This window comes from Gluconobacter sp. R75690 (assembly GCF_015244525.1).
Classification (GTDB): Bacteria; Pseudomonadota; Alphaproteobacteria; order Acetobacterales; family Acetobacteraceae; genus Gluconobacter; species Gluconobacter potus.
The window spans coordinates 398,054-454,235 of the sequence record NZ_JABCQB010000001.1; the positions used below are offsets into that span (position 1 = coordinate 398,054).

Genomic DNA, 56,182 nt, shown 5'->3' on the forward strand with positions numbered 1-56,182 from the left:
GTGGCCGTGCTGTCATGCCAGTAGCCGACGCCGCGGCAGCGCTGCCAGACTTTTGTCTGGGCGTGGGGGTCGAACTTCCACTTTTCCGTGCCGGTGTCGGGGTCGAGGGCCGAGACGATGTTGTGGGGTGAGCAGATATAAACCGTGTCGCCGATCTTGATGGGGGTGCCCTGGAACTCGGCGCCGTTCAGCGCCATGTCGCCGGTGCGGTAGGTCCAGGCGACGCGGAGCTTGCTGACATTGTCGCGGTTGATCTGCGTGAAGCTGGCGTAGCGCGTGCCGGACGCCGTGCGGCCATAGGCGGGCCAGTCATGGCCGGTCTGATCAGGTTCGTTTGCGGACGCCGTGTCCTGCGGGTGGGTGGTGTCCTGCGGGGCGATGGTCGGGTGGACCTGGAACATGCCGGCGAGGAAGGCCACGATGACAGCTCCGAGAGCGCCGGAGGTGGCACCTGTGACGGGGCGGGTGAAGTAGCGCCGGCCGGGGCCGCTGAGCCAGGGCGCCATGAGGGTCGCGATCAGGGCGACGCACAGGAACACGATCAGGCGGGAGAAGCTGGGCCAGAAGCTGGTGCCGACTTCGGCGAGCGACCACAGGGCTGTTGCCACAAGCAGGCCGAGGGCGATCCATGTCGAGAGGATGTTGCGACGGATCATGTAGACGCTGCTGGCCGCCAGCGCGATGCCGGCGAGGGTGTAGAACCACGAGCCGCCGAGGATGATAAGGTGGAGGCCTTCGATGATCAGGAAGGCGGCCATGAGGGCGCCGAGAAGTCCGATGATCATTGGAAGGATGCGGGGCGCGCTGTTCATTGGAGGGCGTCTCCGCTTGTGGGAAGCGCCATGTCGCCGCAGAAGGAAAGACGAGGTGATCGGGTGTCCATCGTACTGGAATCTTTGGATCAGGATTGATCAGTGCGATGAATGGCATGTCTGCGCTTATGTTAAATATAACATTATCATGAGTATATATAACGGATATGTAAACATAATATCACAATATGTATGTGATATGTTTTGTCGTTATGTGAGGGGCTGACCGGCCGGCCGGATCCGGCGCCCCTGAGGGGTACCGGATCGTGGAGTTCGGATCAGAACTGGGCTGCGATCGTTCCGAAGAACTCGCGCGGGGCTGCGACGAACAGGTTTGCGTTGTCGTCACCAGCGACCGAGGCTGCGCCATAGACGCCGCCGATATAGTTCTGGTTGTAGAGGTTGGTAATTCCGAAGGAGGTCTTCAGCTTCTGGGCGAAACCGACCTTGCCGAAATCGTAGGCAACGTTGAGGTTTGATGTCCAGTAGGCCGGAATCTGCTCATCGTTGGTATAGGTCATCTGACGCGCGCTTGTGTACGTCGTGTTAAAGTTGAAGGTTGCGTGGTGCCAGGTGTAGCTCACGTCAGCCTTGTACATGAACTTCGGGTAGTAGACCTGATGCTTGCCCTTGATGCTCACGTAACCGCCGTTATAGGGCAGGTGCGTGTCTTCATAGGTTGCATCGTTCCAGCTGAAGCTGTTGGTGATGGCCAGACCGGGCAGGGGGCGGAGCGTGCCTGCGACGTCTGCGCCGTTCATGGTTTCACGACCCACATTCATGAACGAACTGTAGGTGTTGCCCGTTGAGCCGCTCGTGATGGCTGCGAGGCGGTTGTAATAATCGGTATGGTAGAAGTCCGCGCTTCCAGAGAAGAAGTGGGAGTTGAAGCGGTAGCCGACCACATAGTTCCAGGTCCGCTCGGGGCGCAGGGATTTCTTGTTTTCGTCAAAGACGGTCTGTGCGGGGTTGGATGCGCTCCCAAGACCTGACCATGCGGAGCCACTGGAACTCTGGGCCGAGTAGTCATAGGCGCGCATGTTCTCGGCAATGTCGAAATAGACTTCGTGCTGATTGAGGAAGTGGTAGTCAAAGTTGAAATGCGGAAGGAACGCATTGGCTGCGGTCAGGCTGCCGGAGGCGGGATGGCTGTAATAGACGCCCCAGTCGGAAAGTGAGGCTGTATTGTCGACGCTGGTCCCGCCGTGGGTTGTCTGCAGCAGGGAGCGGAAGCCTGCTTCAACGGTCATGCCCGGAATGATCTGGTAAGTGTCCTGCAGGTAGAACTGGAACGTGTTGGTGTTGAAGGAGTCCGACCACCAGGTGGTGCCGTTCTTGAAGTCGGCGATGGAGGAATGCGGCGTGTTGACGCCGTCTTCGTACATCATCATCGGGTAGTTGAAGCGGTCGTTTTCGTACCAGATGCCGGTCTTGATGTCGTTGTTGTGGCCTGCATGGATGTCGAAGTTCTGGACGAAGCCCAGACGGCGGACGTCGGGATGGCCGGTTTCCATTGCCATCGGGACCTGTGAGGTCGGCGAGGTCAGGAACGGGTTGGTCGCGCTGTAATCGCCGTTGGAGACATGCGCGTAGGCGATTGTCTTGGACGTGACGTTCGGGAAAAGCTGGAATTCACCCGTGATGGCCGAGAGATAGTTTCTCTGGGTCTGGGTGCCGTCATAGGCGTAATCGCCGATTTCGTCATTGGAGAGCACGCCTTCGAGCCCGGCGGGGACGCCACCGTTCTGGGCGTAATAGGCGTACTGCTTGGCGAGTTCGTAATTGGGTTTCAGATAGGTCGTGTTGCGTCCCATCTTCTGCCACATGTTCTTGGTCAGGCCGAGATAGTTGTACTGCTCGAAGTTCGAGTAGTCGAAGACGGCCGTGATCTTGCCGCGGTCGCCGACGGGCTGGACCAGTTTGAAATTGGCCTGCTGTTCCTGCTGGTCGCCATAGCCTTTCCACAGATCCTGATCGGTGCGGGCATAGGCGGCATAGAACTTCGTGCCGCTGGAGTTCAGCTTGCCGCTGTCTACCCGGCCATAGGTCCGGAAACCGTTATAGCTGCCGAAGAGCTGGCTGATCTGGCCGCCTGCCTTGTCGGACGGGTCCGAGGAGGTGAAGGTGATGGCGCCGCCGAGGGTCTGGGCCGAGGGGGTATCCAGCGCGCCTGCGCCCTGGGACATGGTCAGGCTGGTGATGTTTTCCTGGATTTCCATCTGGTCGACTCCGAGGCCGTTCCAGTTGTGGAAGCCCTGGCCGCCCATCGGGATGCCGTCGAGCGAGACGCCGAGCTGGGTCTGGTTGAAGCCACGGACGTACAGGGTGTTTGCGACCGTATCGAGACCGAAGGCGTCATCGGATGCGAAGTTCGCGCCCGGTGTCGTCAGGGCGAGAATCTGCATCGGGCTGGTGCCGGCGACGAAGTGGTCCATCGTTTCGCGCGACACGACTTCCTCCGCGCTGTGGGAGCCTCTGCGGCGCACATGAACGGTCATGGATTCGGAGCCGGATTTGACTTCCGTGTGCTTGCGGGGGGAGGGAAGCGGCCGGGGGGCGGGGGACGCAGTGCGGATATGATTCGAACGATGCGGACGTGTTTTATGGTCGGCGTGGTCGGTGGTTTCGGCGTGGGCAGGGCTGATCAGAAGGCCGATCAACGCAACGCCGGATAACAGGTATCGTCCCAGGTCTGACTGCACGGGCTGGTCCTAATTCTTGTCGATGTAAATCCTGTGCGTCACGCTACGTCATAAAAATGCAACGGAACAACATATTTGTTAGAGAATTTGTGTATTTTGGGTGTTCTGTTTCATTAATACATCACCTCTTTGCATGGTTTTTTTTGATAATAAAGAGGAGGCTGCTTTATGTTTATATAAATATGTAGACTGTATTTGGGAGGGATGATTTTTTTGAAGAGTTATTGATGCGGATTTTGTGAAATAATTTTAATATATTCCACGAAATCAGGAGTAACCTTCCTCTGAAATCGTTATATTTTCGTATATGATTTCTTGAAGTCTTGTCAAAAGGCGGGTTCGGGTCGCAACGGATTTTTGCCGTATGAGGTCCGGAACAGGAAGAGGACTTGACCCGACGGGTGGTCGGGTCTGGAGAGGGTGTCGTGGGTTTTACCGGGCGGGGGTACCGGAAAAATTCAGCGCTGAAACATCCTGAAAAATCAGAAGATTTCCTTGATCAGGTCGTTGCCGATGCTGAAGCCGGCGCCGGCTTCGACGGAGCGGGCGAAGCCGGAATTGAGGATGTTCGAGACGAAATTGTTGTCCGGTACCGGCTGGACGGGGGCCTGCTGGGTCGGGGCCTGATAGGTGGTCTGGCTGCCGTAATCCTGCTGGGCGTTGGCAAGGGCCGCGTGGAGCTGTTGCAGGAGGTTTGTGACCTGCTGCTGTTCGGCCTGGAAGGCGAGGGCGAGTTCGCGCAGGTCGAGGGACCATTCGCGGGCCTGCATGTCGCCACCCTGGGCGGCGGCCTGCATCTTGGATCCCAGGGCCTGAAGGGCCTGGGCGGACTGCTGGGCCTGTTGCTGGAGCTGGTTGTAGGTCTGCTCGATCGTCTGGACGTCCATGACGGTTCTTCCTTCAAAGATACGGGAGTGTTGATACCGCCGGGGCGCGAGTCCCTCCATCCCTTTCAGCAATAAAATGTCATAAAGATACGCAGGCGGAATGCTGTCTTTATGGGAGAGGGCGGGGAAAGCTCTTGCTGTCCGTGATGTGCTTTCCCATCTTGGCATGATGGCCATAAAAGAATCCTCGTCCGTCCGTAATGCGACCGCAATGCCGTTGACCCAGTTCCTGCCGGAGCGGCAGCCTGCAAAGGCGAAGACGCGCAAATTCGTTGTCAAATCGGATTACGAGCCGGCGGGCGATCAGCCGACGGCGATTGCGGAGCTTGTGCAGGGCGTCGAGGGCGGTGAGCGGGATCAGGTCCTGCTGGGCGTTACGGGCTCGGGCAAGACGTTCAGCATGGCGAAGGTGATCGAGGCGACGCAGAAGCCGACGCTCATTCTTGCGCCGAACAAGACGCTGGCGGCGCAGCTTTACGGGGAGATGAAGCAGTTCTTCCCGGACAATGCGGTCGAATATTTCGTGTCCTACTACGATTACTACCAGCCGGAGGCTTATGTGCCGCGGTCGGATACGTATATCGAGAAGGACAGCCAGATCAACGAGCAGATCGACCGGATGCGCCATGCGGCCACGCAGGCTCTGCTGGAACGTAATGACGTGATCATCGTGGCGTCCGTGTCGTGCATTTACGGTATCGGGTCGGTCGAGACGTATTCGAAGATGGTGGTGCGGCTTGAGGTTGGCGGGTCCATTGACCGGGACCGGCTGATCAAGGCGCTGGTGGAGTTGCAGTACCGGCGCAATGATGCGGCGTTCGAGCGCGGGACGTTCCGGGTGCGGGGCGAGCAGATCGATATTTTCCCGGTGCAGAACGAGGACCGGGCCTGGCGGGTGTCGCTGTTTGGTGACGAGATCGACCAGATCGTGGAGTTCGATCCGCTGACCGGGAACAAGACGGCGGATCTGGCGGAAATCAGCGTTTATGCGAACTCGCATTATGTGACGCCGCGGCCGACGCTCAATCAGGCGATGATCGGGATCAAGAACGAACTTCGCGGGCGGCTGACGCAGTTTACCGAAGATGGCAAGCTGCTGGAGGCGGAGCGTCTGTCGCAGCGGACCACGTTCGATCTGGAAATGATCGAGACGACCGGGGCGTGCAAGGGGATCGAGAACTACTCGCGCTATCTGTCCGGGCGTGGGCCGGGGGATCCGCCGCCGACCCTGTTTGAATATCTGCCGGAAGATGCGCTGCTGATCGTGGATGAAAGTCATGTCACGGTGCCGCAGATCGGCGGGATGGAGCGTGGGGACAGGGCGCGGAAAAGCGTGCTGTCGGATTACGGGTTCCGTCTGCCGTCCTGCATCGACAACCGTCCGCTGGCGTTCGGGGAGTGGAATGCGTTCCGGCCGCAGTCGATCTTTGTCTCGGCGACGCCGGGCCCCTGGGAAATGGAGCAGACGGGCGGTGTGTTTGCCGAGCAGATCATTCGTCCGACGGGGCTGATTGATCCGGTGACGGATGTGCGGCCGGTCGAAGGGCAGGTTGATGATCTGCTGCATGAATGCCGCGAGGCGATCAGCAAGGGCGGGCGTGTGCTGGTCACGACGCTGACCAAGCGGATGGCCGAGGATCTGACGGATTATCTCGGGGAGGCGGGCGTCAAGGTCCGGTATCTGCATTCGGATGTGGATACGCTGGAGCGGATCGAGATCATTCGCGATCTGCGGCTTGGAGCGTTTGACGTGCTGGTGGGGATCAACCTGCTGCGTGAGGGGCTGGATATTCCGGAATGTTCGGTTGTGGCCATTCTCGATGCGGACAAGGAAGGGTTCCTGCGGTCCAAGACATCGCTGATCCAGACGATCGGGCGTGCGGCTCGTAACGTCGATGGACGTGTGCTGCTTTATGCGGACAAGATGACGGACAGTCTGAAATACGCGATCGAGGAGACGGCGCGGCGTCGGGCCAAGCAGACGGAATGGAACGAGGCACACGGGATTACGCCGATGACGGTGCGCTCGAAGATCGGGGATGCGCTGTCTTCGGTGTTCGAGCAGGATTATGTGACGGTGGCGCCGGATGGATCTGGCGATACGGAGCAGTTCGTTGGCAAATCGCTGCCCGCCACGATCCAGGATCTGGAAAAGCGGATGCGGGAGGCTGCGGCCAATCTGGACTTCGAGCAGGCGGCGCGGCTGCGCGACGAGGTCAAGCGTCTGGAAGCGATTGATATGGGGCTGGAGCCGCCGCCGATTGCGAACTCGACCGCCGGGCGGCCGGGCGCGCGGAAGGCTCCGAAAACGCCTGTGCCGCTGGGACCGGGTGGGGGCGGCTACGATCCGGCGAAGAAGAAGCGTGGCCGGGGGCGCTGATCCGGGCCATACGGTCTTTTCGTTTTTTGGACGTGGCTGGTTTTTTCAGGATCTGAACATGGGTTTTTCGTTGCTGGTTTCTTCGGTTGGGGCAGGGCGGCCGCATGGCTGAGAAGACGCCGTTATCGCATTATCTGTCGCCGAAGGGGGCTGCCGTCATGCGCGCCGAGCTGAAGGAGCTGGCGCAGAAGGAGCGGCCGCGGATTGTGGAGATCGTGTCCTGGGCGGCGGGGAATGGCGATCGTTCGGAGAATGCGGATTACCAGTATGGCAAGCGCCGGTTGCGGGAGATCGACCGGCGGATGCGGTTTCTGGGCAAGCGGCTGGAGAATGCGGTGATCGTGGATCCTGCGGCCCAGACGACGCGGGACCGTGTGTTTTTCGGGGCGACCGTGACGTATGTGGACGAGGATGACGTCGAGCATACGGTGACGATCCTTGGTGTGGACGAGTCCGATCTGGCGCGGGGGGAGGTCAGTCTGGTTTCGCCGGTGGCGCGGGCACTGATGCGGACGCGCGTGGGCGATGTTGCGATGTTGCAGACGCCGCGCGGGCCGGTTGAGATCGAGATCCTGAAGATTGTCTATCCAGTGGCGGTGGCGACGGTCTGAGCCTTCACGGCAGGAGTGTGCCGTCGCGCAGGCGTTCGGCTGTTTCCCACAGGGCGGTCCGGTTGGAGTCCCAGGTCAGGTGCTGGCGCGCGTTTTCGTAGGAAAACCATGCGCAGGTCGTGTGCTCGGTGGAGAGGGACAGGGTCTGTCCGGTGGCGTCGGCTGCGAAGCAGTGTTCGGGGATGGCGTAGAGTAGCGGTGACCATGTGGAGCGGGCGGCGAAATGGCCAACGGGGATGGTGGCGCTGGCCTGTAGCGGGAACAGGGGCGTGTCTGCGGAGAGGCCGCTTTCTTCCTGCATTTCGCGTTTTGCAGCCTGAAGCGGTGTTTCGCCGTCGTCACCCCCGCCTGCGATGCCTTGCCAGTCCCCGGAATCGCTGCGCCGGAAGAGAGCGTATTCGGTGCCGCTGCCGGTTTTGCGGAAGGGCAGGACGAGGATCTGGAATGGCGCGCGTCGTGGGGCGGTCATGAGAGGGAACTCCGGAACGGGGGATTTTGAAAAACCGGGTCATGCGGTTACAGAGGACTGGACCACTCCTCTTTCTCCCTGCCGGAGTTTTCCGATGTCCCGTTCTCTTCGCGTTGCTGTCCAGATGGATCCTCTGGAGTACGTCAATATTGATGGTGACTCCACGTTTGCGATGATGCTTGAGGCGCAGGCGCGCGGCTATGAGCTGTGGGTCTATCCGGTGACGACGCTGAGCCTTGTCGAGGGGCAGGGTAAGGGCGGGCGTGTGCAGGCCCGGGCGCGGCGTGTCGAGGTGCGGCGCGAGCGGGGCAATCATGCGACGTTTGGTGAGGAGCAGGTGCTGGATCTGGGGCAGACGGATGTGATCCTGATGCGTCAGGATCCGCCGTTCGACATGGGCTACATCACGGCCACGCACATGCTGGAGCATGTGCATGGTGTGGGTGAGGGGCGGTCGCTGGTGGTGAATGATCCGGTCGCCGTGCGCAATGCGCCGGAAAAGCTGCTGGTGACGCATTTCCCACATCTGATGCCGCCGACGCTCGTGACTTGGGACACGCGCGAAATCCTGGCGTTCCGGGAGAAGTATCAGGACATCATCGTCAAGCCGCTTTACGGCAATGGCGGATCGGGGATTTTCCGGATCAAGCCGGATGATGAGAATCTCGGCGCGCTGCTGGAGATGCATTTCGCGCGGTCGCGTGAGCCGCTCATGATTCAGCGTTACGAGCCGGCCGTGCGTCAGGGCGACAAGCGCATCATTCTGGTGGATGGCGAGGCGATTGGCGCGATCAACCGCGTTCCGGCGACGGGTGAGGCGCGGTCGAACATGCATGTCGGCGGTCGGGCCATGAGCGTGGAACTGACGGCGCGGGATAGGGAAATCTGTGAGTCGATCGGGCCGTATCTGCGCGATCACGGGCTGATTTTCACGGGGATCGACGTGATTGGCAACTGGCTGACGGAAATCAACGTCACGTCCCCGACCGGTCTGCAGGAGCTGGACCGTTTTGACGGGATCAACAGTGCCGGGCTGATCTGGGATGCGATCGAGAGGCGTGTTCTGGCCTGAGGATCCCGGTCAGGATTTATCGTCTTTGGGCGGGGGCGTGTAGCTGAACGGAAGCTGGGCTTCGGGCGCGTTGTCCTCGACGGGGGTGGGGCGGTCTTTCCCGAAACGGTTACTGACCCAGGCGATAATCTGCTGGCGGAAATACAGGAAATAGATTGTGGACCAGATGATGAATGTGAGCCCCACGAGGGAATAGATCAGCACTGTTGTCCTCCTCGGGCCTGTCCGATGTGTCGCTTTGAAACGTCTTGCGCACTGCGTGTCTTGCCAGATGCATATCCGGGAGGGCAAGAAGGTGCCAATTGAACATGTTCCGGACAGCTCTGGCCTGTTGAGGGCCGGGCGGACAAAGAAGGTCGCATATCATCATGTCCTCAACCCTTTCCCCGCGTTCGGCACTGGACGCGGAAGCCGTCAAGACGGCTTATCGCCGATGGGCCCGCGTTTATGATACTGTTTTTGGCGGTATTTCGGGATACGGACGTAAGAGAGCAGTGGCTGCGGTCAATGCCCTGCCAGGCGAGAGGGTTCTGGAAGTCGGCGTTGGAACGGGGCTGGCCCTGCCGTCCTATTCTCGCGACAAGCGGATTACGGGAATCGACCTTTCCGAAGACATGCTGGAGCGTGCGCGCATCCGCGTCCTGCAGGATCATCTGACGAATGTGGATGATCTGCTGGAAATGGATGCGGAAGCCACGACGTTCGAGGACGACAGCTTCGATATTGCTGTTGCGATGTTTGTTGCGTCCGTCGTGCCGCATCCGGACCGGCTGCTGGCCGAGCTCAAGCGTGTCGTGAAGCCGGGCGGGCATATCCTGTTCGTCAACCACTTCCTGGCGACGGGCGGCCTGCGTCTTTCGGTCGAGCGGGGCATGGCCCGCGCATCGCGTTCGCTGGGCTGGCACCCGGATTTTGCGATTGAATCGCTGCTGCCGCCGGAAGACCTGCGCCGCGCCACGCTGACGCCGGTTCCGCCTGCGGGACTGTTTACACTCGTGACATTGCCGCAATGCGAGAGTAAAAGCGACGCAGCAGCCCTGGTCGCCTGATCGGCGTTTGGTTCCGCACTTGTGTCGGCGCCGAGTATTCCGACGCTCGCTGCGGTATTCCTAGTTCAGGGACCGACTACGCGATCATGACTTATCAGGCCGTCGATACTGCCCCGTATACTGCCTCGGCCCGTTCCAGCCGCCGAGTCGGAACGTCTTTCATTCTGCTGGCACTTTTTGCCGGTCTGCTGGGCGGGTCGCTGGCTCTGCCAATTCTTCAGACACATCCCACGAGCGGTCAGGCGTTCTGCCACGGTATTCTCATGACGTTCTTCGTCATGTGCCCGGCAGCGCTTGGTGGTTTTGGCCAGTGGCTTCTGCCGTCCGCGCTGGGGACTGACCGGACGGTGCTTCGGGGCCTGACGATGGCGGGGTTCGGGTTCCTGTCTTCCGGCGTGGTGCTGCTTCCGGTTCTGCCGTTCGTAGCCCTGCTGCTGTGGTCGGTCGGAATCCTGGCTGTGGCGATTGACGTGATCACCACATGTCTGGAGGGACGGACCTGCCGTTTCCGTGACATGTCGCCGCTGGCCTGGTCGTTGCTGGCGACGGCGTGCAGCGTTGTTCTCGTGGCGCCGGTTCTGGCGGCGGTTGTGACGCGCGGCATGATGGACGGGATTACGACCACGGCCCTGATCGAGACGCTGCATCTTCCGGAAACCGCGCTGATGCTGACGCCTGCTCTGGGACTGGTGGCATCCGCGCTGCTGTCGCGCTCGGCTAGTGGGGGCGCTTCCTGGACGGTGGCGCCTTATGTTTTTGGCGTCATGGGCATTGGTGGTCCGCTTCTGTGGATGGACGGGCTGTATGGCTCGCTTCCCGCTGGCGTGACGGCCAGCCTTGTTTTTGTGACGCAGATCGTGCCGTCCGTAGTTCTGATTGGTGCGCTGTGCCGGGATGTGTGGCAGCAGAAACGCGATCTGGATGGTGCCGCGCTCTGGGCGATTGGCAGCATTCTGCTGTTTACGGCCGGGTGGCTGTCTGACTGGCTTCCGGGACATTCGGGCGATCATACGGCTGTGGCGTTCGGCGGTATCATGGCGCTTTGCAGTGGGTTCTATGCCTGGGTTGAGATGCTTCTCCCCCGTCGGATCCCCGTGATGATGAGCCGGCTGCATGCCGGGCTGATGCTGGTCGGGGCGTTCTGTTCGATTGTGCCGGGCGTCATGATCTATGGTGAAGTTCTTATGGGGATCAGTCTGCTGGCCTTTGGTCTGGTCGGGCTGTTCCTGTTGAGGGAGACCGGGCGTGCCCGGGTCTCGGCATGAGCGATACGGCGACACCTTTAGCCCCTTCGGGGGTTTTTTCTGTTCCGGGCAAGGATGGTGATCCGTCCCTGCGGGAATGGCTGGCGCTTCTCAAGCCGCGCGTGATTTCGCTGGTGGTGTTTACGGGGGCTGCGGGCATGGCCGTGGCGCCGCGCTGGCCGTCCATTCCCATCGGGCTGATTACCATCCTGTGCATCTGCATCGGGGCAGGTGCCGCTGGTGCGATCAACATGTGGTATGACCGCGATATTGACGCGATCATGAAGCGGACGGTCGTGCGGCCCATTCCCGACGGGCGGATGCCGGAGCAGGCGGCGCTGGTTTATGGCGTTGTGCTCTCGGTTCTGTCGGTGGTGGTGCTGTGGCTGGCGACGAATGCGCTGGCGGCGGGGATTCTGGCGTTCTCGATCTTTTTCTACAGCGTCATCTACACGATGTGGCTCAAGCGGAGCACGCCGCAGAACATCGTGATTGGTGGGGCTGCGGGCGCGTTTCCGCCGATGATCGGCTGGGCTGCGACCATGAACTCCATGGCTGTGCTGCCGGTCGCGATGTTTGCGATCGTATTCCTGTGGACGCCGCCGCATTTCTGGTCGCTGTCGCTTTATGCGTGCAAGGATTACGGCAAGGCGGGCATTCCGATGCTGCCGGTCGTGAAGGGCGCGCGGCATACGCGATGGCAGATCCTGATCTACACCTTCATTCTCACGGCCGTTTCGTTGGTGCCGAGCTTCGTGCATGAAGTCGGGCTGACCTATACGGTTGTGACCAGTCTGCTGGATCTGGGCTTCATTCTCTGTGCGTTCCGGGTGCTGATGGACAAGCAGGATGCGGAAGGGGTGAGCCTGACGAAGGACAAGCCGGCGCGGTTCGCGTTCCGGTATTCGCTGGCCTATCTGTTCCTGCTGTTCTGTGGGCTGCTGGTTGACCGGGTTCTGATCGGATGAACATGACCACTGATATTGATCTCGCCCGCAAGCGGCGTCTGAGCCGGATTACGGGGATTGTTGGTGGTGTGGTGCTGCTGGCTGTGATCTTTTACATGATTACGCTGACGCGGCTGTAAGGGCCGGTGTTCAGCTTCTTATTCAGGCAATAAAAAAGGCCCGGGGGTTTCCCGGGCCTTTTCTGTTTGTGGGGCTTTTCAGCCGGCCTGCTGGATGGCGGAGAGGATCCAGTTGCCGCGGCCATCGGCGCGGACGAAGGTCCAGAGTTCGGTCACGGTGACGGGCTCGGTGGAGCTGCCGTCGATGACGTTGCCCATGGAGTCCGTGGTGACGTCCGTCATGGAGTAGCGCATGGCGACCGTGGCGTAGGTCAGGTTGCCTTCGCGCCAGGCTTCGGAGAGGTCACCGCGCTGGAACTGGACGTTGGAGACGATGTTCCGGGCGCCGCGGCTCGCCAGATCGGAAAGCTGGGCGTTGAAATAGCCCGTCATTTCCGGCGTGGCCATGCTGGCGAGGGCGCGCATGTTCTGTGCGCTCCAGGCGGCCTGGATGTCGAGCAGAAGGCGCTGGAAACTCAGGTAGTCGTCATTGGTCAGCGTCACGGGCGTGCTGCCGCCTGTGTTGCCGAAGGGCGTTGCGCCTGCGGAAGAGGGCATGCCCATCGGGCTGCGCTGACCACGGTTACCAAACAGGCGCAGGACGAAGGCGATCAGGCCGCCGATGATGAGAACCTGCAGCAGGAAGCCGAAGAACGACGTACCGCCGGTCATACCGCCCATGAAGCCGTGACCGCTCAGCAGACCGAACAGGCCTGCGCCCAGAAAGCCGCCTGCAAAGCCGCTCAGGAACGGATGGCGGACCGGGTAGGACGGTCTGTAGGCCGGGGCGCCGTAGCCGGGCATCGGGGTTGTGGGCGTTGCGCCGTAACCGGGTGCAGAGCGTGGGGTTGCGGACTGGTCCATCGGGCGGGCCCAGCCGGGTGTGATGGATGTGCGCGGCGGGGCGCTCCAAGTGTGGGAGCCGCGGCTTCCGATGGAGCTGCCGCTGCCCGGGCGCGCATCCGCTGTTCCCAGCGCGCCGAGGCTGACAGCGCAGAGGAGGGCGAGGGCGGTCGTAGAAAGTCGGAATTTACGCATCAAAGTCCTGCAATGTTCATGCCGTCGATCCGGATACTTGGTGCATTAACGCTCTGCCGGAACATTAGATCACTGCCCGGAATCATGCGGGCAAACATGTCCTTGAGATTGCCGGCCACCGTGAGTTCGGCGACGGGTTCGGCGATCTCGCCGTTGCGGATCATGAAGCCCGAAGCGCCACGGCTGTAATCGCCGGTCAGCATGTTAACCGACGAGCCTATGAGCTCCGTGATCAGGATCCCTTCACTGATATCGGAACGCAGGGCCTCGGAAGAAAGGGTTCCGGCTGCGAGATGAAGATTTGTCACACTCGGGGAGGGCGGTGAGGCGACGCCACGGCTGGCGCGGCCGTTCGTGGGCATGTTGAGCTGGCGGCCGCTGCGGGAGTCGAGCAGCCAGGCCTGGAGGATGCCGTCCGCGATCAGGTCCAGCGGCAGGGCGGCACAGCCTTCGGCGTCGAAGGGACGCGAGGCTGCACCCCGGATGCGGCGCGGGTCGTCATGGACGGTCAGGCCGGCGGAGAGGATCTGCTTGCCGAGGCTGTCCTTGAGGAAGGACGTTCCGCGCGCGATGGCGGCACCATTGATGGCCCCGACCAGATGGCCGAGCAGGGTGCTGGAGACGCGCGGGTCGTAGATAACGCTGTAGGTGCCGGTGCGGGGGCGGCCGGGATTGATGCGGGCCAGGACGCGCTCGGCGGCTTCGCGGCCGATGACGGTCGGGCTTTCGAGGTCTTCGAGATGCACGGCGCTGCGGAATGCATAATCGCGCTGCATCGTAGCGCCTTCGCCGGCGAGGACGCTGGCGCTGATGGAATGTCCGGTGCGGCTGTAGGCGCCGAAGAAGCCGGCGGAGGTGCCGAGTGCGACCGAGGTGCGGCCGTGACTGGCGGAGGCGCCGTTGGTGTTGGTGATGCCTTCAAAGGACAGGGCGGTGTCCTCGGCTTCGCGGGCGCGGGCGAGGAGGTCGTCCATGCTTGGGGCGGAGCTGCATTCGAGGTCCAGTCCGGCGGCGTCGAAACGGCCCTGAAGGGCGGCTTCGGCGAGGCCGGCATACTGGTCTTCGGGGACCACGAGGGCCATGGCGCAGGCCTGTTCGGCCAGACGGTCGAACTCGGCTTCGTTCAGAACGCTTGTCGAAACCGTGGCTGCCCGTTTGCCGCGGAAGACGCGCAGGCCGAGGGCGACGCTCTCGGAGCGCTCGATGCCTTCGGGGACGCCCTTGCGAACGAGTGCGGACTCGGACTCGTCGCGGACGAGGATGGCGTCCGCATGGTCTGCGCCGTGGCGGCGGGCTGCGGCGAGAAGGGCTTCGACGGGCGTTGTGGTGGTCATGCGGCGAGCCTTGCTGTGATGTCCTCGAGGGAGGGCATGTTGCCGACGGGGCCGATGGCGGTGAAGGTCGGCGTGCCGGAGAAGATTGTGCGGGCGACGCGCAGGATGTCGGCTTCCGTCACGGCGTCGATCTTGCCGACCGTCTCGGCTGTGGGGACGGGACGGTTATGGACCTGGATCTGGCGGGCGAGCTGCTCGCAGCGGCTGCCGGTGCTTTCCAGCGACATCAGGAGCGAGGATTTGAGCTGGGCGCGGGCGCGGGACAGCTCTTCCGCGCTCAGGCCGTCCTGCAGGCGCTTGAGTTCGTCGATCATGACGGGCACGAGCTCTGCGGTCTGTTCTTCGCCCGTGCCGGCGTAGAGGCCGAACAGGCCGCTGTCGCTGAAGGGGGAAGCGAAGGAATAGACGCTGTAGACCAGACCCCGACGCTCGCGGATTTCCTGGAACAGGCGCGAGGACATGCCGCCGCCGAGCAGCGTTGAGAGGATCATGACCGCGTAATGGTCGGGGTGCATGTAGCTGACCGAGGGGAAGCCCATGACAAGGTGGGCCTGATCCAGTTCGCGGGTCGTACGCAGTTCGCCGCCCTCATAGGCTGCCGCGCGGGGGCGGGGCGTCTGATGGGTTGGGAGGTCGCGGAAATGGTCTTTCACCAGATCGACGACCTGCTGGTGGTGCAGGTTCCCGGCGGCGGCGATGGTGATGTTGTGGGTCGTGTAGTGCTCGCGCATGTAGGACATGAGCGTGTCGCGCGTCATGTTCGAGACGAGTTCTTCCGAACCCAGCGTAGGGCGGCCCATGGGCTGTTCGGGGAAGGCGCGTTCCTGGAACTGGTCGAAGATGATGTCGTCAGGCGTGTCGTTGGCCTGGCCGATTTCCTGAAGGATGACGCCGCGTTCGCGCTCGATTTCGGCATCGAGGAACGTGCTGTGGGTCAGGATGTCGCCGATGATGTCCACGCCGAGGGCGAGATCGTTCTTCAGCAGTTTGACGTAATAGGCGGTGGTTTCGCGGGCGGTGTAGGCGTTGATGTAGCCGCCCACATTCTCGATCTCCTCGGCGATGCGGGAGGCGGAGCGGCGCTCGGTGCCCTTGAAGGCCATGTGTTCGAGGAAGTGGGAGACGCCGTTGTTGTCGGCGGTCTCGTCGCGCGTGCCGATGGAGACATAGGCTCCGAAGGAGACGGTTTCGACGCGGTCCATCCGTTCGGTGATGATGGTCAGGCCGTTATCGAGTCTGGTGACTTCAATCGTATCGGGCATGAGGTTCCGTATTGTCGAAGGAAGGCAGGCTCCCCGGCCGGGGAGCCTGTGTTGGACGATCAGCCGCGCCGGATATGGGCGCGGACGGCGTCCTGAAGGCCGGCAATTTGGCTGTCCATGCATTCGTAGCGCTCGGTGCGCTCGAACAGGTCGGACAGGTGCGGCGGGAGTTTGGGGTGGATGCCGGTGGCGGCGATGACGGCGTCCGGGAACTTGGCAGGATGGGCCGTGGCGGCCGCGACCATAGGAATACCGGGTTCCTGGAAACGCTTGCCGACGGCGAGGCCGATCGCGCTGTGTGGGTCCGCGAGATAGAGGCTCTCGTTGTAGAACAGGCGCATGGCTTCGCTGGTTTGTTCGTCGGTGAGGGTCATGCCCTCGAACACCTCTTTCATGCGGGTCCAGGCGTCATGCGGGACGGCCATGCGGCCGGTCTCGCGGAACTCGCGCATGATGGCGGCGCAGCGGGTGGCGTTGCGGTCCAGCAGTTCGAACAGCAGACGCTCGAAATTGGACGAGACCTGAATATCCATCGAGGGCGACAGGCTGGGCTCGACCGTGCGGACGCTCATGTCGTTGTCGATGACGAAACGGGTGAGGATGTCGTTGCGGTTGGAGCCGATGCAGAGTTTTTTGATGGGCAGGCCCATCTGCTTTGCGGCCCAGGCGGCGAGGACGTTGCCGAAATTGCCGGTCGGAACCGAGAAGGAGACTTCGCGGTCCGGAGCGCCGAGGGCGAGGGCTGCGCGGACGTAATACGGGATCTGGGCGGCGATGCGGGCCCAGTTGATGGAGTTGACGGCCGAGAGCGAGACTTCGTCACGGAAGGCATGGTCGGCGAACATCGCCTTGACCAGATCCTGACAGGTGTCGAAATCGCCTTCGACGGCGATGTTGAGGATGTTGTCGTCCTGAACGGTCGTCATCTGGCGGCGCTGGACATCCGAGGTGCGACCCTTGGGGTGCAGGATGACGACGGAGAGGCGTTCGCGGCCACGGCAGGCCTCGATGGCGGCGGAGCCGGTGTCGCCAGACGTTGCGCCGACGATCGTGACGTGGCGGTTGCGCTGGGTCAGGACGTGATCGAACAGGCGGCCGAGCATCTGCATCGCCATGTCCTTGAAGGCGAGAGTCGGGCCGTGGAACAGTTCGAGGGAATAGAGATCCTGCTCGACTTCAACCAGCGGGACCACGGCGGCGTGGTCGAAATCCGCATAGGCATCGCGGGTCATGTCGCGCAGGGTTTCGACGTCGATCGCGCCTTCGGTGAAGAGGGCGATGACTTCGGCGGCGAGGTCCGGATAGGAGAGCGTGCGCCACTCGCGCAGGGTCTGCGGGCTGATCTTCGGCCAGCTCTCCGGCATGTAGAGACCGCCATCTCCTGCCAGACCGGCGAGAAGGATGTCAGAGAAGTTCGGGGCGTCGGCGGTCAGCTCGCCGCGGGTCGATCGGTAGCGCATGGGGGAATTTATATCACGTCCTGTCAGGGCAAGGCGATGCGAAGAATGTGGGTTGTGCCATCTTCCGTGGCCAGAACGGCCATCTGGTGGCTGTCGGAGACGGCGGGGGCGCCTGCATCGAAGAGGCGCTGGTCGCGGAGGATCCGCAGTGGGATGCGGTCGCTGCCGAATTTCAGGATGCTGCCGACGGTGATGTCGGACAGGTAGAAGGTGTCATCCGGGGTCAGGGTCGCGCCGCCGAGGCTGGGGGTTGTCCGCCACTCGGTGATGCCGTCGAGCTGTTCGACGGCGGTGAAGGTCGTGTCGGTCAGCAGGGCGGTTTCGATGCGGGACATGGGGCCGCAGGCGGGCTGGTAGAAGAGCCACTGGCCTTTGGCGTCCAGCATGAGGAAGCGCACATTGCCGCCGGCCATGGGGTGTCCGTCCGGTCCCATGCGCGGCTGGTTGTTGCGCAGGAGCGGGTGCCGGCCGGTGAGGGACATGTCGTAGGGCAGGAAGCGGGTGGCCTTGCCGGTCTGGAGGTTTGCCACGACGAGGGCGGGTTTGCCTTCATCGGCCAGATAGGCGTGGGTATCGTGGACCTGAAGGGCGATCAGGTTGCTGCCCTGGACCGTGGCGCCGCTCAGGGGAATGCGGGACTGGAGCGATCCGTCCTGCGACATCCGGATGAGGGCGGGCTGTGCGCCAGCTGCAAGGCCCCAGAGATCGGTGCCGGACCGGGTCAGCGCGACCAGACGGTCCGTGGGCTGACTGGGGTCGGGAAGGGGGGAGACCGTATTGGTGGCGTCGATCCGGACGGGATGTCCGTTGGTATCGAGGGCCAGATAGGTCCCGTTTTCGGCGGCGAGCAGCGTTGTGGGCTGTAGGCCCGGGAGCGTTGCGTCTGCTGTGATGGACGCCTGAACGGGAGCGTCCTGCCAGGGATGATCCGCTCTGGCGGGGGTGGCCATGACGGCCAGTGCCGCAAGGCCGGTAGCGGCGGCGACGTGCAGGAGACGGGTTTTCATACCTCTGACATTGCCCTGCCAGCCGTGTTTGGCAAGTCAGAAGTGGCTTCAGGAGTTTACTTCGGTCTTTTCGGTTTTGGTTGGGGTAGCCGGCTCTGTTCCATGACCGTCAGCGATTGGGCTTTTGAGAGGACCGGGGACATGATCAACGACAAGAGGCGCTGGCCTTGGATTCGAGAGCCAGGGTGCAAGCTCGTGCTCGACTGGGAACAGGACCGCAGCATGCATCAGCAGCGCGGCTTCGATGGTCAGGCACTCGATTGACCATCGGTTGTCAGGCATGCGGGAGATGTAATGGCCCGAAGCAGTTCGCCGCACCTCGATGGGGAATGTCCGGGTGGTCATTCCCTGTCGGACCGTCGCGTACACCAGATCCGGGACCGGGCCTGTTCTCTGTTCAAGATGCATCGTCTGAAAACCTCTGACACGGTACTTGGATTTACGGTTTTGACCAAATAACTGTGAAAACTTCGTTAACGCCTGTCTATCTGGATTTTGTGGCATTTTCGGAGCACGAAGAGTTGATGATGCCTCTGTTTTCTGCCGATCCGACTGAAGCCGCCTTTGCCCGTTTCCGTGCAGGAGATCTCGCCGGAGCAGAGGAAGATTTTCGTAACATTCTGGCCAGGCAGCCGGGACAGCCCGATGCCCTGCATGGAATGGCCTGTCTGGCGCGTGCGCGCGGACAGGATGCTACGGCTATCGCACTGGTGGGGCGGGCGTTGCAGAAAAACGGCATTTCTCCTGATCGGAAGGCCCGGATGCATATCACGCTGGGGCTTGCGCTTGTAGCTCAGGGGCATGCCGAGGCGGGGCGTGCGGCGCTGAATGTGGCAGTGATCCTCCAGCCCTCCGATCCGCGTGCGCAGGCGGCTCTGGGCGAGGCTTTTGAAAGACTGGGACGTCGGGACGAGGCCCGTGCGGCGTTGGAAAAAGCGGTTGCTCTTTCAGCGGATGACAGTTTCGTGAGGACCCGGCTCGGGGGGCTGTTTCTTGAGGACGGGTTGTTCGAGCAGGCGGTCGGACAGTTCCGGAAAGTTGTGAGTCGCAGGCCGCAAGATGGGGGAGCGCTGGCCAATCTGGGAGCGGCGCTGTTTGCCTGCAATGCGTTCGACGAAGCGGCGGCAGTTCTGTCGCAGGCCTGTGAGCGGGGGGCACGGACTGCGGAGACGCTCAATAGTCTGGGGCTGGTGGAGATGGCGCTGGGCGATCTGCGCGCGGCCTGTGAGACGTTGCGGGAAGCCTTGCAACTCCGGCCTTCGGATGGGCGGATCGCCAACAGTCTGGGGACGGTGCTGATGGAAATCGGGCGTCTGGAAGAGGCCGAGGCGCTTTTTGGGGCGATCGTGATGCGCGAGAGCGGAGAGGAGGCGGATCGGGCGCGGTTCAACCGGGCGACCATTCTGATGGGACAGGGGCGGTTTGCGGAAGGCTGGCGGGATTTTGAGAGCCGACGATCGCTGCTGCGTCTGGCTTCGGATGTTCCGCAATGGGATGGCTCGGCGGGAGAGGAGCCTGTGGCCGTTGTGGGCGAGCAGGGGCTGGGCGATGAGGTGCAGTTTCTGCGGTTTCTGACGGAAGCAGCCAAGCGGCGACCGTTGCGGCTGAGGTTCCGGGCTGCTGCGCTGGCGGATTTGATGCCGGAGCTGGATCAGGGACGGATCCTGCCAGCGGACGGGCCGGTTGCGGCTGAGGTCAGTCTGCTGAGTCTGCCGGCCGTGCTTGGGATGGAGGATGTGCCGTCACCGAAGCCGTATCTGGCGGTTTCGGAAAAGCCTGAGGCGGGGCGGATCGGGGTCTGCTGGTCGGGGAATCCGTCCTATCGGTTTGATCGCAGGCGGTCGGTTCCGGTGGCGTGTCTGGAGGTGTTGCGGCAGGTGAACGGTGTGCGGTTCGTCGCCCTTCAGCGCGGTGATGTTCCGGACTGGATGGAACGGGTTTCGCTTGAGACGCCTGTGGATCTGGCGCGGGAAGTAGGGCGATGTGCGCTTGTGATCAGTGTGGATACGCTGGTCGCGCATATGGCGGGCGCTCTGGGGCGGCCTTTGTGGTTGCTCAACCGTGAAGGTGGCGACTGGCGTTGGAAGGATGTGGACTGGTACGGGGACGTCCGGCAGTTCCGGCCGCCCTCCGGTGCGGCGGTTGCCGCGGGATGGGAGGCCGTGCTGCGGGAGGTCGCGGAGGCGCTCAGCTTGCGGGTGTGGTGACCGGAGCGCTTGTCAGGGAGGCGAGCAGGGTCTCGCGCAGGCGGCTGAGGCGGAGCGGATCGGTGATTTTCAGGCCCAGCAGATCGCGGACGTAGAACACGTCTACGGCGCGCATGCCGTAGGTCGTGATGTGGGCCGAGGAGATCTGGAGGGACTGGCTGCTGAGAGCGGATGTGATGTCGTGCAGCAGTCCGGGACGGTCGCGGCCGTTGACTTCGATGACGGTGTGGCGGTCCGAAGCCGTGTTGTCGATGACGACGCGGGGCGGGACGTGGATCGCGCGCATCCGGCGCGAGGTGCTGTGATGGCTGGCGTCCTCGATACCCTTGCGGATGTCGAGACGGCCCGAAAGCGCCTGTTCCACGAGATGGTTGAGGCGGCCGAGCTGATGCGGCTCCTCGAAGGAGCAGCCTTCGCCGTCCTGCACCCAGAACGTATCGAGCGCCATGCCGTCGCTGAGTGTGTGGATGCGGGCGTCCACGATGGAGGCGCCTGCCACGGCGAGGGCGCCTGCGATCTGGGAGAACAGACCCGGATGGTCGGCGCAGAGGACCGTGAGTTCGGTGACGCCGCGTTCGGGGATGGGGTAAGCCTCGACCGTGACCGGGGAGCGGTAGCGGTCTGAGTCATGGACCATGCGGGCATGGCGCATCTGGGTGTCGGTGTCGAAGCCGAGCCAGTAGCTCGGATAGCCAAGGTCCAGAAAGCGGTCGATGCTGCTTTCGGGCAGGGTGCCGGTGAGGCCGTCACGCGCGAGTTCGCGGGCGTGGTTGACGCGGCTGTCGCGTTCGGTGGCGGCCAGTCCGCCTTCCAGAACCTCGGCGACGCGGGAGAAAAGCTCGCGCAGGAGGGTGGCTTTCCAGGCGTTCCAGACCTTCGGACTGACGGCGCGCATATCAGCGATGGTCAGGAGAAGCAGCAGGCGCAGGCGTTCGGGGGACTGAATGGTGTCGGCGAGGTCGAGGATCGTGCGGGGGTCGTCGATGTCGCGGGTAAAGGCGGTCTGGGACAGCAGCAGATGGTGCAGGACCAGCCAGGAAACGGTGTCGGTTTCTTCGGGATCGAGGCCGAGCTGCGGGCAGATCGTGAGCGCGAGGTCGGCACCGATTTCGGAATGGTCGCCGCCGCGTCCCTTGCCGATGTCGTGCAGCAGGACGGCGACGTAGAGCGCGCGGCGGGAGCGCAGGTCGCTGGCCAGCGTGTAGGCCAGGGGAATCTCGTCCGCCATGCGGCCGGCTTCGATCTGGCCCATCATGCGTACGGCTTCGACGATGTGCTCGTCGACCGTATAGATATGGTAGCTGTCGAACTGCATCTGCCCGACGACGCGGGACCAGTCCGGCAGGAGGCGGCCCAGCAGGCCGGTTTCGTTGAGGATCGGGAGCCAGAACGGGACGGCTTTGGTTTCGTCCGCGCTGGGCTCACAGAGCAGGTCCAGAAAGATTTTTGCGGTTTCGGGATCGTCGCGCAGGGTGACGGCGTGGCGTTCGTTGCGGATGATCTGCTGCATTGCGATGGGGTGCAGGGGCAGGTCATGGCGGCGGCCGCAGTCGAGCAGGCGGAACATTTCGCGGGGCTGGGCCGCGAAGGTTACGGGTTCGATGGGGCAGATGCGGCCGGCGATGGTCTGGAACTCTTCGGGGCCGGGGACGACCTTGGGCGGCTCGCCGGTGGTCTGGTCCTGAAGATGCATCAGCACGACGGGTTGCAGCACGCTGGTGAGGCGCATGACGTCGCGGGCCGTCAGGAAATAGTGCCGCATGAAGCGCTCGACGCCGCGCTGGCGACCGTGCGTGGCGTAGCCCATGCGGCCGCCGATGACGGGCTGGACGTCGAAGGTCAGGCGTTCTTCGGCGCGGCCGGTGATGTAGTGCAGATGCAGGCGGACGGTCCACAGGAAGTCCCATGAGCGGCGCGCTCGCAGGGATTCGCGGTCTGTCAGCAGGCCGAAGGAGGCGAAGGACGGGGTTTGCGGGGCTTCGGCGGGCTGGCCGTTGCGGTCCGGGGTGGAGACGGCGCAGCCCAGGGCGGCACGGCCCATCCAGTTCAGGGTTTGCAGGTCGCGCAGGCCGCCGCGGCCTTCCTTGATGTTGGGCTCGACCATGTAGGGGTTGTCGCCGAAGCGGCGGTGGCGCTGTTCGCGTTCGGCGATCTTGCCCATGACGAACTCGCAGAGCCGGTCGTTCTGCAGATCGGCGCCGAGGGCGCAGCGCAGGTCGCGGGCGAGGCCGCGTTCGCCGTGAAGGAAACGCAGGTCCAGCAGAGCCGTGCGGATGGTGAGGTCGCTGTCGGCGTCGCGGACGCATTCGGCAATGGAGCGGGTGGCGTGGCCGACGCGGAGGCCGAGATCCCACAGGGCGTAAAGGATGAACTCGATCCGGGCGGTCATGGCCGGGGTCGGGTCACCGGGGATCAGGAAGAGGATGTCGATGTCGCTGAAGGGGGCGAGAAGTCCCGCGCCGTAGCCGCCGGTGGCGCAGAGGCAGAGGGTTTCGCCGGGGGATTCGTGTTTCTGTGCGGCGAGTTCGGCCAGCGCGCAAACCATGTCGTCAGCCTGGCGGGCGAGGGCGCGGGCGGCGTCGATTCCCGACATCCTGCGCTTTTCAAACTCGTGACGGACAGTGGCGTTACCGCTGCCGAGATGCCGCCGCAGGATCGAGAGGACGTTCTCGCGGGTCGTCTGCCCCTGTGCCGCAGCCGTATCGAGAGCGGTCTGCAGGGAGGAGGCCGGGTCGCACGGGGGGGAGGCGGTTCGGTCAGACAGGGGCTTATCCGTATCGTCAGCGAAGGAAAGAGAGGGAGTTTCGCCCCAGAAAGAGGTTTCTTTCAAGTGCCGTTTCCTGAGGCGAGGCGTTTCAGTTCGTATAGCGCATCCAGCGCGTCCCGGGGAGAGAGATCATCGGGGTTCAGGGCCCTGATGGCGTCTTCCAGCGGGGTGCGAATGGGGGGCGCTGCGGGCTCGGGCGCGGGGGGAATTTCCGGCTCTGCCACGGCTTCGAAAAGGGGCAGCGAGGAGCGGGAATCGGCCTGTTCGCGCTCGAACTGTGTGAGGAGGCGGCTGGCACGATTGACGACGGATTGGGGAATTCCCGCCAGTTTTGCGACATGCAGGCCCCAGCTCTTGCGGGCAGCCCCCGGGCGGACCTCGTGCTGGAAGATGACCTCGCCGCGCCACTCTTTCACGGCCATCGTGTAGGGGGCGAGGCGGGGGAGGAATTCGGTCAGGGCACCGAGCTCATGGAAATGTGTTGCAAAGATTGTCCGCGAGCCGAGCTGGGTGTGCAGGGCTTCGAGCGTGGCCCAGGCGATGGACAGTCCGTCGAGGGTTGCGGTGCCGCGGCCGATCTCGTCCACGACGACGAGGGATTTCGGGCCGGCCTGATTGAGAATCGCGGCCGTCTCGGTCATTTCGACCATGAAGGTCGAGCGGCCCCGGGCGAGGTCGTCCGCGCCGCCGACGCGGGAGAACAGGCGGTCTACCACGCCGATCTGTGCGGATTTCGCCGGAACGGGGAGGCCTGCCTGTGCGAGAATGACGGCCAGTGCGGTCTGGCGCAGGAAGGTGGATTTGCCCGCCATATTCGGGCCGGTGAGCAGCATGGCGCGGTGTTCGGGCGGCAGGGCGCAGTCATTGGGGATGAAACGGGCGTCCGCGCTTCCCGACTCGGCCAGTGCGGCTTCGACCACGGGGTGCCGGCAGGCGACGAGATTGAACTCGGTGCCGTCCGTGACGGTGGGGCGGCACCATGAGCCGCCTTCCGCGAGCAGGCCGCAGGAGCGCAGGACGTCGGCGAGGGCCAGGAACTCCGCGACTTCATCGAGGGCCGGGGTTTGCAGGATGCGGGCGCAGAGCTCGGCGAAGATGCGGCGTTCGAGCGCGGACGCCTTGTCGGCAGCTTCGAGAATGGCGCGGTCCAGGCCGGCGAGTTCTTCCGTGGAGAAGCGGGCGAGGCTGGCCGTGCCCTGACGGAAGGAGAGTTCCGGATTATCGCGCAGTTTCGTACCGGCAGCGGACGGGACTTCGATCACGTAGCCGAGCTGCGCGTGGTGTTTGATCTTGAGGTTCGAGACGCCGAATTTTTCGGACAGCTCACCCTGCATGGCGGCGATGATGCGGCGGCTTTCGTCACGCAGGCCGCGATAGCGGTCCAGTTCCGCGTTGTAGCCGGGGGCGATGAAGCCGCCGTCTTCAATCCGGGCGGGAAGGGTTTCGGCGACGGCGGCCTGAAGCTGGTCCAGCAGGGCGTCGGCACGGCCGTAGAGGCCCGCGGTGAGGGTGCGGATCAGGGTGGGTGTGTTCTGGTCGCAGACGGGCTGGAACAGGGCGGTGATGTCGTTGGCGGCGATCAGCGTGTCGCGGATGGCGGCGAGATCGCGGGGCTGGCCGCGTCCGGCGGAGATGCGGCCCAAGGCGCGGGCAGGGTCTGGCGTGCGGCGCAGGATGTCGCCGAGAGCGCTGGACAGGCCGGGGATGGATTGCAGCCAGAGCCAGCCGTTCTGGCGGTCCGTGATCGCGGTGGCGTCGGTCAGGGGGGAGGCGAGCCACTGAGCGAGGAGGCGGGAGCCTGCGGCCGTGGCGGTGCGGGTGACGGCGCCGAGGAGGCTGTGTTTCGTCTCGCCGTCGCGGGTGCGGAGAATGTCGAGGCTGGCGCGGGTGGCGGGGTCGATGCCGAGGACGCCGTCCGTGCCCTGCGGGATGGGGCGCGACAGGCGTGGGAGTGCTCCGGCCTGACTGCGCTGGACGTAGTTCAGGGCGATGGCGCAGGCGATGGCCTGTTCGGGCGGGAAGTCTCCGAGGGCGTCGATCTGGGCGACGCCATAGGCGCGGGCGACGAGGGTGCGGGCGCTGTCGAGCGTCGGCGGGACGGCGACGGGGGCCAGACGGGACGCGTAGTCGGGTGGGATCAGGTCAGGTTCGGACAGGATCTCGGCGGCGTCGAGCCGGGCCATGAGTTCGGGAAGGGCGGGTTCGGGCACCGAGGCGGTTTCGAAGGCGCCGGTCGAGATGTCGATCCAGGCTGCGCCAACCGTCTTTGCGCGCTTTTCCGGGCTGCGGGCGATGGCGAGGAGCAGGTTGGCGCGTCCGGCTTCGAGCAGTTCGTCTTCGGTCAGGGTGCCGGGGGTGACGACGCGGACGATGGCGCGGGCGAGCGGGCCTTTCTGGGGTTTCTCGCCTTTTTTTGGTGGGGCCTGTGTCTGTTCGGCGACGGCGACGCGGAAGCCGCGACGGATCAGGCGCGAGAGATAGGCCGGCGCGGCCGCGACGGGGACGCCGCACATGGGGATCGGCTCGCCCTGATGGGTGCCGCGGGCGGTGAGCGCGATGTCGAGCGCCATGGCGGCGGCCTGCGCATCGGAGAAAAACAGCTCGTAGAAATCGCCCATGCGGAAGAAAAGGAGGGCGTCGGGTTCCTGGTGTTTGAGGTCGAACCACTGGGCCATCGCGGGGCTGGCGTTTTCGGCGGTAGGCAGGGGCATGAAGGTGCCGATGGGTCCGGTCTCCGGGCTGTCACTTCGGGAAGGGGATGGGAAAATAACGTCTCTCCGCCGGTGTGTGAACCGGCGGGATAGGGTCAGCGGGCGCGTCGGCGGTTCAGGCGTGACTGGAAAGCCACGGTGGCGTCACGCAGGCGCACCACTTTCAGGGCGTCGAGCATTACGGCGTAGACGAGCATGCCGAAGATGATCAGCGCCGTGAGCATGCCCAGACGCCACACGCCGTGCCAGGCGGGCAGGCCGGGGGCTGCGAGCTTTTCTGCCGCCGCGACCCACAGGGCCATCATGAGACCGGCACCGGCAATGCGCAGGGCCCGGCCTTTCAGGAGCGGGTCTGCGATGAAGAGGCCGCGTCGGTGCAGGATGACGGCGAGGAGCGTACAGTTGACGAAGGCGGCGATCGTACTGGCCAGCGGCGGCCCGATATGGCCGAGCGGACGGTAGAGCAGAAGGTTGAGGACGAGGTTCAGTGCCAGCGTGAAGAAGCCGATGCGGACGGGGGTGACGGTGTCGCCTTCGGCGAAGAAGGCCGGGGAGAGGACCTTGATGAGGACGAAGGCGGGCAGGCCGAGCGCGTAGGCCTGAAGGCACTGGCCGGAGAGGATGGCGTCGCTGACGGTGAAATGGCCATAGCTGAACAGGGCGGCCATGATGGGGAAGGCCAGGACGATCATGCCGATCATGGCGGGGAGCGTCAGGAGCAGCGTGTAGTCGATGGCGCGGTTGAGGCTCGAATGGACGGCGGCGCGGTCGTTATTGGCGATATGGCGCGTCAGGAGCGGCAGGAGAGCCGTGCCCGCTGCCGAGCCCAGCACGCCGAGGGGGAGCTGGTTGATGCGGTCGGCGAAATACAGGATCGAGGGTGTGCCGACGGGCAGATGCGTGGCGATGATGGTGTCGACGGTCAGGTTGATCTGGGTGACGCCGGAGCCGACGAGGCCGGGGCCCATGCGGCGCAGGAGGGCGCGCATGTCGGGTGACAGGCTGGGCCATGTCAGGTGCGGGGCCATGCCGGCGCGTCGGGCGGCCCAGTACAGGGCGCCGAGCTGGACGATGCCGGAGAGCGTCACACCCCAGGCGCTGACAACGGCGGTGTTGTGCCAGACCAGTGCGCCGAGGAGGATGGCGGCGATGCCGATGATGTTGAAGGTGACGTAGGCGGCGGCTGCTGCGGTGAACTTGCCGAGGCCGTTTAGCACACCGGAGACGAGCGCTGCGCCGCAGATCAGCAGCATGTAGGGGAACGTGATGCGCGACAGATGCACCGCGGTTTCGAAGCGGGTACCGGTGAGGCCCGAGCCGATGAAACTCACGACCAGCGGCATGAAGATTTCGGCCAGGATGGTCAGCAAAGCGAGCCAGAGTATCAGTCCGGACAGGGCCTGCCCCGCGAAGCGCAGGGCGGACTGGTGGCCCTTCGTTTCGTAGCGCTCGGTGAACATTGGCACGAAGGCGGCGTTGAACGCGCCTTCGCCGAAGAGGCGCCGGAACATGTTGGGCAACCGTAGGGCGATCAGGTAGGCATCCTGAACGGGGCCGGCACCAAGAAACGCGGCGAGAAGCTGGTCACGAACGAGGCCGAGGACACGCGAAAGCATGGTCCAGCTGCCGACTGTCAGGAAATTGCGAAGCATTTCCTGATCCTAGCCGATCATTCAGCGCCGCGACATATCCCCCGTTACAGGAAAAGCGCAGTGTGACGGATGGGCTTCAGCGCAGGACCGTTTCGCGGTTGTGCAGCGTCGTTTCGGCTCTGGCGGGCTGCTGGATCGTGGGGCGGATTGCCGCGACACCGATGCAGAGCAGCGTGACTTCAAGCATCAGCATGGCGCTGGCCCAGAAGATGCCGGACAGGCCGAGGAAGGTCGTGACGTGATGGGCCACGGCCGGGGTCAGTGCGCCGAGGGCGGCGACAACCAGAAGGGGCAGGATCGGGCGGAGCGGTGAGTCCTTCATAAATGTCTCCTGTCACATTTCTGACGTGAACTGTGGCGGCTTTCGATACGGTTATTCAAGGAAAAAAGACGAACTTCCCTGTCGCTGTTGCGTGATAGGGGGTGCCATGACCGATTTTTCAACGATTTCCCCGCCTGTGAGTGTCGCCGAGCTTCGCCTGAGGCTGGAGCGGATCCGGCGTCTGGCCTGGCTTCTGAACTCTGCCGCGCGGATTCCGGGGCTGCGGCTGCGGGCGGGGCTGGATACGCTGCTGGGGCTTCTGCCCGGAGGCGGTGCGCTGATCGGGACGGCGCTGTCGCTCTATATCGTCTGGGAAGGGCGGCGGATGGGTGTTGATCGCCAGACCGTGCAGCGGATGCTGGGCAATGTGGCGATCGAGGCCGTGGTGGGCCTCGTGCCGTTGGCGGGGGATCTGTTCGATACGGTCTTCAAGGCCGATTTGCGGAATATTGCGCTGATCGAAGCCGCGCTTGCGGGACGGCTCGGGGGTCAGTGATCCAGCAGGACCTTGCGGACGGCTTCCTCGACACGGTTTGAGGCGGGCTTGGCCAGGGGCGTGAACCAGTTGGCCAGATTGCCGTCGCGGTCGGTCAGGTATTTGTAGAAATTCCAGCGCGGGCGGGCGAGGAAGCCGCCCTGCTTGTCCAGCCAGCGGAACAGCGGTGTGGTTTCGGGGCCGCGTACGTGCTGGCGCGCGGTCATGGGGAAGCTCACGCCGTAATTGCGGTAGCAGAAATTCTTGATGTCTTCGGACGAGCCGGGTTCCTGCTGACCGAAATCATTCGACGGCACGCCGATGATCATCAGGCCTTCGGGATAGTCGCGGCCGTAGCGGGACCAGAGGTGCTGGAGGTCTTCGTACTGGGGGGTGAAGCCGCATTTTGATGCCGTGTTGACGATCAGCAGCGGTCGTCCGCGATAGGCCGAGAGGTCGATCGTGTCGCCGGACAGGCCGGGAAGGCTGAAATCATAGGCACAGGTCATGGGGCTTCTCCCTATCAGTCGGCGGCATCCTAGCGGTTCGGGGGCGTGCAGGCGAGAGAGGAGGGGTGGACAGGACGTGACATGACGGACAGGTTCAGGTCGTTTCGGGTTCAGTTCCGGGTGCGTCGTTCTGTTTTTGGGTGAGGAGTTTGCCTGCGTGATCCTGCGCGTCCTTGTCGGCATGGCCGGTCTTCTGATTCTGGGTGCGCTTTTGTCCACCAACCGCCGGGCCATCGACTGGTCGCTCGTAGGACGGGCGCTGCTGTTGCAGGTGCTGATTGCGGCGGTCGTGCTGTGGGTGCCGGCGGGTGCGCATGGGTTGCATGTGGTGTCGGACGCGGTGACGAAGGTTCTGTCCTTTGGCGACGTGGGCAGTGCGTTCCTGTTCGGTGGCCTGGTCGGGCCGAAGATGAACGGGCTGTTTGGCAATGACAGTTTCGTCTTCGCGCTCAAGGTTCTGCCGGAGATCGTTTATGTCGCAGCACTTCTGGGGCTGTTGCAGCACTGGGGCGTGTTGCAGTTCCTCTCGAAGCTGATTGGCGGGGCGCTGTCTCGGGTGCTGGGGACGACGGGGCTCGAATCGTTTTCGGCGGTGCTGACGATTTTTCTGGGACAGAGCGAGATGCCGATCGCGCTTCAGACCTGTCTGGCGGAAATGTCGGAAGGGGAGCTGGCGACGGTTCTGTGCAGTGGGACGTCGTCGATCGCAGGGTCCGTGCTGGCAGGATATGCGTCGCTGGGTGTGCCGATGGAGAACCTGCTGGCGGCGTCTTTCATGGCGATCCCGGGGGGGCTGCTGTTCTCGCGGATCCTGTTTCCGGGGCCGCGCCGGTCCGATGCGCAGATTGCCGGGGCGGATCACGGGCATCACAGCATGTTCGAGGCGATTGCGGATGGCGCGATGAATGGCGCGAAAATCGCGGTGGCTGTGGGGTCTGTGCTGATTGCGTTCGTGGGGCTGATTGCGCTGGCGAACGGGATTCTGGGGGCGGTTGGGCTGTCTCTGGCGCGCATCCTGGGGACGGTGTTTGCGCCGTTTGCCTGGCTGCTCGGGGTGCCGTGGAGCGAATGTGTCGTGGCGGGCGGCCTGCTGGGGCAGAAGATCGCGTTCAATGAGTTCGTGGCTTATGTGAACCTGTCGCCGTTGATCCATGCGCATGCCCTGTCGCAGCGGACGATTACGATCCTGTCCTTTGCGCTGTGCGGATTTGCGAACATTTCGACGATCGGGATTCTGATCGGGGCATTCGGAAGTGCGGAACCGCGTCGGCGGACGGATGTGGCGTCGCTGGCGGTGCGGGCCGTGGCGGCGGGGACGCTGTCCAATGCGATGAGTGCGGTGATTGCGGGGCTGTTCGTGTGATTGCAGGACGGCTCACGAATCTCTGATCCGAAAATGTGTCAGGGCCGGCGTAAGGTGAGAACAGTTATCATCTTACCTGCTGAACTGTGAGTTTCTCCATGCGTCGTTCCGGATTCCTGACTCTTCTTCTGGCCTCTGTGATGGCTGTTCCTGCTCTGGCGTCTGCGGCAGAGCATGTGAGCGGGGAGCTGAAGGGGACGGATGGGGCCACGCACGGGATCGTGGATGTGACGGGAGCGCCCAAGGGAGTTCTGCTGCGTCTGCAGGTCCAGGGGCTGACGCCGGGCTGGCACGGGATTCATTTCCATGAAAAGGGGAGCTGTGCGGCTCCGAAATTCACCAGTGCGGGTGCGCATGTGCATGCGGTGACGCCGGTTGTGCATGGCCTGCTGAGGGCAGATGCGAATGATGCGGGGGATCTGCCGAATCTGTATGTCGCGGCGGACGGGACGGCGACGGTGGAACTTTATTCCACGCTCGTTTCGCTGAAGGGTGGCAATGGGCTGCCGGCGCTGATGGATGCTGACGGGGCGTCCGTGGTCATTCATGCAAAGCCGGATGATTATCAGACCCAGCCGATTGGCGGTTCGGGAGACCGGGTGGCCTGCGCCGTTCTGCACTAAGCCACGCTGTTATTCCCGGGTCGGGGGGCGGTCCAGCAGAAGGTGACGCGCTTCCTCGATCGAGACGCCTTCGTTCAGAAGGCGGGTGACGGTTTCGATGATCGGCACCCGCACGTTGTGCCTTCGGGCGAGGGCGAGCATGGCGGGGGCGGTCAGCACGCCTTCCGCGACCGTTGTGCGGGAGGCGAGGATGTCTGCGAGCGGGCGTCCTTCGCCGAGTTCCAGACCGACGCTGTAGTTGCGCGAGCCGCGTCCGGTGCAGGTCAGGATGAGGTCGCCCATGCCTGCGAGGCCCGCGAGCGTGCTGGCGCGGCCGCCTGTGGCTTCGGCGAGGCGGCCGATTTCGGCGACGGCGCGGGTGATGAGGGCAGCGCGGGCGTTTTCGCCGAGGCCTGCGCCGATTGTGATGCCGGCGCCGATGGCGATGACGTTTTTGGCAGCGCCCGCAAGCTGGACGCCGGCAGCATCATCGCTGGCGTAGAGGCGGAAACTGGACGTGTTGAGGAGCGTCGTGAGTTTCTGCGCGAGAGCGAGGTCTGTACAGGCCAGCGTTGCAGCGGCGGGGAGGCCTTTTGCGACTTCGATGGCGAAGTTGGGGCCGGAAAGGACGCCGGTCGGACGGCCGGGCATGGTTTCCGCCAGGACGTCGAGCGGCAGGAGGGATGTGGCCTGTTCCAGTCCCTTGCAGCAGGTCACGACGGGGACGGCGGGGTCGAGCACGGTCTGAAGGCGTGCGGAGACGTTGCGGGCGGTCTGGACCGGGGTGACGAGCAGGGCGACGTCTGCGCTGCGGGGGAAATCACCGGTGATGGTGACGTTTTCAGGCAGGGTGATGTCCGGCAGGCGCGGGAGGGTGCGGGTTCCGGGTGGGACCGGGTTGCGCATCCAGAGTGTTACGTCGGCGCCGGTGACTGCTGTGGCGCACGCCAGCGCCGTACCCCAGGCTCCGGCGCCGATGACGGCGATATGCGGGCGTGTGGTCATGGTTATTCTTCTGCCAGTCGTTCGATGTTGATCTGGATGTCTTCGGCCTCGGGAGAACGCAGGCCGGTGGCGAGGGCTTCGAGAATGTTGCGGGCCTCGTCCTCGAAGCCGAAAGGCGCGTTGACGACCAGCAGGCCGCAGCCGTTCAGGCGTGACGGATCGACGGGTGGGCGGAGCAGGAACTCGCAGGCGAGCATGTCCCGGATGCCGGCGTCCTGAAGCGCTGTGTAGAAGGCGCGGACCGGGGTGCGGTGCTTGATCGGGTACCAGACGGCGATGATCCCGGCGCGGAAACGGGTGCGGATCAGGGCGATGGCATCGGCGCAGCGGGCGAAATCGTCCGGCTTTTCAAACGGCGGGTCGATGAGGACGAGGCCGCGCTTGAGATCCTTCGGCGGAAGCAGGGCGCGCAGGGCTTCATAGCCGTCACGGTGATGGATTGCGGCCTGCGGATCGGCGTGGAAGAGGCGGCGCAGGGGGCGGACGTCTTCGGGGTGCAGTTCGCAGGCGATGAGCTGGTCCTGCGGGCGGAGTTCGGCGCGGGCGAAGGCGGGGGAGCCGGGGTAGCGGTGCCGGTCCTGCACGTTGGGGCGGACGGCGTCGAGATAATCCGCAAGCGGTTCGGTGGCTGGCTGTTCCAGAAGCTGGCCGATGCCCGCGCGCCATTCACCGGTTTTCTCGGCTTCTTCGGAGGTCAGGTCGTAGCGACCGCATCCGGCATGGGTGTCGAGGACGACGAAGCCTGCGGGTTTGCGCTTCAGGGCCTTGATGAGTGCGAGAAGCAAAGCGTGCTTCATGCAGTCGGCGAAGTTTCCGGCGTGGTAGATGTGACGGTAGTTCAAGAGACGTGTTCCGGGGTGGCGGGAGTGCGTTCCGAGAGGGGCCAGCGGGGGCGAGCGGCGGTGTCGATTTCGTTGGGGGTTTCGCCCGCGTGGAGGCGTTCGAGCGCGGCCCAGGCGACCATCACCGCGTTGTCGGTGCACAGGCGCAGAGGGGGCGCGAAGAAGGGGATGCCGTGGTTGGCGGCGACCTGTTCGAGGGCGTGGCGCAGGGTTTTGTTGGCTGCGACGCCCCCTGCAACGACCAAGGCCGTGGCGTTCGGGCTGAGGGCCAGAGCGTGTTCGGCGCGATCGGCCATCACATCCGCGACGGCGCGCTGGAAGGAGGCGGCGACGTCTGCTGCGAACTGGCGCGGAAGGGCGTCGCGGCTGCCGGTCGGGTCCTGTGTGTCGATCAGGCGGCTGACGGCGGTTTTGAGGCCCGAGAACGAGAAATCGCAGCCTTCGCGGCCCTTGAGCGGGCGCGGGAGCGGGTAGGCGTCGTCCCGGCCTTCGGTGGCGAGTTTTTCAAGGGCCGGGCCGCCGGGCCAGCCGAGGCCGAGCATTTTGGCGACCTTGTCGAAGGCTTCTCCGGCAGCGTCGTCGATCGTACCGCCCAGACGGACATAGCGGCCGGCCTGTTCGACCGAGACGCACTGGCAGTGGCCGCCCGAGACCAGCATTGTCAGGTAGGGGAAGTGCAGGTCAGCACCCAGGCTGGGGAGGCGCGGGGTGAGGATGTGGGCCTCGATATGGTTCACAGCCACGAAGGGACGGTGCAGCGCCATGGCCAGTCCCTTGGCGTAGGAACTGCCGACGATCAGGCCGCCGATCAGGCCGGGGCCGGTCGTGCCGGCGAAAGTGTCGATGTCGGCCAGCGTCAGGGAGGCTTTTTTCAGGACTTCCGCCACCAGTGCGGGCAGGGCGTCCAGATGGGCGCGGGCCGCGATTTCCGGGACGACGCCGCCGAGAATGGCATGGTCGGTCTGGGATAGGACGCCTTCGGCCAGGATCGTGCCGTCGTAAGCGAGGATGGCGCAGGCCGTATCGTCGCAGGAGGTTTCGATGGCCAGAAGGGGGCGCGTGGATGCGGATGGAGAAGTGGCGGAGGCTGACATGGGGCTTATTATGGCCGAGTCTGTCATATCATGACAGTCCCGTGTGAATGGGCTAAAGCTGCCGTTCATGAATGCTCCCGTCCTGCCTTCCGAGGCGCTCCAGAGAGTCGCCGCGGAAGCCGTCCGCCGCTCCCACGCCGCTGAGCCGCCTACCGGCCGCAAGCTTCCTCTTCGTGTCGGGTCGCGGGCGTCTCCGCTGGCGCTGGTCCAGACGCGGAACTTTCTGACGCGTCTGACGCGGTTCTGCCCCGTTCTGCGCGATATGGGGGCATTTCAGGAATACCAGATCAGCACCGAGGGCGACCGCAATCTGGTGCAGCGTCTGGCGGAAATCGGCGGCAAGGGACTTTTTGCCAAGGAAATCCATGAGGCGCTGGCGGCCGGGCGGATCGATTTCGCGGTGCACAGTCTCAAGGATCTGGAAACCAACCTGCCGCCGGGTCTGGTGCTGGCCTGTACGCTCAAGCGTGAGGATGCGCGCGATGCGCTGATCCTGCGGGATCGCGACGTGGTGGTTGATCCGCAGCGTCCTTATGACTGTCTGCCGGAAGGGGCGCTGATTGGATGTGCGTCGGTGCGTCGTCAGGCGCAGATGCTGCATGTACGGCCCGATCTGCGGTTCTGCCTGCTGCGCGGCAATGTGCAGACGCGGTTGGACAAGCTGCGGGCCGGAGCTTGCGAGGCAACGCTTCTGGCGCTGGCCGGGCTGCGGCGTCTGGGCATGGAAGACCGTGTGGATGTCGTGCTGGAGCCGGACCAGATGTTGCCGGCTTCGGGGCAGGGCATTGTGGGTGTGACGGTTCGTGAGAGCGATCTGGAACTCCGCGAACTGCTCTCCGCGATCGAGGATCCGGAGGCGCGGGCGGTTTCGACGGCCGAGCGTGCGCTTCTGGCGGAACTGGACGGCTCGTGCCGGACGCCGATCGGGGGATATGCCCGGATCGAGAATGGTGTTCTCAAGCTGAGCGGCATGATTGCGAGCGAGGACGGGACCTTCCTGCTGCGTCGCGAGATCGAAGGGGCGCCGCTCGAGGCGGCCCGTCTGGGGACGGAGCTTGCGGACGAACTTCGCCGCGACACGCCGGCCCATATCTTTGATGAAATGAGGCGTCCCTGACGCTTACCCGTCCTGAAGCGGGTCGCCCTGAACTGGCGCGCGCGGTTCTGGTGACCCGGCCGGAGCCCGGACTATCCGCTACGATGGCGGAAGTCCGGGCGCTTGGCTGGGAGGCGGTGGCCTGCCCGATGCTGGACGTCACGACATTTGAGCCTGTTGCGCCCGGCGTGTTCCGCGCTGTGCTGGTGACCAGTGCGAATGCGCTGCCCGCGCTGCGGGACTGGCCTCGGGATCGGCTGGTTGTGGCCGTCGGTGCGCGGACGGCGGCGCGGGCGCGGCGGGACGGCTTCGTGAATGTCGAGGCAGCGGACGGGGATGCGCGGGCTCTGGCGGCGTTCTGCCGGGCGCGCGGCATTATGGGCGCGGATGTGCTGCTGGCCAGTGGCGCGGGCTATGGCGTGGATCTGGCCCGGGATCTGGGTGTGCAGCGGGGCGAGGTTTATGTGGCCTGCAAGCGGGAAGCCCTGCCGGATGATGCGGCTGAGGCCCTGCGGGGCGGGCGAGTCGATTCCGTACTGCTGTATTCGGGGAAAACGGCGGAAGCGTTCAGGGAAGCGCTGGGGGCCGAAGAAGTCACGGCGCTGTCTGCCGTGCGGGCGCTCTGTCTGTCAGAGGCCATTGCCGCGCGCCTGGACCCGAAGGAATGGCGCGCGGTGATGTGGCCCGATCCGCTGGAGCAGCTCGGGCCAGTCGTCTGATCAGGCTTCGCCAGCGGGTTCCGGGAACTGCTGGGCGCGCTTGGCCTGCCACAGGGCAACGAAGTCGATCGGCTGCAGCACGACGGGCGGGAAGCCGCCGTCACGCGTGACATCGCTGACGATGGAGCGGACATACGGGAAGATCAGGCGCGGAACTTCAACCAGCAGGATCGGCTCGATAAGCTCCTGCGGCGGGTTGTTCAGCGTCACAACGGCGGCGTAGGTCAGCTCGGCGATGAACACCGTGCGACCGGCCTGTCCACCTTCCTGTGCCGGCGGCTCGGCGGCCTCGGCGCGGACGGCCAGAGCGACTTCATAGACGGCCTGGTCTTCTTCCAGACGGTTGGCCTGGACGTCGATGTTGACGGAAATCTGCGGAGCAGAGCGCAGTGTTGCGAAAATGGAAGCGCCGGCCGGGACTTCAAAGGACAGGTCCTTCGTGTACTGCAGGTTGATGGCCAGCGGCATGGCCGGCACGTTTTCCTGGCCCAGGGCAGCGTTGTCGGGGGTGTTCTCTGACATACAGTCTCCGGTTCCGCAGGGGCTGGGCCCGTGGCGGACATCGATTGGAACGATTGCGATCCCCCGGCGGTAGCATGATGTCTGCTGTCCGCCAAGACACGGTTCTGGCGGACAGATGGTTGAGATCGGACGGATTGCACCCTATCTGTAGGTCAACGGATCTTTAACCGAACACTGCGAAACACAGGCTTTCATGTCTTCTGACGACATCCATCTCCCCGCCGGCCTCATGGCTCACGCGGGTCATTATTTCCCCTGGGACCTTGTGGTCCTGTTCGTGCTCGCGGTGGCGCTGGGGGTGAGGCTGTACCGTGTTCTTGGCCGTCGTGTCGGGATGCAGGGGGTGCGACAGGAGCGTCCGGGGCCCGGGTTTGGTCCGGGCGCGCAGAAGGGGGCTGCTCCGGATGCGGCGCGTCCGAGCGCGCCGCCGCCACTGCCGGGGCAGGTCGCAGGGAAACCGGGGACTGCTCCCGGGGTGTTCGATCAGGCGGTGCCTGACGTTGAGTATGAAATTCCGGCGCCTGCTACGCGGGTCGGGACGGTTCTGGGTGAGATCGGGTCCGTTTTTCCGGGATTTGCGCCCGATGGTTTCCTGAAGGAAGCCGAAGGGACGTTCCGTCAGGTGGTTCCGGCTTTTGCGGTCGGCGATCGGACTGCGCTGGAAAAACTGCTGACGCCAGCCTCCATGGAGTCTTTTTCCGCGGCGATTGATACGCGGGTACAGGCGGGCGAGACGCAGCGGAGCGATCTGCGCGGGATCGAGAGCCTGTCCATTCTGGATGCTTTTCTTGTGTCTTCGGAAGACGGGGCACGGATCGGCCGAATCGAGGTGAAGATCGTGTCGCGACAGGTGAATATCCTCACGGATCGTGAGGGTGAGCCGCTGGTCGGGACCGAGGCCGTGACCGAGTTCCACGATCTGTGGCTGTTCGAGCGTGTGGCGGGGCAGTCCGACGCGCGGTGGCGTCTGGCGGCATCGCGTCCGGCCTGATCGCGTTCTCCGATGAAGAAACTGCTGACCCTGCTGACGCTTGGCGCGCTGTGCGGATGCACGCTGCAGAATGCTCCCTCGTCGCTTTCGCTCTCTCCTGTCGGATATGACTCGCTCGCCGGATGGGAGCAGGAGGATTTCACGTCCCTGATGCCGCTGCTGCGCGATGAGTGTCATCGTCTGGCGCAGTTGCCGCCCGAGACGGTGCTTGGTGGGAGCGAGGCCATCACCTATGGGCGTCATGCCGCCGACTGGAGCAATGCCTGTGCGGCGCTGGCGACGGCTTCGGATGCGCGAACCTATCTGGAGACGTGGTTCCAGCCTTACGAGGCGGGAACTGAAGCGTTCTATACCGGCTATTTCGAGCCGCAGATTCCGGCGTCCCTGACGCGGGGCGGGGCGTATCAGACACCGGTCTATGGTCGTCCGCGCGATCTGGTGCGGGCGAAGGCGACCAATGGCCAGATGGTCAGCGGGCGCTGGGTCAACGGACAGTTCGCGCCGTATTATGACCGTGCCGCGATTGATGGCGGCGCGCTGGCGGGACAGGGACTTGAGATTGCCTGGCTGAAAAGCCCGGTAGACCTGTTTTTCCTTCAGATTCAGGGTTCGGGGCGGCTGATTCTGCCGGATGGTGGGCAGGTGCGTGTCGGATATGACGGGCGCAACGGGCAGGCTTATGTGCCGCTCGGGCGTGTTCTGGTGCAGGACGGGGAACTGCCTGCGGATGGTGTTAGCATGGACAGCATCCGCACCTGGCTGGAAGCGCATCCGGATCGGATGATGTCCGTCATGGAGCGCAATCCGAATTATGTGTTCTTCCGCCGTGATGACGGCAATCTGGCGCAGGGTCCGAAAGGGGCATTCGGGATGCCTCTGACGGCCGGGCGCTCTGTGGCGGTGGACCGGTCCGTGGTGCCGTTTGCGATGCCGCTGTGGGTCGAGACGAAGCTGCCTTATGGGGCGGGTCAGCCTGTGACCTGGGATCATCTGGTGTTCGCTCAGGATATCGGGACGGACATCAAGGGCGCCGGCCGGGCCGATCTGTTCACGGGCTGGGGGGCGACCGCGCAGTCCGTGGCGGGGAACCTGCATGCGCATGGCCGGATGGTGCTGTTCCTGCCGCGGCCTCCTGCGGATTCTCCCACGGGTTCTGGGGCGCAATGATCCGCAGTCGCCGGGAGAAGCTCGGTGTCCATACGCTGATCCGGGGGGACTGCACGACGGTTCTCAAACGGATGCCGTCGCAGAGTGTGGACGTCGTGGTGACATCGCCGCCGTATAATTTGGGGGTGCCGTATCGGACGTATCAGGACCGGCTTCCGGAGGATGCGTATCTGGACTGGCTGGAGGATGTCTGCACCAGTCTGTGTCGGGTGATGAAGGATGACGGGTCGTTTTTCCTGAATATCGCCGGGTCGTCCTCGCAGCCCTGGATGCCGTTTGAACTGATGACGCGATTGCGCAAGCTGTTCGTGCTGCAGAACCACATCACCTGGATCAAGTCGATTTCGGTGGGTGAGATCACCTACGGGCATTTCAAGCCGCTGAATTCGGCGCGTTTCGTCAATCGCAATCATGAGCATGTGTTCCATCTGACCAAGACGGGAAATGTGCCAGTGCAGCGGCTGGATGCGGGTGTGCCGTTTACGGACAAGAGCAATATCGTGCGGCGGCAGCACATCACGGACCGGCGGTGTCGGGGTGATACGTGGTTTATTCCCTACGAGACCGTGCGCAGCCGCAAGGAGAAGTTCAGCCATCCGGGGACGTTCCCGGTGGCGCTTCCAGAGGCGTGCATCCGGCTGCACGGGTTGCGGCCGGGGGGCGTACTGCTCGATCCGTTCATGGGGTCGGGCACGACGCTGGTCGCGGCGGAGCGGATGGGGTGTGTGGGGATCGGGATTGATACCGATACGTCCTATGTGAACGTGGCCCGCAAGCGGGTGCGGGCGGCGATCGATCATGAGGACGAAGACTGATCGACAAGACCTGTTGTCCTGACAGGTTCAATTACTTTGACTTTGCCTGTCACTTTTCGTCATTCTCACGACACCGTGAGTATGAGGAGAAAAATGGTGCGTTCCAGCACGATTACAAAAGGAATTGCCGGTCTGGTGGCACTTGGTGTTGTCGCCTGGGGCGGTACCGTCACCTATCTTGAGCATTTCGATCATGCTGGTGCACCGCAGTTGCCCGCCAGCAGTCCGACGCGTCAGGACCCGACGGCCATGGCGGCGTTCGCGGCCCTTCGGGAAGTGCGCTGCGATTACTGTCATACGCAGAATGTGAATTTGCCGTTCTATTTCAGCCTGCCGCTGGCCAATCAGATCATGAAGCGTGATCTGGTGCAGGGACAGCGTCATTTCGAATATGCGCCGGTTCTGACGGCCCTGCAGGACGGCAAGCCGCCTTCCGTCGAGCAGCTTTCGCGTATCGAGGAAGTCATCACGCAGAACCGCATGCCGCCAGCAGCTTATCTGCTGATGCATCCGCATGCGCATCTGGACGAGAAGCAGCGTGCGGATATCCTGAAATGGGTGCGTGAGCAGCGTGAGCGTTACTATGCGACGCCGGGCGTGGCGGCGCAGTTCCGTGGCGAGCCGATCCAGCCGATCCCCGAGAGTGTCGATGTGAACTGGAAGAAGGCCGAGCTGGGCCGGGCGCTGTTCTTCGACAAGGGGCTGTCGGGTGATGGCACGCTCAACTGTGCGAGCTGTCATGGTCTGAACAAGGGCGGCGTGGATAACCTGACGACGGCGACGGGGATCGGTGGTCAGAAGGGGCCGATCAATGTGCCGACCGTCTATAATGCCGTGTTCAGTATGGCGCAGTTCTGGAACGGTCGTGCGAAGGATCTTGCGGAGCAGGCAGCTGGTCCGGTCATGAACCCGCTGGAAATGGGTTCGCACGACTGGAACACGGTGTCCGATCATGTTCGCAGCACGCCGGGTTATGCCGAGCAGTTCAATGCAGCTTTCGGCTCCGACCAGATCGACAAGGACACGATCACGGGGGCGATTGCGGAATACGAAAAGACGCTGATCACCCCGGACAGCCGCTTTGATCTGTATCTGAAGGGCGATGAGAAGGCGATCACGGCGCAGGAAAAGCGCGGGTATGAGCGGTTCAAGGAAATCGGCTGCTCGGGTTGCCATAGTGGTCTTGCCGTGGGTGGCGATGCTTACGAGATCCTTGGGCTGGAAGGGCCGTATTTCGAGAACCGTCACACGAAGCTGACGGATGCCGATGAAGGCCGCATGGCCGTGACGCACAAGGAAGGTGACCGGGAGCGGTTCAAGGTTCCGAACCTGCGTAATGTCGAGCTGACAGGCCCTTGGCTGCATGACGGCTCGGCGACCACGCTGGAGCAGGTCGTGCGGGAGATGGCGCGTTACGAGACGCCGGATACGGATATTGCCGATCAGGATGTCACGGATATCGTGGCGTTCCTCAAGACGCTGACTGGCAAGTATGAAGGTATTCCGCTGAAGGATGTGCCGGCTGACCAGCCGCTGCAGGCTCCGGTGTCGGGTTCTGATTCCAAGAACTGACGCTTTAGTATTTTCCAGTAAAAAACCGGAGAAGGGAAACCTCTCCGGTTTTTTTATATATACAGGACCGATGATCTGAACTGTCTGTATCAAGTGGTTTTTCGCGCACCTGAAATTGCATGTTTCATATTGGATGAGTTTTAATAAACGATATGGACAGTGAAGATCAGCTTCGCTATCGATTTGGAATAAAACTATTTCAGAATAGGTATGATATGAGCGATTATATCAAGGATTGCATTAAATATGATATTTCCGGTTCTGTTATAGAAGGTTTTCCGGAAGTTTTTGATCGGCGTAATGTTCTGTACGTTCCGAGACGCGAAGGCGGTCTGGACAAGGACTTTGGGTTATTTGATGAAACAGGACGACAGATCCTCGGAAACGCTCTTTTCTCAAGTTATCCGCCTGTATTGAAAACACAGGGCTTGACGACGCGGAAAAATGGAGAGGCAGCCTCTTACCAGAACCAGCCTGTCGTGTATGGGGGATGTATTGGCGACCATTACGGCCATTTCATAACGGAATGCCTGAACACGCTCTGGTATTTTTCGAGGGAATGCTCACCGGAAACACTGGTGCTTTTCCATAGTGACCTGACCGTTGAAGAGATTTTTTCCCGACCCTGGATGGTCGATCTGCTGCGTTATGCAGGGGTCCGAAAAGAACAGATTATTATTCCCCGTGTACCATTAAGATTTGATTCCATTACCATACCTGGGCAGGCGTTTTCTGAAGATGGCTTTATCTATACGGGGTATGCAAAATATCTGAAATCACTGTCGTTGAAGGCGGTTCAGGAAAGCAGCTTTGATTTCAAAGGAATGGTATATCTTTCGAGGGTCAGCCCTCTCTACAATAGTCGACTGCCCTGTAATGAAGAAGATCTCTGTGCCGAATTTTCGGGACGTGGAGTAAAGGTTGTTCGGCCTGAAGACCTGTCTGTTGCCGATCAGATCAAGATATTTAATGAGAATATTGTCATAGGGCCTATTGGCTCGGCTTTTCATACGTCGATCTTTGCGGGGGCCCCGAAAGGAATAGCCATTTGCCCGGAAGACCGGCCTATTGCGCGTTCATACGAATTGATGGATGCAGCACATGATGCCGAGATACGCTATGTATACAGTAAGGATAAAGTAGATCCTTCAACGCTTGCGGAAGTTCTGGTGCAGGCTGCCGGGTCAAATACGTATTGGAAAACAATAACGGAAAAAATTGGACTGGGATTCCTGGGGCGAAAAAACAGAGGAGATATTTTCTTTGTTGGTAATGAAAATATCCTTCTTGCGAGAGATATGAAGGAAGCCGGGGATGATGAGGTCCTTGTGGCTACAGTCGGCAATAAGTCATTTATTTTTGCAAATCATTCCTCTTTGCCGCCTTTTTTCATAGAAAAAGAGCTGAGCGAGACAAGAGTCATATCATATCTTAATTTTGAAGAAGAAAATGTTGTCGGATTTCAGAATCCGGTAAATGGAAAATGGCTGAAAGCAGTTCCGCCTGAGTTGAAGAAGAATCTTCATTGCGATGCGGATCATGTCAATGATTGGGAGTTGTTCCGGCTGAAGCGTGTGGAAGATCCGGATTTTTCCGGTGACCTGAAAGTTCTGCTGGAAGCGCTGGCTTATCTTTCTGACACGGGGGATGTTGCTGGATGTCTGACGATTGCACCCTGTCTTGAGAATGCGCTTCACCGGTTCGAAGGCTCCGATTGTCAGTAGAATTTTTCTCTTCTGACAATCGTGACGCCTGATTGGGGATTAGGGAAAGGCTTTATCTCCTTTGGCTTATTCCGGAACGGGATTGCATTGCGGGGTGACGGGCTGGCCGGTCATGACGGCTGTCATAAAAGTGGCGGAGTCCGGCAGGGAGCCGTTTACGACCTGGCTGTGGTCCAGCCCCTTGTAGAGATGGGCCTGAACGGTCGAGCCCGCCGCACAGGCGGCTTTGACCAGACCGAGCTGAAGGGCGGGTGGCACGTCGCGGTCTTCTGTCCCGGTGCCGGTGAAGAGTGGCTGGGCCAGCTTGAGCGTTGGGAACGCCATGGCTTTCAGGGCCGGGCTCATGGCCTTGAGGAAGGTTGGCTGGAGACTGTTTTGCAGGGTGAGGCCAGCTTCCTGCGTCTGATGGGACAGGGAAGCCAGGCATTCATGCGCAGCGTTGCGATAGACGGGCAGCGCTTTGGACGTGAAGGCCTGTTCGGGGCGGAAATGGGGATCGCGTCCTTCCAGTCCGGCGGCAAGGTAGAAGACGTAATTGATCAGCGGGCTGTAGCCGACGCCGGGCTGCGAAGCGGCTTTGAGCAGGCCGCCGAGCAGTTCGGACGTTACATAAGGTGCACCGGTGGCGACGGTGCCGCGGATGTCCAGTTCAGGCGCGTAAGCTGGTGCGTAGGAGGCTGTGGCGACGGCAGCGCCGCCTCCCTGAGACTGACCGACGATCATGATCCGGTTTTTCAGGTCCGGGACATTGGCGAGCGCGGCACGAACACTGTCGAGGACGCTGTAGGCTTCGACGCGGGTGTCCAGATAGGGATGGGTGCCGGGTGTGCCGAGGCCCTGATAGTCCGTGGCGACGATGGCGAAGCCGCGCTTCATCCAGGCGGACAGATAGGTGCGGTTGCGGTCGCTGACAGGGTTGAGGGACGGGGCGCAGCTGTCATCGACGCCGACGGTGCCGTGGGCCCAGGCGACGATTGGCCAGCCGCCCTGAGGAGCAGGGCCTGCGGGCAGGATGATCTCGGCCGTGACGGGAACGAGGCCCTTGCCGGTGATGCCATTGGTCGAAAGATAGGTGATGCGCAAGGAGCGTCCGGCGTCTGGAAGGCCGAGAGCGTCGGCGAGAGGGACCGAAGCGGTGATGGTTCCGGGCTTCTGGACAGCGACCGGGGTTGCGGCATGTGCTGCGGGAGCGTGGGCGAGGCCAGAGACGCAGAGAGCCGTGCTCGCAAGAAGGGGCAGGATCTTGCGCAGGAAAGGCAGGGGCATGGAAAGTCCTTTGTCAGTCTCGCTTCGAAAGCCGGCGCATGTAACGCCGAATGGAAGCGACACTGACGGCATGCCCCTTAACGTCAAGTGAATTTGCGATTGCGGCTAGCTTTAGTCGTCCTGTGCGAGACGTCGATCAGCGGCCTTGTCGATCCGGTCACGCTCTTCGGACGTGAGGAGGCCTCGCTCGTATTCCTGCGTGGCGCGGGCCTTGGCGTTGCTGGCGCGGGCGCGGGTGTCGATCGGGTAGGCGCGTTTTTCGGGGAGGCCGAAGGCGCTGTCGGGCAGGCTGTCGCGTTCTTCCTGTGTGAGATGGCTCATGGGTCTGCTCTCTCGAAAATGGAACCTGGGAGTAAACGTATCAGGGCGGCGTGAGTGCCGAAATCCCGAAAGAACATTGTTCAATGACGCTGGAACCCGTTACATGCTCGGGACCTGAATTCCCGAGCGGGCAATGCGGGTGGGACAGCAAGCGAGGATGGTGTGGCGAAGCGGGATCTGAGGGAGGACGAGGCGACGTTGTGGCGGATGGTTGTCCGTGACATCAAGCCGTTGCGGTCTCCGCGTGCTCCGCGTCGCATGATGCCTGTGGCGAAGGCCGAGCCGCCTGCGCCTGTGCCGGAGGTTGCGCGCTCGACACCCGTGGTGTCGCGGCGTTCCTTTGTTTCGGTGCCGTCTGTGAAGCCTGCGCCGCGTCCGGCGGAACTGTCTGTCGGCGTTCGCGCACCGGGGCTGGATGATACGAGCTGGAAGCGTCTGTCACGCGGGCAGATGAAGGTGGATGCTCGGCTTGATCTGCATGGCTATGTCGTGCAGGAAGCGTTCGAGCGGCTTTATGACTTCATGCAGCGTGCACGGGTTCGGAACTGGCGTTGTGTCGAGGTCGTGACGGGGCTGGGGAGCGGGCAGACCAGCGGGCTGATCCGGCGCGAACTGCCGATGTGGCTTCAACGGGGGGATCTGCGGTCCATGGTGCTGGCTGTGGTGCATCCGCATGCCGCCAATCATGGATCTGTTCGCATTCTGCTGAAGACCCGCCGTCGCTGATTCTGTCAGATGTGACGGGTTTCCTGTCCTTCGCGCCAGCGCGGAATGTTGACGGCGAGCCAGCGGCGCAGGGCCAGCGTGGCCCCGAGATCCGGGACCGTCCGCGACAGGAACGGGGCAGCATTGTCGCCTGTGGCCAGCTTGAAATGATGCAGGTCGGCCCATCGCCGGACGCCTGCATCCGCCCCGACCGCCGAGCAGGCGTGGCTCCATTGCATGATGATTTCGGGTGGGGTCAGCATGGGCAGCGCGATGGCCATGGCCGTATCTGCGGCGGCGGAGACGGCCTGCCAGGCGTGGTAGAACGGGCCTTCGGGCGGGCGGTGCCGGGCCTGCTGGTAGGCTTCCATGAAAATGGGAATGGTCGTCGCATGCGTGTCGGTCAGGTCGCCGGTGTAATAGATCGCGCTCGTACCTTCCGGCAGGTTGGCGAGGACGTCATCGAGCGGTCGGTCGAGCGTATAGGGGGAAATCTGGACCGCATCGACGGCGCCCTCATGCAGGGCGGTCAGGGCATTTGATGAGTCGACATAGCCGGGCACGGGAATGGGGCGCAGGCCGAGAAGTGACAGACCCATCAGGGCGTTCAGTTCCGGGCCACCGATATGGGAGACCGCGAGGCGGACGGGGTGGTCATGGAAGAAACCCGTCAGGCGGCTGCGCAGGGTCTTGTGCAGCTCCGCGCGCGCGATGACGACGGTTGTGGTTGAGGCTACGAGGACGGGAATCCAGCGACCGAAATCGTAATGGACGCGGGAATCGCCGGTCAGTGATGCCAGCAGCGTGGCGCCGGGCAGGGCCAGGGCGGTGTTGCCGTCAGGCGCGCTGTTGGCGTCGAACAGGTTGGCGGCGCGGACGCCGTCCTGTCCGATGTCGGGGGTCAGTTCAAGAGGTGTCTCCAGCCCCAGGGCGTGGGACAGGGGGCCGCTTGCGAGTTCTGCGAACTGGCCCGGGGTGGAGGCGAGCGTGCCGCCCAGAAGGAGCTGGACATCCGTCAGGGTGCCAGCGCGGGCCGGGTTTTTCAGGAAGGGAGCGGCTCCGGTCAGAGCCGCCAGCCCCTTCAGGGCTGCACGTCGGGTCAGTCTCACGGCCAGCGGACTTCCGGCGGCATGCTCATCAGGATGGCTTCGGTGTTGCCGCCTGTCTTGAGGCCGAACAGCGTGCCGCGGTCGTGCAGCAGGTTGAACTCGACGTAGCGGCCGCGGCGGATGAGCTGGGCATCGCGGTCGGCTTCGGTCCAGGGGGTGAACATGCGGCGGCGGACGACGGCTGGGTAGGCGTCGTGGAAGGCCATGCCGACGTCTTTGGTGAAGGCGAAGTCCAGAGCGACGTCACCGGTATAGAACTGGTCGTAGAAGATGCCGCCGAGGCCGCGCGGTTCGTTGCGGTGGTGCAGGTGGAAGTAGCGGTCACACCATTCCTTGAAGCGGGGATAATGCTCCGGGTCGTGGCGGTTGCAGGCGTCTTCGAAAGCCTTGTGGAAATAGGCGGCGTCCGACTGGGCTTCCGCACTTTCGGGGAACATCGGGGTGATGTCGCCGCCGCCACCGAACCAGCCTTTCGTCGTGATGATCATGCGCGTGTTGAAATGCGCAGCACTCACATGCGGGTTGCACGGATGGGCGACGAGGGAGACGCCGGTTGCAAAGAAGCGCGGGTCTTCGTCAGCGCCGGGGATGTTCTTGCGGAACTCGGGGGAGAACTCGCCCCAGACGGTCGAGACGTTGACGCCGACCTTCTCGAAGACGCGGCCGCGCATGACGGACATCACGCCGGCGCCCCCTTCGGGGCGGCTCCAGGCAGTGCGCTCGAAACGGCCGGGGGCCGTGCGGTCACGCAGGACCTGCGAACCGCCTTCGGCTGCTTCGTCTTCGAGTTTTTCGTAGGACGAGCAGATGCGGTCGCGGAGGGTTTCGAACCAGGCTTTGGCGTCCTGCTTGAGGGCGTCGTGAGGCACGTCTGGACGAACGGTTTCGGTGAAACCGGGGCTGATCTGGTCCATGTTTTCTTCCCCCGTCTATACAGGACAAAACTTCGTTACGCGCAGTGTCCTAGCAAATCGCGCCGTCGCCGAACAGTTGGCTGATGCATGCCTGCCGGTGATCCGTGGCGGGACGATGGCGCAAAGACGTTTTCATTTCGTAAAAACGGCAGCGTTTTGTGAAAAAGTTTCTCTGAATGCTGCAACACGCTGCCTGCGGGTTGCAAGACTTGCGTGTCGGGCCGTCTCGTGGTCCAGAACGGGCGAGCGGATCAACCAGAAATCAGGAACAGACATGTCTTCGGAACAGGAAATCCAGCCCGTCATCGGTGTGATCGGTGGCTCGGGGCTGTATGACATTGACGGACTCGAGAACAAGGAATGGCGCCGGGTGGAAACGCCCTGGGGCGAGCCGTCGGACGAACTGCTGTTCGGCACGTTCGAGGGTGTGCAGTGCGTGTTCCTGCCGCGTCACGGGCGGGGGCATCCCATTCCGCCGTCGCGTCTGAATTTCCGCGCCAATATCGATGCGCTCAAGCGGGCCGGTGTGACGGATATCCTGTCGCTTTCGGCTGTGGGGTCGCTCAAGGAAGAACTGCCGCCGGGGCATTTCGTGCTGGTGGACCAGTTCATCGACCGCAGCTTCGCGCGTGAGAAGAGCTTTTTCGACACCGGCTGCGTGGCGCATGTTGGCATGGCGGACCCGGTTTCGGCGCGTGTGTTGGATGTGGTGCAGGGCGAGGCGGCTGCGCTTGGGATTCCGTTCACGCGGGGCGGGACGTATCTGGTGATGGAAGGTCCGCAGTTCTCAACGCGCGCCGAGAGCGAGCTGTACCGGTCCTGGGGCTGTTCGGTTGTGGGTATGACCAACATGCCGGAAGCCAAGCTCGCACGTGAAGCGGAGATGAACTACGCGACCGTTGCGATGGTCACGGATTTCGACTGCTGGCACTCCGACCATGACAGTGTGACGGTCGAGGCTGTCGTGAAGGTCATGAAGGGGAATGCGGATAATGCGCGCCGCCTGGTGAAGGCGGTCATTCCGGTGCTGGGGAAGAAGCGTCCGGTGGATGCGAGCGCCGAGCGGGCTCTGGATCATGCGATCATTACGGCACCGGCTGCTCGTGATCCGAAGCTGGTGGCCAAGCTTGATGCCGTTGCAGGGCGTGTTCTGAAGCAGGGCTGAGGCCATGCGGATGCCGCGCCGGCGTGATGCGGGCGCGGCTGGAACCGTGATCGGCTGACGGGATCAGTCGAAGTTGTGGTTCGGGTCTGCATCGACATCAATGCCTGCACGGGCATCGTCGATTTCCACGCCGTCGAGTTCCGGCGGCGGTAGATCCTTGACCGGGGTGCCCTGCGGGACGCCCTTGATGGCGATCAGGTCGGTGGCCTTTTCGATATAGCCTTCGGGACCACAGGCCGGTTTGCCGTCGGCTTCCCACAGGAGGCGCGCTTCGTGGCGGATTGCGGCGTCGCGTCTGGGATCGTCTTTGAGCGGATTGGTGCTCATCTTGAAACTCCTGTCTGATCCGGCGCCGGGTGTGCCGGGATTGCCGTTATTATAGACCTCTTCCACGGTTTTGCGACTGTCTGTGTCACCGCTTTGAGATGCCGGCTCCCGGCGATGGTACTGAGGGTGTGCTTCAGTCCCGTGCGAGATTGGTTTTCAGGAAATCGACGCTGCGGGACCATGCGAGGTCACGGGCATCGCGGTTGAAGCTCGGGCGCTCGGGGCAGCCGAAGCCGTGACCGGCGTCATCGTAGACGTATTCCTCGACTTCGGGGCGGGCGTCGCGGATTTTCTGGATTTCGGTGTGAGGGATGGAGGAATCCTCGCCGCCGAAATGCAGTTCGACCGGGCAGTGCGGTGCTGTTTCGACATGGTTGCCGATGCTGCCGCCATACCAGCTTACGGCTGCGTCCACGTCATGCGTGCGGGTGGCGGTGAGCCAGGCGAGGAGACCGCCCCAGCAGAAGCCGATGATGCCGACTTTCTTATGGCCGGCGTCGCGTAGGGCTTTTGCGCAGGCGGCGATGTCGGCGAGGGTCTTTTCGGACGGGATCTGGCTGCGCAGTTCGAGACCTTCGGTCACGCCGGCCTGCGTGTATTCCAGAATGACGTCGGGTTTGACGCGGTCGAAGACGGCCGGAGCCAGGACATGGAAGCCTTCGGCCGCGAAGTCATTGCAGACATTGCGGATATGGGTGGTGAGGCCAAAAATTTCCTGCACGACGATGACGGCAAAGGGCGACTCCGCGGAGCCGGTTTCCCAGGCCTTGAAGCTGTGGCCATCGGATGCGGTCAGGCTGGTCAGGTGACCCTCCGTGCCGGAAACAGGGTTTTTCTTGTCCGAGGGAGTGTGTTTCATGTCTGTGTGTCCAGTCTTGTAATGCCCGGAAGGCCATGAGCCATGAGCGACGTCATCAATCTCCGTCGGGAACGCAAACGCCGCAAGAGCGTAGAGGATGCGAAGGTTGCCGATGCGAACCGCCGTCTGCATGGCCGGACCAGGGGGCAGAAACTGGCTGAAACGCTTGAGAAACAGCGGGTGCAGGCGCTTTTGGACGGGCGCAGACTTTCTTCCGGAGCCTCTTCGGACGAAAGCGAGAATCCTTGACGCCGAGGGTGGGGGCGACTATGTCTTTGGCACTCTCCATGTGAGAGTGCCAAAATGCACTGCAGTCATTGAGTGCAGCAACCCGGTCACGCTGCTTTGTACAAGGGTGTGGCCATAAATGGAGCGATCCATGACGAAGTTTCGTCCCCTTCATGACCGCGTGGTGGTCCGTCGCCTGACGGGCGAAGAGAAGACCGCTGGCGGCATCATCATTCCTGACACCGCCAAGGACAAGCCGACCGAAGGCGAAGTCGTTTCTGTCGGCCCGGGTGCCCGCAACGAGCAGGGCCAGATCGTGGCTCTGGACGTCAAGGCCGGTGACAAGGTGCTGTTCGGCAAGTGGTCCGGCACCGAGGTCAAGATCGACGGCGAAGAGCTGCTGATCATGAAAGAGAGCGACATCATGGGTGTGATCGGCTGATCAGCCGTCCCCGTTTCCTCTCGTAAGAACCTCATTCAGGAGTAAGAATTATGGCTGCCAAGGACGTAAAGTTCGGCGCTGATGCCCGCGAGCGTATGCTGCGTGGCGTTGATATCCTCGCAAATGCCGTCAAGGTGACGCTGGGCCCGAAGGGTCGTAACGTTGTTCTCGACAAGAGCTTTGGCGCACCGCGCATCACCAAGGACGGTGTGTCGGTTGCCAAGGAAATCGAACTGGCTGACAAGTTCGAGAACATGGGCGCCCAGATGGTCCGTGAAGTCGCGTCCAAGACGAACGACATCGCAGGCGACGGCACCACGACTGCAACCGTGCTGGCCCAGGCCATCATCCGTGAGGGTGCCAAGGCTGTTGCTGCTGGCATGAACCCGATGGATCTCAAGCGCGGCATCGACAAGGCTGTCGGCGTCGTCGTTGAAGAGCTGAAGAACAACACGAAGAAGATCACGTCTCCGGAAGAGATCGCGCAGGTCGGAACGATTTCCGCTAACGGCGAGACCGAAATCGGAGAGATGATCGCTTCTGCGATGCAGAAGGTCGGTTCTGAAGGTGTCATCACGGTGGAAGAGGCCAAGGGCCTGCACACTGAGCTCGACGTTGTCGAGGGCATGCAGTTCGATCGTGGCTACATTTCCCCGTACTTCGTGACGAATCCGGAGAAGATGACGGCTGACCTCGACAACCCGTACATCCTGATCCACGAAAAGAAGCTCTCCTCGCTTCAGCCGATGCTGCCGCTTCTCGAGAGCGTTGTTCAGTCCGGCCGTCCGCTGGTGATCATTGCCGAAGACGTCGATGGCGAAGCACTGGCCACGCTGGTCGTGAACAAGCTGCGTGGCGGTCTGAAGATCGCTGCCGTCAAGGCTCCGGGCTTCGGTGACCGTCGCAAGGCCATGCTGGAAGACATCGCCATCCTGACGGGCGGCCAGGTGATCTCCGAAGACATCGGGATCAAGCTGGAATCCGTCACGCTCGAAATGCTGGGTCGCGCCAAGAAGATCCACATCGAGAAGGAAAACACCACGATCGTCGAAGGCGCTGGCAACAGCGACGACATCAAGGGCCGTTGTAACCAGATCCGTGCGCAGATCGAGGAAACGACGTCTGACTACGACCGCGAGAAGCTCCAGGAGCGTCTGGCAAAGCTGGCTGGTGGCGTTGCCGTCATCCGCGTCGGTGGCAGCACCGAGGTCGAGGTGAAGGAGCGCAAGGATCGCGTTGACGATGCCCTGCACGCAACCCGCGCTGCCGTTGAAGAAGGCATCGTTCCGGGTGGTGGCACGGCTCTGGCCCGCGCATCCTCCGCTCTGAAGGGTCTGACCTTCGACAACGACGACCAGCGCGTTGGTGGCGAGATCGTCCGCAAGGCCCTGCAGGCTCCGCTGCGCCAGATCGCGTTCAACGCCGGTGAAGACGGTGCGGTCATCGCAGGCAAGGTGCTTGAGAACGACGGCTATGTCTTCGGTTTCGACGCCCAGAAGGGTGAGTACAAGGACCTGGTTGCGGCCGGTATCATCGATCCGACCAAGGTTGTGCGTACGGCCCTGCAGGACGCCGCTTCGGTTGGCGGTCTGCTGATCACGACGGAAGCCATGGTTGCCGAGCGTCCTGAGAAGAAGGCTCCGGCCGGCGCTCCGGGTGGCATGGGCGGCATGGGTGACATGGACTTCTGATCGAAGTCCGGTCCCTTTCCTGTCCCTTCCAAGGAAGGGGCCGGGAGGGCCCCCAGATGTTGCAAAAAAGCCTCTGGCCTGCGGGTCAGAGGCTTTTTCTTTGCCTATTTAGTTGCTGAAAGATAACGAAAAAACGGGGCCGGGGTATAACTGTTGCGTGGAGAACACATGTTGCATTCAAGTGCCCCGTAAAAGCATGGCAGGTATGTATTTTTCGTGACAGTAACGCTCTGACATCTTTAGAGAGGGTCCATCATTCTTTTGAAGGATCTTGTTCTTTGATGAACACATCTCGTCGCCATTTGTTGCTGTGTGCATCAATTCTCGGGGTTGGGACCCTGTCCGGGACGGCTTTCGCTGATTCCACGACGCAGCCGGAACACCGTTCCCACAAGGTTGTGCATCACAAGGCTTCCACTCCGACGACTGCTACCAAGGGCACGACCGCCGCTGTCGCGGCTCCTGCCACCACATCGTCCGTCGCCGTTCCTGTCGCCACGACCGCGCCGGCTTACTCCAGCCGCCGTCGTGCCGCACTGCTTGAATCGCAGGGTGTCTCGGGTGGGACCGAGCGCATGGTTGTTACGGGATCGGCTCTGGCCTCCTCGAACAACCAGAACGCCAACCCCGTCCAGATCGTGACGGCGAAGCAGATCCAGCAGACGGGCGCCACGACGCTCAGCGACTTCTTCGCACGTATTCCGTCCATCGGCGGAACGGGCACGAACAACTCGGAAACCAATGGTACGGGTGGTGCGTCCTGCACCGACATCCGTAACCTGGGATCGAACCGCGTTCTCGTCCTGATCGATGGCAAGCGCGCCACGCTGAACGGGCAGACGAACTGCATCGATCTGAACGCGCTGCCGATCCAGCAGATTGCCAGCGTCGAAATCCTGAAGGATGGCGGTTCCGAGCTTTACGGTGCCGATGCCGTCTCGGGCGTCATCAACATCAAGATGCGTCATGATCTGTCGGACGGAAACATCACGATCCGTGGTGGCATCACCGGGCAGGGCGACAACGATACGGGCATGATTTCCGCCTACAAGGGCTGGAACTTCGATCATGACAAGGGCAACCTGACGCTGTTCGGTCAGTACATGACGCAGGGCGGCGTCCTGCAGCGTAACCGCAGCTGGGCCAATCCGGTGCAGCTGACGGATAACCCCGTGGGTTCGGGTGGAGAGACCTTCGGGTCCGGTTATTCCAACTATACGCATGTCCAGAGCGCATCGGGGCTGAATGCTGCCGTTGCACCGGACGGCAAGACTGTCAGCGACTGGGGCACGAACAACCGTTATGATTACGGTCGTCACCAGAGCCTGATCAACCAGCTTCAGGATGCCAGCCTCTCGGGTGATTTCCACTACGAGTTCAACCGGCATGCCAACCTGTATTCCAATGTGATGTACTCGCATCGGACCAGCTCCAGCTACATGGCGGCCGAGCCGTTTGACGGTTCCGTGCCTCCCAGCACCCTGCCGTCCGTTCTGACGGTGCCGGCGAACGATCCGAACAATCCCTTCGGTCAGGATGTCGACATTACCAAGCGTCTGACGGAGCTTGGGGATCGTCGCGACGAGAATGCGACCGATACGGTCACGGCCAAGGTGGGGATCAACGGCGCCATTGCTTATGGCTGGGATTACGACCTGTCGTATACCTATGGCTCCAACATGTCGACGGATCACCTGGAGAACGTGGGTTCGTACACGAACCTGCTGAATGCCTATGGTCTGCAGCAGGTTGACCCGTCCAGCTCGACGAGTGCCCTGGTCTACAACCCGTCGGTCTGCCCGTCTTTCGGGTGCAGCAATCCGTTCGGGACGATGGGCAGTCAGGCAGCGTCCTACGTCAACTACAATACGAACACGCATTCGCATTACCAGCTTCGTGACTGGAACCTGCGCATCAACAACAACCACGTGACGACGATGCCCTGGAAGGGCGGCGGCGATCTGGGTATTGCGGTGGGTTTCGAGCATCGTGGCGAGCAGCTGACCAACACGCCTGACGAACTGATCAGCAGCGGCCAGAGCCTGACCAACACGGTTCTGCCGACCAGCGGCGGCTTCGACGTGACGGAAGGTTATGCGGAAGCCAAGGCGACGCTGCTGAAGAACGTCTTCCTTGCGAAGGATCTGACGGTTGACGTGCAGGGGCGTGCGTCCGGTTACAGCACGACGTCGGATACGGCAAAGAACTGGAAGGCGTCCATCAACTGGGCTCCGACGCAGGACATCCGTTTCCGCGGTACGATCGGTACGTCCTATCGTCAGCCGAACGTCTATGAGCTGTATGGCGGCCAGTCGCTGAGCTACAACCTTGCCAATGATCCGTGCGATGCGGCTCAGGTCGGTACCTATGGCGGTGCTGCTGCAACGGTGGCTGCGACCTGTGCCAAGCAGGGTATCAACTCGTCCACGTTCCATCAGTCCGGCACCGGTCAGGTTCCGACGCTGGGTGGCGGTAACGCACATCTCGCGCCGGAAGTGGGCCGGACCTATACGTTCGGTACGATCATCACGCCGCGCTGGATTCCGAACCTCTCCATCTCGGGTGAGTTCTGGCACTACTCGGTCAACCACACGATCAGTGCGCTTCCGACGCAGTACATCCTGGATGGCTGCTACACCGGGACCAACGCCTCGCTGTGCAACCTCGTGAACCGTCTGTCCAACGGCCAGATCAACACGGTTTCAGCAACGGACCAGAACACGGGTGCCCTGCATGAGAGCGGTGTGGACTTCGACTTCGACTATCGTATCCGTGTGGCTCGTCACGACGTCCTGTCGGTGTCCAACAACTTCCAGTACCTGCTGAACTACACGCAGCAGCTGGTTCCGGGTGGCGCGTTCACCAATTACACTGGTGCGCTGCTGTATGCCGGTGGTCCGAACAACGCCAATGCGTCCTATGGTATTCCGCGCGTTCGTGACTATGCGACATTCGGCTGGACCCATGGTGCCTTCACGGCGACCTATATGGTGCAGTTCATCGGCGGTATGCGCTGGAACGATCAGTCCGAGTTCTTGAACTCCACGACGGCTGGCCGTTACAAGACGCCGATGATGATTGAACAGGATCTGACGCTGGCCTATCGCTGGAAGAAGTGGAACTTCGAGAGCGGCATCAACAACATCACCAACAAGAAGCCTCCTTTCGTGGCCAGTGGCGTGGATAACAGCGCCGGCGCGACCTATGGCAGCTTCTATCAGGGACGTTATTTCTTCCTGCAGGCCGGTCTGAACTTCTGAGCCTGTCAGTCTGAAAAACGGCCTGGACCTTTCGGGGTCCTGAAGAGCCCCCGGCCCGTGTGGTCGGGGGCTTTTTTTGTGCGAACTTTCCGGGGGCGTAATTTACTGATTGACGGGGGTTGAAACCTGTCGAAATGTAACAGGGATCTCGGAGAGGGGCTCATGAGCGGGAATATCGACGATCTTGCGGCGCTGATCAGGGAAGCCGAGGGCAGCCGGGAGCGCTTTCTGGAGAAGTTCTCTGTGTTCTGCGAGCAGGCGTTTCCTCGTCAGACGGCTGTCTCGCGCAGGGCCCGAGGCTGGCTGAAGCGGACGGTTGAGATCGAGGGGCTTTCCCTGCGGTTCGAGACGCGGGTGTTTGAGCTTCGGCGTGAGGGCGCTGCGGTCGTGGCGGAGATTGCTCATGAGGTTCGCGGCGTGGTCATCAGCCGTAATGCTGCCACGGCGCGCGATGCGCTGAACGAGGCGGATCGCAAGATCCTTGGGCTCGTGGCCGATGGTGCGCTGGATGCGGCGCGGACGACGGCCTCCAGTCGGGGTGTGGACCCGCGGCAGATGGAAGCGCTGGCGCAGGCGGCGGACAAGGTGACGCAGGCTCTGGGCGAAATGGCGCAGAATGACAGGCTCGCGGCCGAGCGGGCGCAGGAGCAGGAAAAGGAGTTGCACCAGCTGCGCGACCGTCTGGCGACCAGCATGCGCAGCCTGGCCCAGCAGTCGGTTCAGCCCCTGGGTCAGCCCTGAAGGAGGGGCGGTCCGTTTTCCTGTTCCTCGGGGCGCAGGAAGCGGGCGATGTCTTCCAGTGCTTCGGCCAGTGGCATGCGTCGGACGTCCACGCCGTCGGGGAAGGCGGAGAGCAGGCGTGAGGGCATGCGGCGGTCCAGCATGACGAAGACGCCGCGATCGGTGCCCTGACGGATCAGGCGGCCGAAAGCCTGTCGCAGGCGCATGCGGGTGATGCGGTCATCGTAATCGCCGGGGCGGCCTTCAGACAGCAGGCGGCGGCGTTCGCGGTGCAGGATGTCGGGGCGGGGCCAGGGGGTCTTTTCGAACACGACCATCCGCAGGGCTTCGCCGGGGACGTCCACGCCATCGCGCATGGCGTCCGTTCCCAGCAGGCAGCTATGGGTTTCGGTGCGGAAGACGTCCACGAGGGTGGCGTTGTCCATCGCATCGACATGCTGGGCGTAGAGCGGAAAGCCCTGCGTTTCCAGCGGTTCGTGGATGCGGCGATGGACTTCGCGCAGGCGGCGGATAGCCGTGAAGAGGCCGAGCGCGCCGCCGCCTGCGGTTTCGAACAGGGCGCGGAAAGCGTGTGCCAGTGACGGGATTTCGCCCGAGACGTCCGTG

At 62.7% G+C, this 56,182-nt stretch carries 51 protein-coding genes (2 of these 51 cut by a window edge); 25 read left to right on the plus strand and 26 right to left on the minus strand.

What is annotated here, in order from left to right:
* From HKD27_RS01870 to HKD27_RS01880, 3 genes are all read right to left on the minus strand, one after another.
* A protein-coding gene (locus tag HKD27_RS01870; RefSeq protein WP_194688124.1) for a glucose/quinate/shikimate family membrane-bound PQQ-dependent dehydrogenase crosses the window boundary here: on the minus strand, window positions 1-812 show its 5' end (the start). 1,555 nt of this gene lie to the left of the window's left edge; the window shows 812 of its 2,367 coding nt (coding positions 1-812); its start codon is at window positions 810-812; the stop codon falls past the left edge of the window.
* A 278-nt stretch (window positions 813-1,090) separates the two neighbouring features.
* Entirely contained in the window at window positions 1,091-3,310 is a 2,220-nt protein-coding gene (locus HKD27_RS01875; RefSeq protein WP_228120363.1) for a TonB-dependent receptor domain-containing protein, read from the minus strand.
* A 686-nt stretch (window positions 3,311-3,996) separates the two neighbouring features.
* Window positions 3,997-4,401 carry a hypothetical protein gene (locus HKD27_RS01880; protein ID WP_024717091.1) on the minus strand — a complete coding sequence of 135 codons (405 nt, stop codon included), beginning with the start codon at window positions 4,399-4,401 and terminating at the stop codon, window positions 3,997-3,999.
* Between the two features lie 169 nt (window positions 4,402-4,570).
* Between HKD27_RS01880 and uvrB the strand changes: the two genes are divergently transcribed.
* Together uvrB and greB are read left to right on the plus strand one after the other, a co-directional pair.
* The gene (gene uvrB, locus HKD27_RS01885; protein WP_370544216.1) at window positions 4,571-6,781 is read left to right on the plus strand and encodes an excinuclease ABC subunit UvrB; all 2,211 of its coding nucleotides are present in this window, start codon (window positions 4,571-4,573) and stop codon (window positions 6,779-6,781) included.
* Between the two features lie 104 nt (window positions 6,782-6,885).
* Entirely contained in the window at window positions 6,886-7,392 is a 507-nt protein-coding gene (greB, locus tag HKD27_RS01890; RefSeq protein WP_194264703.1) for a transcription elongation factor GreB, read from the plus strand.
* Between the two features lie 4 nt (window positions 7,393-7,396).
* On the opposite strand, the gene HKD27_RS01895 is transcribed toward greB, so the two are convergent.
* Window positions 7,397-7,861, minus strand: a complete 465-nt coding sequence (locus HKD27_RS01895; RefSeq protein ID WP_194688123.1) for an NUDIX pyrophosphatase — start codon at window positions 7,859-7,861, stop codon at window positions 7,397-7,399.
* Window positions 7,862-7,955: 94 nt separating this feature from the next.
* Between HKD27_RS01895 and gshB the strand changes: the two genes are divergently transcribed.
* On the plus strand, window positions 7,956-8,933 hold the full coding sequence (gene gshB, locus HKD27_RS01900; protein WP_194688122.1) for a glutathione synthase: 978 nt from the start codon (window positions 7,956-7,958) through the stop codon (window positions 8,931-8,933).
* A gap of 9 nt (window positions 8,934-8,942) precedes the next feature.
* Here the strand turns inward: gshB and HKD27_RS01905 are convergent, their stop codons facing one another.
* The gene (locus tag HKD27_RS01905; protein WP_194688121.1) at window positions 8,943-9,137 is read right to left on the minus strand and encodes a hypothetical protein; all 195 of its coding nucleotides are present in this window, start codon (window positions 9,135-9,137) and stop codon (window positions 8,943-8,945) included.
* Between the two features lie 164 nt (window positions 9,138-9,301).
* On the opposite strand from HKD27_RS01905, the gene HKD27_RS01910 reads away from it, so the two are divergent.
* The 3 genes from HKD27_RS01910 to HKD27_RS01920 all read left to right on the plus strand — a co-directional run bounded on the left by HKD27_RS01910 (window position 9,302) and on the right by HKD27_RS01920 (window position 12,194).
* A complete protein-coding gene (locus HKD27_RS01910; protein WP_011253381.1) occupies window positions 9,302-9,982 on the plus strand; it encodes a class I SAM-dependent methyltransferase in 681 nt (226 codons plus the stop codon).
* Window positions 9,983-10,068: 86 nt separating this feature from the next.
* The gene (locus tag HKD27_RS01915) at window positions 10,069-11,247 is read left to right on the plus strand and encodes a cbb3-type cytochrome c oxidase subunit I (protein WP_194688120.1); all 1,179 of its coding nucleotides are present in this window, start codon (window positions 10,069-10,071) and stop codon (window positions 11,245-11,247) included.
* A complete protein-coding gene (locus HKD27_RS01920) occupies window positions 11,244-12,194 on the plus strand; it encodes a heme o synthase (RefSeq protein ID WP_041112112.1) in 951 nt (316 codons plus the stop codon). The genes HKD27_RS01915 and HKD27_RS01920 overlap by 4 nt, the downstream gene beginning before the upstream one ends.
* Before the next feature lie 197 nt (window positions 12,195-12,391).
* Here the strand turns inward: HKD27_RS01920 and HKD27_RS01925 are convergent, their stop codons facing one another.
* Genes HKD27_RS01925 through HKD27_RS01945 form a run of 5 tightly spaced genes read right to left on the minus strand, consistent with a single transcriptional unit; the run spans window position 12,392 to window position 18,393 of the window.
* Entirely contained in the window at window positions 12,392-13,330 is a 939-nt protein-coding gene (locus HKD27_RS01925; RefSeq protein ID WP_194688119.1) for a Tim44 domain-containing protein, read from the minus strand.
* Window positions 13,330-14,664: a TldD/PmbA family protein gene (locus tag HKD27_RS01930; RefSeq protein WP_194688118.1), complete on the minus strand. Its 1,335-nt coding sequence runs from the start codon at window positions 14,662-14,664 to the stop codon at window positions 13,330-13,332. Before HKD27_RS01930 ends, HKD27_RS01925 begins: the two co-directional genes overlap by 1 nt.
* Window positions 14,661-15,926, minus strand: a complete 1,266-nt coding sequence (locus tag HKD27_RS01935) for a pitrilysin family protein (protein ID WP_194258599.1) — start codon at window positions 15,924-15,926, stop codon at window positions 14,661-14,663. The genes HKD27_RS01930 and HKD27_RS01935 overlap by 4 nt, the downstream gene beginning before the upstream one ends.
* Window positions 15,927-15,985: 59 nt before the next feature.
* The gene (gene thrC / locus HKD27_RS01940) at window positions 15,986-17,386 is read right to left on the minus strand and encodes a threonine synthase (protein WP_194688117.1); all 1,401 of its coding nucleotides are present in this window, start codon (window positions 17,384-17,386) and stop codon (window positions 15,986-15,988) included.
* A 23-nt stretch (window positions 17,387-17,409) separates the two neighbouring features.
* Window positions 17,410-18,393 (minus strand): hypothetical protein, encoded by a 984-nt coding sequence (locus HKD27_RS01945; RefSeq protein ID WP_194688116.1) that lies wholly within the window; start codon window positions 18,391-18,393, stop codon window positions 17,410-17,412.
* A 141-nt stretch (window positions 18,394-18,534) separates the two neighbouring features.
* Between HKD27_RS01945 and HKD27_RS16620 the strand changes: the two genes are divergently transcribed.
* Both HKD27_RS16620 and HKD27_RS01950 read left to right on the plus strand, forming a co-directional pair.
* Window positions 18,535-18,657 (plus strand): hypothetical protein, encoded by a 123-nt coding sequence (locus HKD27_RS16620; protein ID WP_255522875.1) that lies wholly within the window; start codon window positions 18,535-18,537, stop codon window positions 18,655-18,657.
* A 260-nt stretch (window positions 18,658-18,917) separates the two neighbouring features.
* A complete protein-coding gene (locus HKD27_RS01950) occupies window positions 18,918-20,600 on the plus strand; it encodes a lipopolysaccharide assembly protein LapB (protein ID WP_194688115.1) in 1,683 nt (560 codons plus the stop codon).
* Here the strand turns inward: HKD27_RS01950 and HKD27_RS01955 are convergent.
* The 4 genes from HKD27_RS01955 to HKD27_RS01970 form a co-directional block, all read right to left on the minus strand.
* The gene (locus tag HKD27_RS01955) at window positions 20,581-23,430 is read right to left on the minus strand and encodes a [protein-PII] uridylyltransferase (RefSeq protein WP_194688114.1); all 2,850 of its coding nucleotides are present in this window, start codon (window positions 23,428-23,430) and stop codon (window positions 20,581-20,583) included. The two genes, HKD27_RS01950 and HKD27_RS01955, sit on opposite strands and share 20 nt — an antisense overlap.
* Window positions 23,427-26,078 (minus strand): DNA mismatch repair protein MutS, encoded by a 2,652-nt coding sequence (mutS, locus tag HKD27_RS01960; RefSeq protein WP_194688113.1) that lies wholly within the window; start codon window positions 26,076-26,078, stop codon window positions 23,427-23,429. The genes HKD27_RS01955 and mutS overlap by 4 nt, the downstream gene beginning before the upstream one ends.
* 95 nt (window positions 26,079-26,173) lie before the next feature.
* A complete protein-coding gene (murJ, locus tag HKD27_RS01965) occupies window positions 26,174-27,730 on the minus strand; it encodes a murein biosynthesis integral membrane protein MurJ (RefSeq protein ID WP_194688112.1) in 1,557 nt (518 codons plus the stop codon).
* A gap of 76 nt (window positions 27,731-27,806) precedes the next feature.
* On the minus strand, window positions 27,807-28,052 hold the full coding sequence (locus HKD27_RS01970; RefSeq protein WP_062495689.1) for a hypothetical protein: 246 nt from the start codon (window positions 28,050-28,052) through the stop codon (window positions 27,807-27,809).
* 106 nt (window positions 28,053-28,158) lie between these two features.
* Here HKD27_RS01970 and HKD27_RS01975 point away from each other — a divergent pair, with 106 nt between their 5' ends.
* Window positions 28,159-28,548 carry a DUF4112 domain-containing protein gene (locus HKD27_RS01975; protein ID WP_194688111.1) on the plus strand — a complete coding sequence of 130 codons (390 nt, stop codon included), beginning with the start codon at window positions 28,159-28,161 and terminating at the stop codon, window positions 28,546-28,548.
* Here HKD27_RS01975 and HKD27_RS01980 read toward each other — a convergent pair.
* The gene (locus HKD27_RS01980; protein ID WP_194688110.1) at window positions 28,542-29,036 is read right to left on the minus strand and encodes a glutathione peroxidase; all 495 of its coding nucleotides are present in this window, start codon (window positions 29,034-29,036) and stop codon (window positions 28,542-28,544) included. The two genes, HKD27_RS01975 and HKD27_RS01980, sit on opposite strands and share 7 nt — an antisense overlap.
* A 157-nt stretch (window positions 29,037-29,193) precedes the next feature.
* Between HKD27_RS01980 and HKD27_RS01985 the strand changes: the two genes are divergently transcribed.
* Complete coding sequence (locus HKD27_RS01985; protein WP_194688109.1) at window positions 29,194-30,399, plus strand: nucleoside transporter C-terminal domain-containing protein; 1,206 nt, start codon at window positions 29,194-29,196, stop codon at window positions 30,397-30,399.
* A gap of 98 nt (window positions 30,400-30,497) precedes the next feature.
* Window positions 30,498-31,022 (plus strand): superoxide dismutase[Cu-Zn], encoded by a 525-nt coding sequence (gene sodC, locus HKD27_RS01990; RefSeq protein ID WP_062456487.1) that lies wholly within the window; start codon window positions 30,498-30,500, stop codon window positions 31,020-31,022.
* A gap of 9 nt (window positions 31,023-31,031) precedes the next feature.
* On the opposite strand, the gene HKD27_RS01995 is transcribed toward sodC, so the two are convergent.
* The 3 genes from HKD27_RS01995 to tsaD are packed head-to-tail and all read right to left on the minus strand — an operon-like array spanning window position 31,032 to window position 33,942.
* Entirely contained in the window at window positions 31,032-32,006 is a 975-nt protein-coding gene (locus tag HKD27_RS01995; RefSeq protein WP_194688108.1) for an NAD(P)H-dependent glycerol-3-phosphate dehydrogenase, read from the minus strand.
* Window positions 32,007-32,008: 2 nt separating this feature from the next.
* On the minus strand, window positions 32,009-32,848 hold the full coding sequence (locus HKD27_RS02000) for a 23S rRNA (adenine(2030)-N(6))-methyltransferase RlmJ (protein ID WP_194688107.1): 840 nt from the start codon (window positions 32,846-32,848) through the stop codon (window positions 32,009-32,011).
* Window positions 32,845-33,942 (minus strand): tRNA (adenosine(37)-N6)-threonylcarbamoyltransferase complex transferase subunit TsaD, encoded by a 1,098-nt coding sequence (gene tsaD / locus HKD27_RS02005; RefSeq protein WP_194688106.1) that lies wholly within the window; start codon window positions 33,940-33,942, stop codon window positions 32,845-32,847. The genes HKD27_RS02000 and tsaD overlap by 4 nt, the downstream gene beginning before the upstream one ends.
* 67 nt (window positions 33,943-34,009) lie before the next feature.
* Here tsaD and hemC point away from each other — a divergent pair, with 67 nt between their 5' ends.
* Both hemC and HKD27_RS02015 read left to right on the plus strand, forming a co-directional pair.
* Window positions 34,010-35,059, plus strand: coding sequence for a hydroxymethylbilane synthase (gene hemC, locus HKD27_RS02010; protein WP_194688359.1), 1,050 nt, complete (start codon window positions 34,010-34,012; stop codon window positions 35,057-35,059).
* Between the two features lie 50 nt (window positions 35,060-35,109).
* Window positions 35,110-35,757 (plus strand): uroporphyrinogen-III synthase, encoded by a 648-nt coding sequence (locus HKD27_RS02015; RefSeq protein WP_370544213.1) that lies wholly within the window; start codon window positions 35,110-35,112, stop codon window positions 35,755-35,757.
* On the opposite strand, the gene secB is transcribed toward HKD27_RS02015, so the two are convergent.
* The gene (gene secB, locus HKD27_RS02020) at window positions 35,758-36,279 is read right to left on the minus strand and encodes a protein-export chaperone SecB (protein WP_062495672.1); all 522 of its coding nucleotides are present in this window, start codon (window positions 36,277-36,279) and stop codon (window positions 35,758-35,760) included.
* A gap of 193 nt (window positions 36,280-36,472) precedes the next feature.
* Here secB and HKD27_RS02025 point away from each other — a divergent pair, with 193 nt between their 5' ends.
* The 5 genes from HKD27_RS02025 to HKD27_RS02045 all read left to right on the plus strand — a co-directional run bounded on the left by HKD27_RS02025 (window position 36,473) and on the right by HKD27_RS02045 (window position 42,548).
* Window positions 36,473-37,270 carry a Tim44/TimA family putative adaptor protein gene (locus HKD27_RS02025; RefSeq protein WP_194688105.1) on the plus strand — a complete coding sequence of 266 codons (798 nt, stop codon included), beginning with the start codon at window positions 36,473-36,475 and terminating at the stop codon, window positions 37,268-37,270.
* A 12-nt stretch (window positions 37,271-37,282) separates the two neighbouring features.
* Window positions 37,283-38,437: a murein transglycosylase A gene (locus HKD27_RS02030; RefSeq protein WP_194688104.1), complete on the plus strand. Its 1,155-nt coding sequence runs from the start codon at window positions 37,283-37,285 to the stop codon at window positions 38,435-38,437.
* A complete protein-coding gene (locus HKD27_RS02035; protein WP_062495667.1) occupies window positions 38,434-39,252 on the plus strand; it encodes a site-specific DNA-methyltransferase in 819 nt (272 codons plus the stop codon). The genes HKD27_RS02030 and HKD27_RS02035 overlap by 4 nt, the downstream gene beginning before the upstream one ends.
* 93 nt (window positions 39,253-39,345) lie before the next feature.
* Window positions 39,346-40,824 (plus strand): cytochrome-c peroxidase, encoded by a 1,479-nt coding sequence (locus HKD27_RS02040; RefSeq protein ID WP_194688103.1) that lies wholly within the window; start codon window positions 39,346-39,348, stop codon window positions 40,822-40,824.
* A gap of 215 nt (window positions 40,825-41,039) precedes the next feature.
* Entirely contained in the window at window positions 41,040-42,548 is a 1,509-nt protein-coding gene (locus HKD27_RS02045; protein ID WP_194688102.1) for a DUF563 domain-containing protein, read from the plus strand.
* A gap of 66 nt (window positions 42,549-42,614) precedes the next feature.
* On the opposite strand, the gene HKD27_RS02050 is transcribed toward HKD27_RS02045, so the two are convergent.
* Window positions 42,615-43,814, minus strand: a complete 1,200-nt coding sequence (locus HKD27_RS02050; RefSeq protein ID WP_194688101.1) for a lipase family protein — start codon at window positions 43,812-43,814, stop codon at window positions 42,615-42,617.
* A 111-nt stretch (window positions 43,815-43,925) separates the two neighbouring features.
* The gene (locus HKD27_RS02055) at window positions 43,926-44,135 is read right to left on the minus strand and encodes a hypothetical protein (protein WP_062495659.1); all 210 of its coding nucleotides are present in this window, start codon (window positions 44,133-44,135) and stop codon (window positions 43,926-43,928) included.
* A 162-nt stretch (window positions 44,136-44,297) separates the two neighbouring features.
* Between HKD27_RS02055 and HKD27_RS02060 the strand changes: the two genes are divergently transcribed.
* Window positions 44,298-44,861, plus strand: coding sequence for a Smr/MutS family protein (locus HKD27_RS02060; RefSeq protein WP_231100555.1), 564 nt, complete (start codon window positions 44,298-44,300; stop codon window positions 44,859-44,861).
* A gap of 5 nt (window positions 44,862-44,866) precedes the next feature.
* Here HKD27_RS02060 and HKD27_RS02065 read toward each other — a convergent pair whose 3' ends face one another.
* Together HKD27_RS02065 and hemF are read right to left on the minus strand one after the other, a co-directional pair.
* Window positions 44,867-45,949, minus strand: coding sequence for a hypothetical protein (locus tag HKD27_RS02065; RefSeq protein WP_194688100.1), 1,083 nt, complete (start codon window positions 45,947-45,949; stop codon window positions 44,867-44,869).
* Window positions 45,946-46,863: an oxygen-dependent coproporphyrinogen oxidase gene (hemF, locus tag HKD27_RS02070; RefSeq protein ID WP_194688099.1), complete on the minus strand. Its 918-nt coding sequence runs from the start codon at window positions 46,861-46,863 to the stop codon at window positions 45,946-45,948. Before hemF ends, HKD27_RS02065 begins: the two co-directional genes overlap by 4 nt.
* 274 nt (window positions 46,864-47,137) lie before the next feature.
* On the opposite strand from hemF, the gene HKD27_RS02075 reads away from it, so the two are divergent.
* A complete protein-coding gene (locus HKD27_RS02075) occupies window positions 47,138-48,028 on the plus strand; it encodes an S-methyl-5'-thioadenosine phosphorylase (protein ID WP_194688098.1) in 891 nt (296 codons plus the stop codon).
* A gap of 63 nt (window positions 48,029-48,091) precedes the next feature.
* On the opposite strand, the gene HKD27_RS02080 is transcribed toward HKD27_RS02075, so the two are convergent.
* Window positions 48,092-48,355 (minus strand): hypothetical protein, encoded by a 264-nt coding sequence (locus HKD27_RS02080; RefSeq protein ID WP_228120338.1) that lies wholly within the window; start codon window positions 48,353-48,355, stop codon window positions 48,092-48,094.
* A gap of 133 nt (window positions 48,356-48,488) precedes the next feature.
* Window positions 48,489-49,214, minus strand: a complete 726-nt coding sequence (locus HKD27_RS02085) for a dienelactone hydrolase family protein (protein WP_194688097.1) — start codon at window positions 49,212-49,214, stop codon at window positions 48,489-48,491.
* A gap of 42 nt (window positions 49,215-49,256) precedes the next feature.
* On the opposite strand from HKD27_RS02085, the gene HKD27_RS02090 reads away from it, so the two are divergent.
* From HKD27_RS02090 to HKD27_RS02110, 5 genes are all read left to right on the plus strand, one after another.
* Window positions 49,257-49,463: a DUF4169 family protein gene (locus tag HKD27_RS02090; protein ID WP_062495645.1), complete on the plus strand. Its 207-nt coding sequence runs from the start codon at window positions 49,257-49,259 to the stop codon at window positions 49,461-49,463.
* Window positions 49,464-49,593: 130 nt separating this feature from the next.
* Window positions 49,594-49,884 (plus strand): co-chaperone GroES, encoded by a 291-nt coding sequence (groES, locus tag HKD27_RS02095; RefSeq protein ID WP_062027127.1) that lies wholly within the window; start codon window positions 49,594-49,596, stop codon window positions 49,882-49,884.
* Between the two features lie 50 nt (window positions 49,885-49,934).
* Complete coding sequence (gene groL, locus HKD27_RS02100) at window positions 49,935-51,575, plus strand: chaperonin GroEL (protein WP_194688096.1); 1,641 nt, start codon at window positions 49,935-49,937, stop codon at window positions 51,573-51,575.
* Between the two features lie 281 nt (window positions 51,576-51,856).
* Window positions 51,857-54,835, plus strand: coding sequence for a TonB-dependent receptor domain-containing protein (locus HKD27_RS02105; protein WP_194264730.1), 2,979 nt, complete (start codon window positions 51,857-51,859; stop codon window positions 54,833-54,835).
* Window positions 54,836-54,997: 162 nt separating this feature from the next.
* Window positions 54,998-55,576 carry a hypothetical protein gene (locus HKD27_RS02110; RefSeq protein ID WP_194688095.1) on the plus strand — a complete coding sequence of 193 codons (579 nt, stop codon included), beginning with the start codon at window positions 54,998-55,000 and terminating at the stop codon, window positions 55,574-55,576.
* Here the strand turns inward: HKD27_RS02110 and HKD27_RS02115 are convergent.
* A protein-coding gene (locus tag HKD27_RS02115; RefSeq protein ID WP_194688094.1) for an ATP-dependent DNA helicase crosses the window boundary here: on the minus strand, window positions 55,567-56,182 show its final stretch. The gene runs 2,318 nt beyond the window's last position; the window shows 616 of its 2,934 coding nt (coding positions 2,319-2,934); its start codon lies beyond the right edge, outside the window; its stop codon occupies window positions 55,567-55,569. The two genes, HKD27_RS02110 and HKD27_RS02115, sit on opposite strands and share 10 nt — an antisense overlap.

Excerpts from the sequence above, each read along its gene's own strand:
- HKD27_RS02055 (WP_062495659.1), bottom strand. The coding sequence starts at position 44,135 with ATGAGCCATCTCACACAGGAAGAACGCGACAGCCTGCCCGACAGCGCC.
- mutS (WP_194688113.1), bottom strand. The coding sequence starts at position 26,078 with ATGCCCCTGCCTACCGCCGAAAACGCCAGCCCCGCGATGGCCCAGTGG.
- HKD27_RS01950 (WP_194688115.1), top strand. The coding sequence starts at position 18,918 with ATGATGCCTCTGTTTTCTGCCGATCCGACTGAAGCCGCCTTTGCCCGT.
- uvrB (WP_370544216.1), top strand. The coding sequence starts at position 4,571 with ATGGCCATAAAAGAATCCTCGTCCGTCCGTAATGCGACCGCAATGCCG.
- HKD27_RS02050 (WP_194688101.1), bottom strand. The coding sequence starts at position 43,814 with ATGCCCCTGCCTTTCCTGCGCAAGATCCTGCCCCTTCTTGCGAGCACG.
- HKD27_RS02090 (WP_062495645.1), top strand. The coding sequence starts at position 49,257 with ATGAGCGACGTCATCAATCTCCGTCGGGAACGCAAACGCCGCAAGAGC.
- tsaD (WP_194688106.1), bottom strand. The coding sequence starts at position 33,942 with ATGTCAGCCTCCGCCACTTCTCCATCCGCATCCACGCGCCCCCTTCTG.
- HKD27_RS02110 (WP_194688095.1), top strand. The coding sequence starts at position 54,998 with ATGAGCGGGAATATCGACGATCTTGCGGCGCTGATCAGGGAAGCCGAG.
- gshB (WP_194688122.1), top strand. The coding sequence starts at position 7,956 with ATGTCCCGTTCTCTTCGCGTTGCTGTCCAGATGGATCCTCTGGAGTAC.
- hemC (WP_194688359.1), top strand. The coding sequence starts at position 34,010 with ATGAATGCTCCCGTCCTGCCTTCCGAGGCGCTCCAGAGAGTCGCCGCG.
- HKD27_RS01970 (WP_062495689.1), bottom strand. The coding sequence starts at position 28,052 with ATGAAGGACTCACCGCTCCGCCCGATCCTGCCCCTTCTGGTTGTCGCC.
- HKD27_RS01880 (WP_024717091.1), bottom strand. The coding sequence starts at position 4,401 with ATGGACGTCCAGACGATCGAGCAGACCTACAACCAGCTCCAGCAACAG.
- sodC (WP_062456487.1), top strand. The coding sequence starts at position 30,498 with ATGCGTCGTTCCGGATTCCTGACTCTTCTTCTGGCCTCTGTGATGGCT.
- HKD27_RS01875 (WP_228120363.1), bottom strand. The coding sequence starts at position 3,310 with ATGACCGTTCATGTGCGCCGCAGAGGCTCCCACAGCGCGGAGGAAGTC.
- HKD27_RS02030 (WP_194688104.1), top strand. The coding sequence starts at position 37,283 with ATGAAGAAACTGCTGACCCTGCTGACGCTTGGCGCGCTGTGCGGATGC.
- HKD27_RS01975 (WP_194688111.1), top strand. The coding sequence starts at position 28,159 with ATGACCGATTTTTCAACGATTTCCCCGCCTGTGAGTGTCGCCGAGCTT.
- HKD27_RS02025 (WP_194688105.1), top strand. The coding sequence starts at position 36,473 with ATGTCTTCTGACGACATCCATCTCCCCGCCGGCCTCATGGCTCACGCG.
- HKD27_RS02045 (WP_194688102.1), top strand. The coding sequence starts at position 41,040 with ATGAGCGATTATATCAAGGATTGCATTAAATATGATATTTCCGGTTCT.
- HKD27_RS01945 (WP_194688116.1), bottom strand. The coding sequence starts at position 18,393 with ATGAAAACCCGTCTCCTGCACGTCGCCGCCGCTACCGGCCTTGCGGCA.
- secB (WP_062495672.1), bottom strand. The coding sequence starts at position 36,279 with ATGTCAGAGAACACCCCCGACAACGCTGCCCTGGGCCAGGAAAACGTG.
- HKD27_RS01895 (WP_194688123.1), bottom strand. The coding sequence starts at position 7,861 with ATGACCGCCCCACGACGCGCGCCATTCCAGATCCTCGTCCTGCCCTTC.
- greB (WP_194264703.1), top strand. The coding sequence starts at position 6,886 with ATGGCTGAGAAGACGCCGTTATCGCATTATCTGTCGCCGAAGGGGGCT.
- HKD27_RS01910 (WP_011253381.1), top strand. The coding sequence starts at position 9,302 with ATGTCCTCAACCCTTTCCCCGCGTTCGGCACTGGACGCGGAAGCCGTC.
- HKD27_RS01920 (WP_041112112.1), top strand. The coding sequence starts at position 11,244 with ATGAGCGATACGGCGACACCTTTAGCCCCTTCGGGGGTTTTTTCTGTT.
- HKD27_RS01935 (WP_194258599.1), bottom strand. The coding sequence starts at position 15,926 with ATGCCCGATACGATTGAAGTCACCAGACTCGATAACGGCCTGACCATC.
- HKD27_RS02035 (WP_062495667.1), top strand. The coding sequence starts at position 38,434 with ATGATCCGCAGTCGCCGGGAGAAGCTCGGTGTCCATACGCTGATCCGG.
- HKD27_RS01915 (WP_194688120.1), top strand. The coding sequence starts at position 10,069 with ATGACTTATCAGGCCGTCGATACTGCCCCGTATACTGCCTCGGCCCGT.
- HKD27_RS02040 (WP_194688103.1), top strand. The coding sequence starts at position 39,346 with ATGGTGCGTTCCAGCACGATTACAAAAGGAATTGCCGGTCTGGTGGCA.
- HKD27_RS02085 (WP_194688097.1), bottom strand. The coding sequence starts at position 49,214 with ATGAAACACACTCCCTCGGACAAGAAAAACCCTGTTTCCGGCACGGAG.
- HKD27_RS02080 (WP_228120338.1), bottom strand. The coding sequence starts at position 48,355 with ATGAGCACCAATCCGCTCAAAGACGATCCCAGACGCGACGCCGCAATC.
- HKD27_RS01980 (WP_194688110.1), bottom strand. The coding sequence starts at position 29,036 with ATGACCTGTGCCTATGATTTCAGCCTTCCCGGCCTGTCCGGCGACACG.
- HKD27_RS01930 (WP_194688118.1), bottom strand. The coding sequence starts at position 14,664 with ATGACCACCACAACGCCCGTCGAAGCCCTTCTCGCCGCAGCCCGCCGC.
- HKD27_RS01995 (WP_194688108.1), bottom strand. The coding sequence starts at position 32,006 with ATGACCACACGCCCGCATATCGCCGTCATCGGCGCCGGAGCCTGGGGT.
- thrC (WP_194688117.1), bottom strand. The coding sequence starts at position 17,386 with ATGCGCTACCGATCGACCCGCGGCGAGCTGACCGCCGACGCCCCGAAC.
- murJ (WP_194688112.1), bottom strand. The coding sequence starts at position 27,730 with ATGCTTCGCAATTTCCTGACAGTCGGCAGCTGGACCATGCTTTCGCGT.
- groES (WP_062027127.1), top strand. The coding sequence starts at position 49,594 with ATGACGAAGTTTCGTCCCCTTCATGACCGCGTGGTGGTCCGTCGCCTG.
- HKD27_RS01925 (WP_194688119.1), bottom strand. The coding sequence starts at position 13,330 with ATGCGTAAATTCCGACTTTCTACGACCGCCCTCGCCCTCCTCTGCGCT.
- HKD27_RS02105 (WP_194264730.1), top strand. The coding sequence starts at position 51,857 with ATGAACACATCTCGTCGCCATTTGTTGCTGTGTGCATCAATTCTCGGG.
- hemF (WP_194688099.1), bottom strand. The coding sequence starts at position 46,863 with ATGGACCAGATCAGCCCCGGTTTCACCGAAACCGTTCGTCCAGACGTG.
- HKD27_RS02075 (WP_194688098.1), top strand. The coding sequence starts at position 47,138 with ATGTCTTCGGAACAGGAAATCCAGCCCGTCATCGGTGTGATCGGTGGC.
- HKD27_RS16620 (WP_255522875.1), top strand. The coding sequence starts at position 18,535 with ATGATCAACGACAAGAGGCGCTGGCCTTGGATTCGAGAGCCAGGGTGC.
- groL (WP_194688096.1), top strand. The coding sequence starts at position 49,935 with ATGGCTGCCAAGGACGTAAAGTTCGGCGCTGATGCCCGCGAGCGTATG.